This window comes from Streptomyces gobitricini (genome assembly GCF_039532985.1).
Classification (GTDB): domain Bacteria; phylum Actinomycetota; class Actinomycetes; order Streptomycetales; family Streptomycetaceae; genus Streptomyces; species Streptomyces gobitricini.
The window spans coordinates 50,239-107,390 of sequence record NZ_BAAASR010000052.1 but is presented as its reverse complement, the minus strand read 5'-3'; the positions used below and the strand labels follow the sequence as shown (position 1 = coordinate 107,390).

Genomic DNA, 57,152 nt, shown 5'->3' with positions numbered 1-57,152 from the left:
CCAGCGAACGCGCCATTTCGGGAAGCTTCTTGGCACCGAAGAGCAGCAGGATCACGACGATGATCAGAACGATCTCGAGGGGCTTCAGATTGCCGATCATGTGCGACTTCCTTCTCACCGAGGCGGCTGGGGCGTGGGATTTACCTGTGCGACCGGACGGTTGTCCAGTCCCGTGCTGCAAGGATCGTAACTCGCACGGGTAAACGTCGGGCAATCCCTGTGCATACTCCGCGTTCCCGGCCGGAGCGCTGCGACTGCGCCGGGACCAGCAGCGTACCTCTCCCGCCCGGGCCCGAGGAGACCGCCGACGTCAGCGCAACCCGTCGCCGGTATGGGCGAGATCGGTGGCCGCCCGCTCCAGGTCCTCGGCGGCGCGGTTGATCCGCTGTGTGGTGTGCGTCACTTGACGGCCGAGCCGTTCGGCTTCGATGAACACCCGGATGCCGAGGACGCCGAGGACGGCGATACCGAGGAACCCCAGGGCGATGGCGAGCATGGGCCAGAACATGCAGAGAGCCTAGACGACACTCAGACGGTGGAGTGGAGGCGCAGCGTCCGCACGCCACCGCCGGTGAGGAGCTCCACGATGCGCTCCCCGGCCGGCTTGCGCACGGCGGAGCCGCATTCGGGGCAGGTGAAGGAGTAGAAGGTGGTCCGCCGACTGGCACCGATGGCCAGCCGCAGGGAACCGGCCGAGAGTTCGCAGCGGGCCTGGCACTCGGGGCAGGCCGCCTTGAAGAGGACCGGCACCGACGGCGGCGACATCATTCCCGGCATCACGGACAAACCTCTCAATTCCCTCTACGGCTGCCTCTACGAGCGCCTGTGCGGCTCAACTGGCTCGGTCCCGCCCTACGCCCGGTCGTCGTACGCGGCCAGCGCCTCGCACGCCGCGCGCCGGGCGCTAGCGGCCAGCTCCGGCGGGGAGACGATCCGGCCCTCCCCGCCCAGGCGCAGCGCGAGCCGCCGGAGCGATGCCGGGTCCGGCGTACGAAGAGTGATCCGCAGCCCGCCGTCGGGCAGCTCCTCCGCGCTGTCGTGCGGGTAGTACTCGGCCACCCACCGACCGCCGGGCCCGACCTCCACCACGACCTCCGGGTCGTCGGCGGACGGGTGGACCAGGCCCTCGGACAGGTCGCGCAGCTCGACCTCGGGCGGCGCGGAGGGGTCGTCCAGCAGACGGATCTCGGCCACCCGGTCGAGGCGGAAGGTGCGCCGCGCCTCGGACAGGCGGCACCAGGCCTCCATGTAGGTGTGGCCGACGGCGAAGAGCCGGATGGGGTCGACCTCCCGCTCGGTGAGCTCGTCCCGCGCGGGCGAGTAGTAGCGCAGCCACAGTCTGCGCCGCTCCGAGATGGCGCGGTCGACCTCGGCGAAGACCCCGCCCTCGGACTCGAACGTCACCGACAGCCGGGAGCTGGCTCCCGCCGCCTCGCCCGCCGCGGCCTCCAGCTTCGCGGTGGCGCGCAGCAGCGCCTCCCGGTCGCCCTCGCGCAGTCCGGGCAGAGTGGCGACGGCCCGGGCCGCGACCAGCAGCGCGGTCGCCTCGTCGGCGGCGAGCCGCAGGGGCTCGGCGACGTCGTCGGGGTTGTGCCACCAGATCTGCTCGCCGTCCGTATCGATGTCGAGCAGATCACCACCGCGGAAACTGGTCCCGCACATGGGCAGCACGTCGAGGTCGGAGATCAGCTCGTCCTCGGTGATGCCGAACGCCCGGGCGACGTCGCCGACGTGCGCGCCGGGGCGCTCACGCAGGTAGGTCACCAGCGAGAGCATCCGCCTGGTCTGGTCGATCGCGTTCGCGGCCATCGTTCTGTCCGTCCCCCTCAGCCCTTGGCCACGGCACGCAGCCGGTCCACCACATCGGCCCGCAGATCGGCGGGCTCCCGTACGACGACGTCCGGGCCGAACTCCACGAGCCAGGCGTCCAGGCCGTGCCCGTACGGAATCTCCAGCTCGTCCCAGCCGTCCCCCAGTTCCCGCACCGACAGGGCGCGGGCGCGCAGCGGATAACCGCAGTCGGTGCGCAGCCGGATGAGCGCGGACCGGGTCGCCGTCTCTCCCGCCCAGCTCTCGACGGTCTCGCGCACGGTCGACACGTCCGGTACGGGCGCGGTGAACGCGCCCGCCCTGGAGCGGACCTTCCCGGTGATCCTGGAGAGCCGGAAGACACGCTCGGCGCCCCTGCCCCGGTCCCAGCCGGCCAGGTACCAGTGGCCGCGCCAGCACTCCAGGGTCCAGGGCTCGACCTGTCGGGTCTCCGGGCGCGCGGCGTTGGCCTTGCGGTACTCGAAGACGACGGGGCGCCGGTCGCGGCAGGCCAGCATCAGCGGCTCGAAGGCCGCCTCGTGGACGGGGATGCGCGGTTCGAGGGCGCTGTGCGGGGTGTCGTACGTGTCCTCCGCCTCCGGCATGCCGGCGGCGCGCAGCTTCTGCAGGGCTCCGCTGGCGGCGCCGGCGAGCCGGGCCTGCTGCCAGACCTTGGCGGCCAGGCCGAGTGCGGCGGCCTCTTCGGCGTCGAGCTGGATCGGGGGCAGCCGGTTGGAATCGCGGCGGGCGAGGTAGCCGGTCTCCCCGTCGAGGTTCTCCACGGTCTCGATGACCAGGCCGAGCTCACGCAGATCGTCCTTGTCGCGCTCGAACATGCGGTTGAAGGAGTCGTCGGAGCCGGCTTCCAGGTAGGCCTCGATCGAGCTGCGCAGTTCCCGCTTGCTCAGCGGGCGCCGGGTCCCCAGCAGGCACAGCGCCAGATTCATCAGCCGCTCGGCCTTGGCAATGGCCATCGACGCCCTGCACCTCTTCTTATGGAGTCACTTTTGCCGCTCAACGTACCGCCCCGGGGTGTCGCGGCAAAAGTCGCGGCAAGGCCGAGGGCCCGCGCCGGGAGGCACGGGCCCTCGGGGTGAGCGGGGCGGACGGTCAGACGCCGACCAGGTCGCAGACGAAGATCAGGGTCTCGCCCGGCGCGATGGCGCTGCCGGCGCCGCGGTCGCCGTACGCGAGGTGCGCGGGGATGATCAGCTGGCGGCGGCCACCGACCTTCATGCCCTGCACTCCACGGTCCCAGCCCGCGATGACCTGTCCGACACCGAGCTGGAACTGCAGCGGGGTGCCGCGGTTCCAGGACGAGTCGAACTCCTCACCGGTGGAGAAGGCCACGCCCACGTAGTGGACCTTGACCATGTCGCCGGCCTTGGCCTCGGGGCCGTCGCCCTCCCAGATGTCCTTGATCTCCAGGTCCTTCGGCGGCTCGCCACCCGGGAAGTCGACCTCGGGCTTCTCGATGCTCACGTAAAACAGTGCTCCTCAGACGATGTACTGATCAACCGGGACAGTCTTACATCACGGCGAGGATGTCGAGCGAGAAGACCAGCGTCGAGTTGGCGGGGATGTCCTCGGACGCCTGGGCGCCGTAGCCCAGCTCCGGCGGGACGACGAGCATCACCCGGCTGCCGACCTTCTTGCCCGCGAGCCCCTGCTGCCAGCCCTTGATCAGGTTCTGCAGCGGGAACTCGGCGAGCTGGCCCCTCTTGTAGGTGGAGTCGAACTCCTTGCCGCCCTCCCACAGGACGCCCTTGTACTGCAGCAGCAGCTTGTCGGTGGGCTTGACCACCTGACCGTCGCCCTCGAGCACGTACCTCGCGACGAGCTCCTTCGGCGCGGGCTTCTTCGGTACGTCGATGGACGGCGCCGCACCGTCGGTGTTGGTGCCGACCTTGGGCAGGTCGATGTTGTCCTGCGCCACCTCGCGACCCTTCGAGGAGCTCTTGCCGTTGAAGGTGCCGCGGATGTCGACCACGAACACCAGGGTGTCGGTGCCCTTGATTCCGCCCTGCGGGTTGCCCTGCGTCCCGTAACCGAGGGCCGGCGGGATCGCCAGCTCGACGCGGCTGCCGACCTTCTTGCCGGGCAGCGCGCGGTCCCAGCCGGGGATGAGCTGGCCGACGCCGATGGCGCTGGTCAGTGGCGCCTTCCGGTCGTAGGAGTTGTCGAAGACCTTGGCGGTGTCCCAGATCTGCCCGAGGTAGTCGAACTGGAGGTAGTCGCCCTTGGCCACCGTCTGGCCGTCGCCGGGGATGAGCGTCTTCACCGCGAGGTCGGACGACGGCTTGCCCGAACCCTTGGCGACGGTCGGCTTCTGGCCGAACTTCGTGCCCGCGGTGACAGCGGGCAGCGGGCCGTCCACGATCTTCACGGAGGGCTCCCCGGACGCGGACGGGCTCTCGTCGGTCTTGGCCTTGTCGGACTTGTCGTCGCCGCACCCCGCGAGGGTGAGCAGGCCGGCGGGGACGGCGAGAAGGAGGGAGCGACGGCGCACGGAATGCCTCGTATCTTGGTCGGGATCTCGGGGATCTGCAGGTCTTCGCTGTCGAGTTCGCGAGGGTGTCGCGTCACTCTACGGCGTGACTCTACGGCGTGCGTGAGGCGCCGCACGAGCAACGCACGACGCCTCACAGCGCCGATCCCCGGCCCGTACGGCCCCGCCGCGCCCACCCTCCGCGCGGTGACCGCGCGGTGCCCCGGCCCGGTCTCCGGGCTCTCGCGGCCCGTACCGCCGGGCGCACCGGCCGGGCACGGCCCGGTACCGGCGCGCGGCCCCGGGAACGACGGACCCGGGAACGACGGACCCGCCCCGGGCCGCAGGGCCACGGGGCGGGTGACCGCACCGGCTCCCGGCCGGCCGGACCCCGGCCGCTACATGCCGGCGATGAGCTTCTCCACCCGGTCGTCGACCGACCGGAAGGGGTCCTTGCACAGCACGGTGCGCTGCGCCTGGTCATTGAGCTTGAGGTGCACCCAGTCGACGGTGAAGTCCCGCCGCTGCTCCTGCGCCCGGCGGATGAAGTCGCCGCGAAGCCGCGCCCTGGTGGTCTGCGGGGGCACCGACTTGCCCTCGAAGATCTTCAGGTCGTTGCAGATCCGGGCGGCCTGGCCCTTCTTCTCCAGCAGGTAGTAGAGCCCACGCCGGCGGTGGATGTCGTGGTACGCGAGGTCTATCTGGGCGACCCGCGGGTGCGACATGGTCATGTTGTGCTTCGCCCGGTACCGCTCCAGCAGCTTGTACTTCATGACCCAGTCGATCTCGGTGCCGATCCGGTCGAGGTCCTCCTCCTCGATCGCGTCCAGCGTGCGGCCCCACAGCTCCAGGACCTGCGCGACGGTGCCCGTGCGGATGCCGCGCCGGTCGACGAAGTCGGCGGCCTTCTCGTAGTACTCGCGCTGGACCTCCAGGGCGGAGGCCTCGCGCCCGCTGGCGAGCCGTACCTTGCGCTGGCCCGTGATGTCGTGGCTGACCTCGCGGATCGCCCGGATCGGGTTCTCCAGGGTGAGGTCGCGCATCACCGTGCCGGCCTCGATCATGCGCAGGACGAGGTCGGTGGCACCGACCTTCAGCAGCATGGTCGTCTCGGACATGTTCGAGTCGCCGACGATGACGTGGAGGCGGCGGTACCGCTCGGCGTCCGCGTGCGGCTCGTCGCGGGTGTTGATGATCGGCCGGGAGCGGGTCGTCGCGGAGCTGACGCCCTCCCAGATGTGCTCGGCGCGCTGGCTGACGCAGTAGACGGCGCCGCGCGGGGTCTGCAGCACCTTCCCGGCGCCGCACAGCAGCTGCCGAGTGACGAGAAACGGGATGAGGATGTCCGCGAGCCGCGAGAACTCCCCGTGGCGGGCGACGAGGTAGTTCTCGTGGCAGCCGTAGGAGTTTCCCGCCGAGTCGGTGTTGTTCTTGAAGAGATAGACGTCGCCCGCGATTCCCTCCTCGTGCAGGCGGCGTTCGGCGTCGACGAGCAGACCCTCGAGAATGCGCTCGCCCGCCTTGTCGTGGGTGACCAGCTCGGTCACGTTGTCGCATTCTGGAGTTGCGTATTCCGGATGCGAACCCACGTCGAGGTAGAGGCGGGCGCCGTTCCGCAGGAAGACGTTGCTGCTGCGGCCCCATGACACGACACGGCGGAAGAGGTAGCGCGCCACTTCGTCAGGAGACAGTCGGCGCTGTCCCCTGAACGTGCACGTGACGCCGTACTCGTTCTCCAGCCCGAAAATGCGGCGGTCCATGACTGAACATTACGCCTGACGGCCTGTGCTGAAACCGGGTTCGACGGCACCGTTTCGATCATTTTCCGATGCCGCCACGACATCTTCCCCGTGTTGGGCCACGTGAAGGGGAACTGCCAGTACCTTCTGGGTGGCCAGAAGGACGAGCAGGGCGACGAAACCGCCGACGCCCGCCACGGCGAAACTCGCGGTGGTGCCGGAGAGCTGGACCACCGGTCCCGCCACGGCCGTTCCGGCGGCGGCCCCCACGCCGAAGGTGGTGACCAGCCAGGAGAACGCCTCGGTGACCGTGCCGCGCGGGGCGTGGCGGTCGACGACGATGAACGCGCACGCGATGGCGGGCGCCAGGAACACGCCCGCCAGAGCCGCCAGGGCGGTCATCGCCACCACGCCCGGGGTGAGCGTCAGCGGCAGGTAGCCCAGCGCCAGCAGTCCGACCAGGACCCGCAGCCGGCGCTCGGGGGCGCCCGCCCAGTGCCGCGCCCCGTACACCACGCCGCCGATCAGCGCGCCGAGTCCGAGGGCGGCCATCAGCCACCCGTACACGGACGGGTCGCCGTGCTCCTCGGCGTAGGCGATCCCGGCGACGGTGATGGAGCCCATGGCGAGGCCGACGAAGAAGAAGGAGCCGAGCAGGGCGAGCAGCCCGGGCGAGCGCAGCGCGCCGAGCCAGTGGGCCTCGCGGGGCGCGGAGCGCCAGGCCCTGGAGGGTTCCGACACGACGACGGAGAGGGCGCCGAGCACACCGATCGCGTTGATGACGAGCAGGGCGGCGGCGGGTGACCAGAGCGCCACGAGCAGCGTGACCAGCAGGGGGCCGACGGTGAACATGATCTCCTGGGCGACCGCGTCCATGGCGTAAGCCCGGTGGACCCGGTCCTCGCGGCCCAGGACGTCCGGCCACAGGGCGCGCAGCCCGCCCTCCAGCGGCGGGGTGAACAGCCCGGCGACGGCGACGGCCGCGTAGGCGAGCAGCAGCGGCTCGGTGCCGGTCAGCACCAGCATGGCCATGCCCAGGGCCGACACCAGGGCCGCGGGAAGCTGGACGCGGGGCTGGCCGTACAGGTCGACGGCACGGCCGAGGAGGGGTTGCCCGATGGCGTTGCCGATGCCGTACACGGCGGCGAGTCCGCCGGCGAGGCTGTAGCTGCCGCCCTCGGCGCGGGTGAACACCATGATCGCGATGGGTCCCGTGCCGTTGGGGAGGCGGCCCGTCAGGGTGCCTATGAGGAGCCTGGCGGCATGGGGAGCCTTCAGGAGGTCGGCGTATCCGCCCGGTGCGGCGGCCATGTGCTGCCCCTCTCCCCCGGCGCCGGGGCCGGGGTTTTACGTATAACGTCGTTCGTCATACGTACCATGTCGGCATCCCGCGGGTCCACCCCGCGGATCGTGATCGTCGAAAGCGGAGGCGCGCGTGCACCATCCGGACCCAGCGGTCCCCGACCCGGCGTCCCGGCAGGCGGCCGAGCCCGCCCCCCGGCGGACCGCCGGCCCCGACGGGCGGGGCACCGGCGCCTCCGGGGCCGGGGGCCCCGGCGCGCCCGGCCCTGCGGCCGGGCGTCCCACCAGCCGCGACGTGGCACGGGCCGCGGGCGTCTCGCAGGCCACCGTGTCGCTCGTGCTGGGCGACAAGTGGCGCGGGCGGGTGTCCGAGCGCACCGCCCGGCTGGTGCGGGAGACCGCCGACGAGGTCGACTACCGGCCCAACCTCGCGGCGCGCAACCTCCGGCTGGGCCGTACCCGCACCGCGCTGCTGGTGGTGCCCGCCCTGACGAACGAGTTCTTCGCCCGCGTGTACACGGGCGCCGCCGCCGTGGCCGCCCGGCACGGGTTCGGTGTGGTCCTGTACCCCTCCCCCGAGGGCGTCGGCCCGGCGAGGGACCCGTTCGCCTCCGCACGCGCGGCACTGGACGGGGTGATCGCCTCCTCGATGGCCGCCGACGCGCTGCGGGCGATCCGCGGCACGGACCTGCCGCTGGTGATGCTCGACAGTGACCCGGCCGACACGGACGCCGCCGCCCATGTGAACCTCGACATCGCCGACGGCATGCGGCAGGTGACGGACCATCTGCTGGGGCTGGGTCACCGCCGTTTCGTCCACCTGTCGTCCGCCGTGCCGTCCTGGACCTTCGACGTACGCGGCCGGGCCCTGGCGGCGTGCCTGGGCGGCGTCCCGGACGTCTCCGTACGGACCGTTCCGGCGCCCCTGGAGGTGAACGGCGCCAGGGAGGCCGCCGAGCGCGCGCTGACCGCGCCGGGGCCCCGTCCGACGGCCTTGGTCTGCGACGACGACATCGTGGCGGCGGGCGCCTGCAAGGCGGTACGGCGGCTGGGGCTGCGGGTCCCGGAGGACGTCTCGGTCACCGGGTTCGACGACCTGGCGCTGGCCACGGCAGTGGAACCGGAGCTGACCACGGTCCGGCTGCCCGCCGAGCGGATCGGCGAGCGCGGGATGGCCGCCCTCCTGGACGTCCTGGCGGGCCGTCCGCCGGAGCGCGGCGACCTCCCGGTCACCCTGATGCCCCGCGGCTCCTCCGGCCCGCCGGGGCCCTGACACGCCGGTGCCCCGGACCGCTCGCGCACGGGTCCGGGGCACCGCCGGCCCGGGTCAGTCCTCCGGCGTCTCCGGCTCCTCGTCGGACGGAGCGTCCGTCGGGGTGGAGGCGGAGGCGTCGGCCTCCAGGAGGCGGGACAGCTGGCGCCCGACGATCCGCTTGAACTTGCGCTGCTGCGGACGCGTGCGGTCCAGGATCGCCACCTCCAGCCGCTCGGCGGGGATCTCCCGCTCGCTGCCGTTGGTGTCCCGGGACAGCGCCTGCACGGCGAGCTTCAGCGCCTCGGCGAGCGACATCCCGTCACGGTGGCGCTGGTCGAGGAAGCTGCTGATCTGCTCGGCGTTGCCACCGACCGCCACCGAGCCGTGCTCGTCCACGATCGATCCGTCGTGCGGCAGCCGGTAGATCTGGTCGCCGTCCGGGGAGGTGCCCACCTCGGCGACGACCAGCTCCACCTCGTAGGGCTTCTCACCGGCGCTGGAGAAGATGGTGCCCAGCGTCTGGGCGTAGACGTTGGCGAGTCCACGCGCCGTCACGTCGTCGCGGTCGTAGGTGTAGCCGCGCAGGTCCGCGTAGCGCACGCCGCCGATCCGCAGGTTCTCGTACTCGTTGTACTTACCGGCCGCGGCGAAACCGATCCGGTCGTAGATCTCGCTGAACTTGTGCAGCGCACGGGACGGGTTCTCGCCGACGAAGACGATGCCGTCGGCGTACTGCATCACAACCAGGCTGCGTCCACGGGCGATGCCCTTGCGGGCGTACTCCGCCCGGTCCTGCATGGCCTGTGCGGGCGAGACATAGAACGGCGTCGTCACCGGCTATCCGTCCCTTTCTTCAGATGGGCAAACATCAGAGCAGCGCGGCGCGCGGGCCGTCGGGCTGTTCGAGGCGGCGGTCCAGGATCGCGCGGGCGGTCTCGGAGGACTCGGCCTCGGTGAGCCGCCGGAAGCCCTCGTCGGTGATGACGGTCACGATCGGGTAGATCCGCCGGGCCACGTCCGGGCCGCCGGTCGCCGAGTCGTCGTCCGCCGCGTCGTAGAGCGCCTGCACGACCAGGGTGATGGCCTGCTGCTCCGTCAGGTCGTCGCGGTAGAGCTTCTTCATGGCGCCCCGGGCGAAGATCGAACCGGAGCCGGTGGCCGCGAAGCCGTGCTCCTCGGAACGGCCGCCCGTCACGTCGTAGCTGAAGATCCGGCCCTTCTCGCGCTCGACGTCCCAGCCGGCGAAGAGCGGCACCACGGCCAGTCCCTGCATCGCCATGCCCAGGTTGCTGCGGATCATGGTGGAGAGGCGGTTCGCCTTGCCCTCCAGGGAGAGCTGCGTGCCCTCGACCTTCTCGAAGTGCTCCAGCTCCAGCTGGAAGAGCTTGACCATCTCCACGGCGAGACCGGCGGTGCCGGCGATGCCCACGGCCGAGTACTCGTCGGCCGGGAACACCTTCTCGATGTCCCGCTGGGCGATCATGTTGCCCATCGTGGCGCGCCGGTCACCGGCGAGCACCACGCCGCCGGGGAAGCTGGTGGCGACGATGGTGGTGCCGTGCGGTGCTTCGATGGCGCCCTGCAGGGGCGGCAGGGCCCGCTTGCCGGGCAGCAGATCGGGCGAGTGGTCGGCCAGGAAGTCCATGAACGAGGAGGAGCCGGGCGTCAGGAAGGCTGCCGGCAGACGCCCGATGCTACGAGGGTTGGCTTCCACGCGTTTCCTTCCGAAATGAGGCGGCGGCCCGCCGCTGCGACGGTCGGGCCGATCATGCGTGCTGTGCACGGACCTTACCCGTGCCGTCGCCGGTCATCCGTCCCGGTGCCATCGGCTTTCACCGACGGCACCGGGAGGGACAACGAGCTCTACTGTCCGCCCTTTTGCACGAAGGACCGTACGAAGTCCTCGGCGTTCTCCTCGAGGACGTCGTCGATCTCGTCGAGCACGGAGTCGACGTCGTCGGACAGCTTCTCCTGGCGCTCCTTGAGGTCCTCGGACGCCTGCGCGTCCTGCGCCTGCTCCTCGACCTCCTCGGTGGAACGTGTGGCCTTCTGCTGCCCGCCGCCGGTGTCCTTGGTCGCCATATGCCTCACCCCGCTCGGTTTGCCCGCTTGGTTCGGTCTCTCAAGATCAGACCCTACAAGGACGGTCTGACATCGGCCCTGTACTTGCTCCAACGTCCAGGGAGTAGTCCCATGATTCCCGTGGATCCCCGGGCCAAGCGCTTTTTCGTACGCGTACTCGCCCGCCGTCAGCGGCCGGACAGCACGCGGACCAGCTCTTCCGCCGTGCGGCAGCGGTCCAGGAGCTCCTTCACGTGGTTACGTGTACCACGCAACGGTTCCAGGGTGGGCACCCGTTGCAGAGAGTCACGGCCCGGCAGGTCGAAGATCACCGAGTCCCATGAGGCCGCGGCCACGTCATCGGCGTACTGCTCCAGACAGCGACCGCGGAAATAGGCCCTGGTGTCCTCTGGAGGCTTCGCCTGCGCCCGTGTGACGGCGTCCTCGTCCAGCAGCCGCTGCATCCTCCCTCGGGCCGCCAGACGGTTGTACAGGCCCTTCTCGGGGCGCACGTCGGCGTACTGCAGGTCGACCAGGTGGAGCCGCGCGGCGTCCCAGTCCAGGCCGTCACGGCGGCGGTAGCCCTCCATCAGCTCCCGCTTGGCCACCCAGTCCAGCTCGCCCGCCAGGCTCATGGGGTCGTTCTCGAGCCGGTTGAGCGTGTCCTCCCACCTGGCCAGCACGTCCTTGGTCTGCTCGTCCGCGTCGGCGCCGAACCGCTCCTCGACGTACTTGCGGGCCAGCTCGAAGTACTCCATCTGCAGTTGTACGGCGGTGAGTGTCCGGCCGCTGCGCAGAGTGATGAGGTACTGGAGCGAAGGGTCGTGGGACACCTGGTGCAGGGTCCGCACGGGCTGGTCGACGGCGAGGTCGACCGTGATGAAGCCGTCCTCGATCATCGACAGGACGAGCGCCGTGGTGCCGAGCTTGAGGTAGGTCGAGATCTCGGAGAGGTTGGCGTCGCCGATGATCACATGGAGCCGGCGGTACTTCTCCGCGTCGGCGTGCGGCTCGTCGCGGGTGTTGATGATGGGGCGCTTGAGGGTGGTCTCCAGGCCCACCTCGACCTCGAAATAATCGGCGCGCTGACTGAGCTGGAAGCCGTGCTCGTGGCCGTCCTGGCCGATGCCGACCCGGCCCGCGCCCGTGACGACCTGCCGGGAGACGAAGAAGGGTGTCAGGTGGCGCACGATGTCCGAGAAGGGAGTCTCCCGCTTCATCAGGTAGTTCTCGTGCGTGCCGTAGGAGGCGCCCTTGTTGTCGGTGTTGTTCTTGTAGAGGTGGATCGGCTGGGCGCCCGGCAGCTGGGCCGCCCGCTCGGCGGCCTCCGCCATGATCCGCTCGCCGGCCTTGTCCCACAGCACGGCGTCCCGCGGGTTGGTCACCTCCGGCGCGCTGTACTCGGGGTGCGCGTGGTCCACGTAGAGTCGCGCGCCGTTGGTGAGGATCACATTGGCCAGGCCGATGTCCTCGTCCGTCAGCTGGCTGGAGTCGGCGGCCTCGCGGGCGAGGTCGAAGCCGCGGGCGTCCCGCAGCGGGTTCTCCTCCTCGAAATCCCAGCGGGCGCGCCGCGCCCGGTGCATCGCCGCCGCGTAGGCGTTGACGATCTGGGACGAGGTGAGCATGGCATTGGCGTTCGGGTGGCCGGGGACGGAGATCCCGTACTCCGTCTCGATGCCCATTACTCGCCGTACAGTCATGCGGCCCTCCTTGCCCGGCGGCGTCCCCGTCCGGGAACGGCGCTCAAGTACCGCTGCTTCTCCGATGCGTGTGCGGTGCCCGTCCCCGCACTGCGCGACTGGGCGGTACGGAAGAGCCTAGAACGCCTCTGCGCTGGTGGGGAGATCAATTGCGTCATTGCTGCGGTGTCGTCGGAATGATGGCCAGGGACCGGTGAAAGCAACCGGCCGCGGATGCCCTCCCCCGCCGTGGGCGGGGGACTCCGGGGCACCCGCAGCCGGAATGCGATCTACAGGTACTGACCGGTATTCGCCACCGTGTCGATGGACCGACCGGTGTCGGCACCCTGCTTTCCGGTGACGAGCGTGCGGATGAAGACGATCCGCTCGCCCTTCTTTCCGGAGATCCGGGCCCAGTCGTCCGGGTTGGTGGTGTTCGGCAGGTCCTCGTTCTCCTTGAACTCGTCCACGCATGCCTGGAGGAGGTGGGAGACCCTGAGACCTTTCTGGTTGTGGTCGAGGAAGGCCTTGATGGCCATCTTCTTCGCCCGGTCGACAATGTTCTGGATCATCGCGCCGGAGTTGAAGTCCTTGAAGTACAGGACTTCCTTGTCGCCATTGGCGTACGTGACCTCGAGGAACCGGTTCTCCTCGGATTCCGCGTACATCTGCTCCACGACCGACTGGATCATCGCCTGGGCCGCGGCTTCCTTGGACCCATTGTGCTCGGCCAGGTCGTCCGCGTGCAGCGGCAGCGAAGGTGTCAGGTACTTGGCGAAGATGTCCTTCGCGGCCTCCGCGTCCGGACGCTCGATCTTGATCTTCACATCGAGTCGGCCCGGCCTGAGGATGGCGGGGTCGATCATGTCCTCGCGGTTGGAGGCGCCGATGACGATGACGTTCTCCAGGCCCTCCACACCGTCGATCTCGGCGAGCAGCTGCGGGACGATGGTGTTCTCCACGTCCGAGCTGACACCGGAGCCACGGGTGCGGAAGAGGGACTCCATCTCGTCGAAGAAGACGATCACCGGAGTGCCCTCGCTCGCCTTCTCACGAGCGCGCTGGAAGACCAGGCGGATGTGCCGCTCGGTCTCGCCGACGTACTTGTTGAGGAGCTCGGGGCCCTTGATGTTGAGGAAGTAGCTCTTCCCCGCGGGCTGGCCGGTCACCTCGGCGACCTTCTTGGCAAGCGAGTTGGCGACGGCTTTCGCGATCAGTGTCTTGCCGCAGCCGGGCGGGCCGTAGAGAAGGATGCCCTTCGGCGGCCGCAGTTCGTGCTCCTGGAAGAGGTCGGGGTAGAGGTACGGGAGCTCGACCGCGTCCCGGATCAGCTCGATCTGGTTCCCCAGACCACCGATCTTGGTGTAGTCGACGTCCGGGACCTCCTCGAGGACGAGTTCCTCGACCTCGCTCTTCGGGATCACCTCGTAGACGTAGCCGGACCTGGGCTCCAGCAGCAGGGCGTCGCCGGGCCGGATGGTGATGTCCAGCAGCGGCTCGGCGAGCCTCACCACCCGTTCCTCGTCGGTGTGCCCGATCACCAGGGCGCGCTCGCCGTCCTCGAGGATCTCCTTGAGGGTGACGATGTCCCCGGCGCGCTCGAACTCCATGGCCTCGACCACGTTGAGCGCTTCGTTGAGCATCACTTCCTGGCCGCGCCGGAGCTCCTCGAGCTCGACGCTGGGGCTGACGTTCACCCGGAGCTTGCGGCCCCCGGTGAAGATGTCGCAGGTGTCGTCCTCGTTCGCACGCAGGAAGACACCGAAGCCGGCCGGCGGCTGCGCGAGCCGGTCGACCTCCTCCTTGAGGGCCACGATCTGGTCGCGGGCCTCACGGAGCGTGTTGGCGAGTCGCTCGTTCTGCGCGGACACGCCGGCCAGGTTGGTCTGCAGCTCGACGATCCGCTCTTCGAGAATCCTCGTATGACGCGGAGAGTCGGCGAGCTTACGTCGCAGGACGGCGATTTCCTGCTCGAGATAGGCAACCTGGCCGGCAGGGTCTTCAGACCCCCGCCCCGGCCGGATGCCGCGGTTGATGTCGTCGTCGTGGGCTGCCACGGTCCTCACCTCCTCCAAGGGGAGCTGGACGCTTTCTGACCCTACCTGGGTGGGTGAGGATTGAAACCCCTAGATCACAAAGACTCTCGGGGTGTGTCCGATCTTCACCCTTGCGCTCTCCCTCGCACCAGGGGGATACCCACCCATCAACATCTGAAAGCGGGCGGTTGTATCGTCGGTGTGGTCAACACCCGTCAGGGTTGGCCCGACTTACCACACCAGAGGCAGGAACATGACCGTGCAGCACGAGGCTCCGACCACGGGCGCCGGCGAGGCCCTGGAGGTCTGGATCGACCAGGACCTCTGCACCGGCGACGGGATCTGCGCGCAGTACGCTCCCGAGGTCTTCGAGCTGGACATCGACGGCCTCGCGTACGTGAAGAGCGCCGACGACGAACTGCTGCAGGCCCCGGGCGCCACCGCGCCCGTCCCGCTGCCGCTGCTCCAGGACGTCGCCGACTCCGCCAAGGAGTGCCCCGGCGACTGCATCCACGTACGGCGCGTTTCGGACAGGGTCGAGGTCTACGGCCCTGACGCCGAGTGACCGTTCAGGCACCCATGGATCCGGCCGCGGCGGTACGGACGAACTTGTCGCCCTCCCACCGCCACTTGACCGTCTCCCGCTGATCGGGACAGCAGCTCGGTACGTCCGGTGAGGAGTACCCGAACAGGGCCGCCGTGACCACTCCGTCACGTACGGCGAGCCCCCCGACGCTGCGCCGCTCGGCCGGCTCCACCAGCGTGGCGACCACGCGGGCGGCACCCGCGGCTCCGCCGCCGGTGCCGCGGGCCAGGACGTACAGGCCGCTCGGCGGCGTACCGGAACCCGCTCGGCAGTGCGCCGCCACGACCGTCTCCGGGCGGCCGTCCCCGTCGATGTCGCCCGTCGCCCGCTTCGCCACCACGCTGGACGCGCCGCCGCATTCGAGGGGGTACGTGACCGTGGCCGAGTCGGGAGCGGGAGCCGGGGCGGGCGCCGCCGCCGGCCGGATCCCGCCCGCCTGGGAGGCGGTCGCGGAGCCGGGCTGGAGCATTCCGGCACCGGCGACGACCGCGGCCATCGCCACGGCGGTGGCGAGCCAGTGCACCGGGCGGGCGTGGGTGTGCGCGAGGTCCCGGACGGCGGAGGTCTGCACGCGGGGTGTCTCCTGTGAGCTGTGCGGTGGCGGTGGCCTGCATCGTGCCATACGTCACACCGAGGGGGAACCGGGGGGTGGTACGGCGAACGTGAAGGCGCCGCCGTCGAGTTCCCCGCCGGTGGCGGGAACTCGACGGCGGCGCCGCGGCGTTGCCGGAGCGTCAGCCCCTGTCTCTGCCCCGTGTCAGCCCTTGTTGGGGCCTTCGTAGTCCTCGCCGTACGCACCCTTGGCGGGGCGGCGGCGGCGCATCGGGGGCTCCACGCCGTCCGCGAGGCGGCGGGCGGTGACCAGGAAGCCGGTGTGGCCGATCATCCGGTGATCGGGGCGGACCGCCAGGCCCTCCACGTGCCAGTTGCGGATCATCGACTCCCACGGCTGCGGCTCGGCGTAGCAGCCGATCTCGCGGATCGACTCCACGGTGCGGGCGAGCTGGGTGGTGGTCGCGACGTAGCAGCAGAGGATGCCGCCCGGGACGAGGGCCTTGGAGACGGCCTCCAGGCACTCCCACGGGGCGAGCATGTCCAGGATGACCCGGTCGACGTCGCTGTCGGAGAGGTTGTCCTGGAGGTCGCCGACGGTGAGCTGCCAGGCGGGGTGCGGACCACCGAAGTAGCGCTCGACGTTGCCCTTGGCGATCTCGGCGAAGTCCTCGCGGCGCTCGTAGGAGTGCAGCATGCCGCTGTCACCGATGGCTCGGAGCAGGAAGCTGCTGAGCGACCCGGAACCCACCCCGGCCTCGACGACGCGCGCGCCGGGGAAGATGTCGGCGAAGGCCAGGATCTGCCCCGCGTCCTTGGGGTAGACCACGGCGGCGCCGCGGGGCATGGACAGGACATAGTCGGGGAGCAGGGGGCGCAGCGCGAGGTAGGCGACGTTTCCCGTGGTACGGACAACACTGCCCTCGGGAGCACCGATCAGCTCGTCGTGCGGGAAGGAACCCTTGTGGGTGTGGAAATTCTTCCCGGCCTCGAGCGTGAACGTGTAGTGGCGTCCCTTGGGGTCGGTGAGCTGGACCTGGTCCCCGACCTCGAAGGGCCCGCGACGGCGGGCGGCACCGGTCGGTTCGGACATGTGACCAGTGTATGGGGTTCAGGAACCCGGCCGTGCCATGGCCTGGACGAAGGCCCGCTCGACGTCCGCGGTGGACAGCACGCCGTAGATCTCGCCGGACTCCTCGACCACCAGGTACTCGGTGGCCGGCGTCGCGCGCAGCTTGTCCAGGAGCGCCTCGCCGGCGAGGTCGGCGGGGACCCTCATGCCCTCGGTGAGTTCCTGGGCGAGGCCGCTGACCGCGACCCAGGGGCGGCGGTGCTGGGGGACGCCCACGATGGCCGTCTCCCGGACGAGGGCCGTGGGCTCGCCCTGTCCGTCGACGACGACGAGGGCACGGGCGCCGGCCTCGTTGGCGCGGCGGAGTGCCTCGGAGAGGGGGGTGCCGGGCTCGACGGGGACGGCGCGCCGGGTGAGGGTGCGGGCTCGCAGGTCGGGGAGGTGCTCGCGCAGCCGCGCCATGCGGAGGCTGTTGCCGGCGCCGGTCCAGATGATGGCGGCCAGGATGGCGGCGAGGAGCGCGTCGGTGACCGTCTCCAGGCCGCTGATGTCCCGGGTGTCGTTGCCGAGGGCGCCGGTGTGGGTGAGCAGTGGCAGGCCGATCAGGACGGTGACGGCGAGGGCACGGCCGACCCAGGCGGCGGCCACGGTGCCGCTCATGGGCCTGCCGGTGATCTTCCAGACGACCGCTCGGAGCATGCGGCCGCCGTCGAGCGGGAGGCCGGGCAGCAGGTTGAAGGCGGCGACGATGAGGTTGGAGATCATCAGGCCGGTGAGCAGGACGCCGGTGACGGTGCCGGGTTCGGCGGCGTACATCGCGCCGTAGAAGACACCGGCCAGGAGCAGCGAGAGCAGGGGGCCGACGAAGGCGAGGACGAACTCGCGGCCGGGGGTCTCGCACTCCTTCTCGATCTCGGAGACGCCACCGAAGAACTGGAGCTGGATGCGGCGCACCGGCAGTTTGAAGCGGAGCGCGGCGACGGTGTGGGCCAGTTCGTGCACGAGCACCGAGGCGTAGAAGGCGACCGCGAAGAACAGGGAGACCAGATAGCGCGCGTTGCCGAGTTCGGGCAGGACCCGCTCGATCTGGCCGCCGAAGACCCAGGTGATGAGGGCCGCGACCAGGAACCAGCTGGGGGCGACGTACACGGGCACTCCGAAGACACGGCCCATCAGGATGCCGCCGCCTCCCTGTGGCCGCTGCGGCTTTCCGCTGTCGGGAGCGGCGGCTCCGGCCGGGCCTGACCTGGGGCGGGAGCGCTCGCCGCTCTCGTCGTCCTTGTTCACAGGTTCCCTTCGGTGTGAAGCGTCACACGACGATCATGCAGTGTGGGAGGGTCTGCCGTCGATGGTATGCCGCTCGGTGTCAGTGGCGGGCCGTAGGGTTTGGAACCATGACCACGAGCCCGTCCAGCTCTCCGAGCCCGTCCGCCGCCCCGAGCCCGTCCACCGGTCCCGGTGCCGGGGAGGCCGGGGGGCCCCGGCCGCCCGCGTCGCTCTCGCCGTCGCGGGCGAGCGACTTCATGCAGTGTCCGCTGCTGTACCGGTTCCGGGTGATCGACAAACTGCCGGAGAAGCCGAGCGCGGCGGCGACCCGCGGCACGCTGGTGCACGCCGTGCTGGAGCGGCTCTTCGACGATCCGGCGGTGGAGCGGACGGTTCCGCGGGCCAGGGCGATGGTGCCGGGGCAGTGGACGCGGCTGCTGGAGTCGCGCCCGGAGCTCGGCCAGCTGTTCGAGGGGGACGCGGACGGCGAGCTGCTGGCGCGCTGGCTGGCCGAGGCGGAGCAGCTGGTCGAGCGGTGGTTCGCGCTGGAGGACCCCACCCGGCTGGAGCCGGCGGAGCGGGAGCTGTTCGTGGAGACCGAGCTGGAGTCGGGGCTGCGGCTGCGGGGGGTGATCGACCGGGTCGACGTGGCGCCCACGGGCGAGGTCCGGATCGTCGACTACAAGACGGGCAAGGCTCCGCGCCCGGAGTACAGCGAGGGCGCGCTGTTCCAGATGAAGTTCTACGCCCTGGTGGTCTGGCGGCTGAGGGGCGTGGTGCCGCGCCGGCTCCAGCTGGTGTACCTCGGCAGCGGTGACGTGCTGACGTACGACCCGGTGGAGGCGGATCTGCTGAGGGTGGAGCGCAAGCTCCAGGCGCTCTGGGACGCGATCGCGCATGCCACCGAGACGGGTGACTGGCGGCCGCGGCCGACGAAGCTGTGCGGGTGGTGCGACCACCAGTCGGTCTGCCCCGAGTTCGGCGGCACTCCTCCGGTCTACCCGCTGCCGGTCGTTCCGGCGCCGCGGGCGGACGAGAGCTAGCCGCCGTCCGGCCGGCGGCGGCGCGGACCGGCGGAGCGGGCGGTTCCGGGCCGGCACGGGAGCCGGCCTCGGGACCGGCGGAGCCGGGGTGGGCCGGCCAGGGCAGAATGGGCCCGGTCAGCTGAGCCTTGGAGGAGTACTTGTGGCTATCCGCGTCCTACTGGTCGACGACCAGCCGCTGCTGCGCACCGGCTTCCGGATGATTCTGGAGGCGGAGCAGGACATCGCGGTCGTCGGTGAGGCCGGGGACGGCCTCCAGGCTCTCGACCAGGTGCGGGCGCTCCAGCCCGATGTGGTGCTGATGGACATCCGGATGCCCCGCATGGACGGTGTGGAGGCGACCCGCCAGATCACCGGGCCGGGACGGGACGGGCCGGCGAAGGTGCTGGTGCTGACGACGTTCGACCTGGACGAGTACGTGGTGGAGGCGCTGCGCGCCGGGGCCAGTGGTTTCCTGCTGAAGGACGCGCCGGCCAATGAGCTGGTGCAGGCGATCCGCGTGGTGGCGGCGGGCGAGGCGATGCTCGCGCCGAGCATCACGCGCCGGCTGCTCGACAAGTACGCGGACCACCTCCCCTCCGGCGAGGAGCCGGTGCCGGACGCGCTGAACACGCTGACCGACCGTGAGGTCGAGGTGCTGAAGCTGGTGGCGCGCGGGCTGTCGAACGCCGAGATCGCCGCCGACCTGTTCGTCAGCGAGACGACGGTCAAGACGCATGTGGGGCACGTACTGACCAAGCTGGGCCTGCGCGACCGGGTGCAGGCCGCGGTGTACGCGTACGAGAGCGGTCTGGTGCGTCCCGGCGCCCAGTGAGCCGATACCCCCGCGCCGCGCGGAACGCACCACACGGAACGCGGAACACGCCGCGCGGAACGCGGAAGCGGGGTGCCCGACCGGTGTCGGGCACCCCGCTTCGCGTACCGGCTCGTATCAGCCCTTCTTGATCTCCCAGAAGCGGAAGACGGTGGAGGCGTCCAGCGTCCACTCCAGGCCGGTGATGCCGTCCCGGGCGACCGCGTACTGCTTGCCCTGCCACAGCGGCAGGATCGGCAGGTCCTTGGCGACCAGGTCCTGGAGCTTGCCGAAGTCCTCCTCGGCCGCGGCCCGGTCGGCGGTCGCGGCGGTGCGCGGGACCAGCGTGCCGGTGATCTTGCTGTTCTCGTAGTTGTTCTGGAGGACGTTGTCCTCACCGAAGAACGGCTGCGTGAAGTTGTCCGGGTCCGGGTAGTCGGGCACCCAGCCCTTCACGTACACGCCGTACTTGCCGGCCTTGATGTCCTTCTCGTACTGGTTGAACTCGACGGACTTGACGGTGGCGTCGAACAGGCCGCTGGCGTTGAGCTGCTTGGCGATCGCCTTGAGCGTGTCGTCGGTCGAGGGGCCGTAACGGCTGGGCGTCGACCAGAGGGTGAGCTTCACCTTGCCGTCGACGTCGGCGGAGCGCAGCGCCTGCTCGGCCTTCGCGCGCTGCGGCTGGTCGCCGTACTCGTTGACGAAGGCGGTGTTGTGGCCGATGATCCCCGCCGGGATGATCGAGTACAGCGGGGTGGCGGTCGACCGGTGGACGTCGTTGACCAGCGTGTCACGGTTGACGAGGTACGCGATGGCCTTGCGCACGCCGAGCTTGCCGACGACCGGGTCGTCGACGTTGAACACCAGGTGCTGCACCTCGGCGCTGGTGCCCTCGATGACCTCCACCTCGCGCTCCGACGTCGTGCCGGAGGCCTCGATCTCCGCGATGTCGGCCGCGCCGAGGCCACGGTAGGCGACGTCGATCTCGCCCTTCTTCAGGGCCGCGCCGAGCGCCTTGCGGTCGCCGTGGAAGAACTTCAGCGTGACGCCGGCGTTCTTCACCTTGACCGTGCCCCGGTAGTCGGGGTTGGGCGAGAAGACGGCCTCGCCCTCCTTGAACGAGTCGAGCCTGTACGGACCGGAGCCGACCGCCTTCTTGTCGGTGCGCAGCTCGCCGTCCTTGTACTCCCGGTGGTCGACGATGGACCCGGCACCCGAAGCGATCTTGCTCGGGAAGGTGGCGTCGGGGACCTTCAGGGTGAAGACGACGGTCTTCTCGTCCGGCGTGTCGATCTTGTCGATGGTCCCCAGCAGAGGCGCGGGGCCCGCCGGGTCGTTGATCTTCAGCGCCCGCTCGAAGGAGAACTTGACGTCCTCGGAGGTGAGGGGGTTGCCGTTGCTGAACTTCAGCCCGTCGCGCAGCGTGCAACGGTAGACCTTGCTGCCGCCCTGGTCGAAGCCGCACTTGTCGGCCGCCTCCGGCTGGGGCACCGAGGCGCCCTTGGGGAAGCTGAGCAGGGACTGGAAGACGTTGTTGAACAGCAGCCACGAGCCCGGGTCGTAACCGGCGGCGGGGTCCGTCGCCAGGACTTCGTCGGACATACCGACGATCACCGAGCCGCCGGAGCCACCGGCGCCGCCACCCTCGTCCTCACCGCAGCCGCTCAGCAGGGCGGCCGCGAGCCCCGCCGCCAGCGGGGCCGTCAGCCACTTGTTGTGTGCCTTCACAGGAACCTTGCCTCTGGATCTCATCGCCGGCCGAGCCCGTGTGCGCGGCCGGGTACAGCAGGGTCAGGCGATACCTCGGGCGAGCTCCCAGAGCTGCAGATCCGAGGAGGTGTTCAGCGACCACTCCACACCGGTCAGGTCGTCGCGCGCGGCGACGTACTGCTTGCCCTGCCAGAGCGGCAGCACAGGAACGTCGGTGGCGACGATGTCCTGGATCTGCGCGAAGGCGGACGAGGCGGCGTTGCGGTCGGCCGCGCGGCGCGACTCGGGGAGGAGCCGGGTGCGGGTGGCGCTGTTGACGTAGGGGGTGTTGAGGAAGTTGTCCGCGTCGAGGAACGGCGCGATGTAGTTGTCCGGGTCCGGGAAGTCGGGGAACCAGCCGAGGCCGTAGACGGCGTACTCGCCGCGCTTCTGGGCGGGGCGGAACTCGGACCACTTGGTCCCTTCGACGGTGACGTCGAAGAGCTTGGTGGCGTTGAGCTGGTCGCGCAGCGCCTTGAACTCCTGGGCGGTGCCCGCGCCGTAGTGGTCGCTGGTGTAGTGCAGCGTCAGCTTCACCGGGGTGGTGATGCCGGCGTCGCGGAGGATGCCGGCGGCCTTCTTGCCGCTCGGCTCGCCGTACTTGTTGAAGAAGGAGTTGGTGTGCGCGGTGATGCTGGAGGGGATCAGCGAGTACAGCGGGGTCGCGGTCGACCCGTACACCTTGCCGGCGAGCTGGTTGCGGTCGACGACCGCGGCCATGGCCTGGCGTACCGCCTTGTCGCTGACGGACGGGGCGTCGGTGTTGAAGCCGAGATAGCGGATCTCCAGGCCGGGCACTTCGGTGATCTCGATGCCGGGCTTGGGGTTCTCGTTGAGCTCCCGGACCTGATCGGGCGACATGGTCCTGGTCATCATGGATATGTCGCCGGATTCGAGGGCCTTGCCCATCGCGTCCGCGTCACCGAAGGAGCGCAGCTCGACCCGGTCGTTGCGGAGCTTGATGTCGCCCTTGTAGCGGGTGTTCCTGGAGAAGACGACCTTGGTGACCCGGTCGCCGCTGACCTCGGCCTTCATCGTGTACGGGCCGGAGCCGTCGACCTGGAAGCCGTCGCGGAGCTTCCCGGCCTCGTACTTCTCGCTGCTCAGGATGCCGGCGACGGGTGTGGAGAGCTTGTACGGGAAGGTGGCGTCGGGGCTCTTCAGATGGAAGACGACCTGGCCGTCGCCCTTGGTCTCGATCGTGTCGATGTTCGACAGCAGGCCGGCCGCGCCGTTGTCCGAGTTGATGGCGAGCGCCCGCTCGATGGAGAACTTCACGTCCTTGGAGGTGATGGGCGTGCCGTCGGCGAAGGTCAGGCCGTCGCGGAGGGTGCAGCGGTAGCGCTCGCTGGACCGGTCGGTGAAGCCGCACTGGGAGGCCGCCTCCGGCACCGGGGCGCCGCCGCCGCGCGGAACGTGCATCAGGGTCTGCACGGTCTGCCGCAGTACGTTCCAGACGCCGGTGTCGTACGCGAAGGCCGGGTCGAAGGGGGCGGAGGCGTCCTGGGTGGCGGCGAACTGGTCCGTGGTACCGACGACGATGGCATCGCCGCCGGAGCCGCCGTCCGACCCGCCACAGGCGACGAGCACGGGGGCGAGCAGGCCGAGTACGGCCGGCAGCACCAAGGTCTTGCGGTTCATTCTGGACGTTCTCCTCATCCGGCACTGGGTACAGCGGCGTAGGGACACTCCGCCGCGTCCACCCGGTCGGGGCGGAGCGATCGGGCCGGGATACAGAGCGATCGATCCTGTGTTCCCGGAGGCTCGGTGGGCCGGGCGGGACACGCGGAAACTGCGGCGAAGTTCTCGGCAAGAGATTAGTGGGCGCCGCCAGGCGCGCGGGAACGGGACCGAGTTGAGGCCGCGCCGGACAGTGATCAGTAATGCGCGCGGGTCGATCTCTATGCGCTGGAAGGATTCGTGCACCTCTCCATGAATCAGGACACATGGACGGGCCCGAAGCGTCGCCTTCCGGGCATGCGGGTTTTTCCGGCCATGCGCCGCACGCCACGCTGGGTGACCAAGGTCACTCCTCCACCCTCTGGCGGTGGTGACGGAGAACGCATGGTCCGGCGCCCCGGGGTCACGCGCCGTCCCACGGCGCATCCCGGGCACCCGTTCAGTTCATTCGCGCGATCAGCGTCCGCAGGAAGCGCAGGTCCACTTCTTCCAGTGATCCCACGACCACCCGGCCGGCGGCGGGCGCGATGGGCGCGACGGACGGCACGGCGACCACGCGGCAGCCCGCCGCCTCGGCGGCCGCGACACCGGTCGCGGTGTCCTCGATGACGGCGCATCTGCCCGGCTCGGCGCCCACGCCTCGGGCGGCCAGGAGGTACGGATCGGGGTGCGGCTTCGTGCGGGTCACCTCGTCGCCCGCCACGGTGAGGGTGAAACGGTCCCGGCCGAGCGCGTGCAGGACCCGGTCGATGATCCGCCGGTGCGAGGCGGAGACCAGTGCGGTGGGCACGTTGTGCGCGGCGAGCTCGCCGAGGAGCCGCTCGGCACCCGGCATCAGCGGGACACCGCGCCCGATGCGCTGCTCGAACCGCTCGTTGAGCAGCACGGTGAGCTCGGCGAGGGTGATGTCGGCGCCGGTGGCCTCGATCAGGTAACCCGCGCTGCGGGTCATCGGCCCGCCGACGACCACGTCCCGCCACGAGTCGTCGAGGGTGTGGCCCAGCTCACCGAAGACCTCGACCTCCGCGTCCCACCAGAACCCCTCGGTGTCGACGAGCGTTCCGTCCATGTCGAGGAAGACGGCCTGCAGGGCGGAACCCTCGGCCATGCGGGTCAAGGACGCGGGGACCGTACTGGTCATCGGCACACCTCCATGGAGGGACGAGAAGGCCGACCGCTCTCCCCGGTGGGAAGTCCCGGTGGGAACCTTCGGCGGGGACCCCGCCGGGGCGCCACCGGACCCGCTGGGAGAGCGACCGGCCTGCACTGGACCGACCAGTGTACGTCGCGTCGCCCGTCAGCGCGCGTTGAAGTACTTGGCCTCCGGGTGGTGGATGACGATGGCGTCGGTGGACTGCTCCGGGTGGAGCTGGAACTCCTCCGAGAGGCGGACGCCGATCCGCTCCGGCCGGAGCAGCTCCGCGATCTTCGCTCGGTCCTCCAGGTCGGGGCAGGCGCCGTAGCCGAGCGAGAACCGCGCGCCGCGGTACTTCAGAGCGAACATGTCCTCCACGTCGGCCGGGTCCTCCCCCGCGAAGCCGAGTTCCGCGCGCACGCGCGCGTGCCAGTACTCGGCGAGCGCTTCCGCCAACTGGACCGACAGGCCGTGCAGTTCCAGGTAGTCGCGGTAGGAGTCGGCGGCGAACAGCTCGGCGGTGGCCTCGCCGATGCGCGATCCGACGGTGACGACCTGGAGGCCGACGACATCGATCTCGCCCGATTCCTCCGGGCGGAAGAAGTCGGCCAGGCACAGGCGGCGGCCGCGGCGCTGGCGCGGGAAGGTGAAGCGGGTGCGTTCGTTGCCGCTCTCGTCGAGGAGGATCAGGTCGTCGCCCTTGGACACGCACGGGAAGTAGCCGTGGACGACCGCCGCCTCCAGCATGTTCTTCGTGTGCAGCTGGTCCAGCCAGCCGCGCAGCCGGGGCCGGCCCTCGGTCTCGACGAGCTCCTCGTACGTGGGCCCCTCTCCGGTCCGGGCCTGCTTCAGGCCCCACTGGCCCTTGAAGAGGGCGCCCTCGTCCAGCCAGGACGCGTACTCCTTGAGCTGGATGCCCTTGACGACCCGGGTGCCCCAGAACGGCGGCTCGGGTACGGGGTTGTCGGTGGCCACGTCGGAGCGGACGCCGCTCTCGGGCGCCGGCTCGTCGACCACGGCGCCGGCGGCCGGGCGCACGCGCCGCTGCTTGAGCTCGGGCAGGGCCGCGCCGGGGACACCGCGCTTGACGGCGATCAGGGCGTCCATGAGGCGCAGGCCCTCGAAGGCGTCGCGGGCGTAGCGGACTTCGCCCTGGTAGATCTCGTGGAGGTCCTGCTCGACGTAGGCGCGGGTGAGGGCGGCGCCGCCGAGGATGACGGGGTACTTCGCCGCCAGGCCCCGCTGGTTGAGCTCCTCCAGGTTCTCCTTCATGATCACGGTCGACTTGACCAGGAGACCCGACATGCCGATGACGTCGGCCCGGTGCTCGTCCGCGGCTTCGAGGATGGCCGAGACAGGCTGCTTGATGCCGAGGTTGACGACGTTGTAACCGTTGTTGGAGAGGATGATGTCGACGAGGTTCTTGCCGATGTCGTGGACGTCGCCGCGCACGGTGGCCAGGACGATGGTGCCCTTGCCGTCGTCGTCCGTCTTCTCCATGTGCGGCTCCAGGTAGGCCACCGCGGTCTTCATCACCTCGGCGGACTGGAGCACGAACGGCAGCTGCATCTGGCCGGAGCCGAACAGCTCGCCGACGACCTTCATCCCCTCCAGCAGGGTGTCGTTGACGATGTCCAGGGCCGGGCGAGCGGTCAGCGCCTCGTCCAGGTCGGCCTCCAGGCCGTTCTTCTCGCCGTCGATGATGCGCCGCTTGAGACGCTCCTCCAGCGGCAGCGCGGCCAGTTCCTCGGCCCGGCCCGCCTTCAGCGACGTGGTGTTGACGCCCTCGAACAGCTCCATCAGCTTCTGCAGCGGGTCGTAGCCCTCGGCGCGCCGGTCGTAGATGAGGTCGAGGGCGGTGGCGACCTGCTCCTCGTCGAAGCGGGCGATCGGCAGGATCTTGCTCGCGTGCACGATCGCCGAATCCAGGCCCGCCTTCACGCACTCGTCGAGGAAGACGGAGTTCAGCAGGATCCGGGCAGCGGGGTTCAGGCCGAAGGAGATGTTGGACAGACCCAGCGTCGTCTGCACGTCCGGGTGTCGCCGCTTCAGCTCGCGGATCGCCTCGATGGTGGCGATCCCGTCCTTGCGGGACTCCTCCTGGCCGGTGCAGATGGTGAAGGTCAGGGTGTCGATGAGGATGTCCTCCTCACGGATGCCCCAGTTGCCGGTCAGGTCGGCGATCAACCGCTCGGCGATCGCGACCTTGGCCTCCGGCGTGCGGGCCTGGCCCTCCTCGTCGATGGTCAGCGCGATCAGCGCCGCACCGTGCTCCTTGGCCAGCGTCGTGACCTTGGCGAACCGGGACTCGGGTCCGTCGCCGTCCTCGTAGTTGACCGAGTTGATCACCGCACGGCCGCCGAGCTTCTCCAGTCCCGCCCGGATGACCTCCACCTCGGTGGAGTCCAGCACGATGGGCAGGGTGGAGGCGGTGGCGAACCGGCCGGCCAGCTCCTCCATGTCGGCCACACCGTCCCGGCCGACGTAGTCCACGCACAGGTCCAGCATGTGGGCGCCCTCGCGGATCTGGTCCCGCGCCATCTCCACGCAGTCGTCCCAGCGCCCCTCCAGCATCGCCTCACGGAACTTCTTCGAACCGTTGGCGTTGGTCCGCTCACCGATCGCCATGTAGGCGGTGTCCTGACGGAACGGCACGGTCTGGTACAGCGAGGCGGCGCCCGGCTCCGGACGCGGCTCCCGCTCCGCGGGGACCAGGCCCCGGACGCGCTCGACGACCTGGCGCAGGTGTTCCGGCGTCGTACCACAGCAGCCACCGACCAGTGACAGCCCGTAGTCGCGGACGAACGCCTCCTGCGCGTCCGCCAGCTCGGGCGCCGTCAGCGGGTAGTGCGCCCCGTCCTTGCCCAGGACCGGCAGGCCGGCGTTGGGCATGCAGGAGAGCGGGACGCGGGAGTGGCGGGACAGGTAGCGCAGGTGCTCGCTCATCTCGGCGGGGCCGGTGGCGCAGTTCAGGCCGATCATGTCGATGCCCAGCGGCTCCAGCGCGGTGAGCGCGGCGCCGATCTCGGAGCCGAGGAGCATGGTGCCGGTGGTCTCGACGGTGACGGAGCAGACCAGGGGCAGGTCGAGGCCGGCGATCTCCATGGCCCGCCGGGCGCCGAGGATCGCGGCCTTGGTCTGGAGGAGGTCCTGGGTGGTCTCGACGAGGAGGGCGTCGGCGCCGCCGGCGATCAGTCCCTCGGCGTTCTGCTGGTACGCGGCGCGGATGGTCGCGTACGAGACGTGGCCGAGGGTGGGCAGCTTGGTGCCGGGGCCCATGGAGCCGAGCACCCAGCGCTGCCGGCCGTCGCCGGCGGTGAACCGGTCGGCGGCCTCGCGGGCGATGCGGGCGCCCGCTTCGGACAGCTCCAGGATGCGGTCGGAGATGTCGTACTCGCCGAGGGCGGAGAAGTTCGCGTTGAACGTGTTGGTGCCGACGCAGTCGACACCGGCGGAGAAGTACTCCTCGTGGACCGTACGGACGATGTCGGGCCGGGAGATGTTGAGGATCTCGTTGCAGCCCTCGAGGCCCTCGAAGTCCTCGAGGGTGGGGTCCTGCGCCTGGAGCATCGTGCCCATGGCTCCGTCGGACACGACCACGCGGGTGGCGAGCGCCTCGCGCAGGGCGGCGGCTCGGGTCCTGCTGTCAGCGGAAGGGGTCGGCGACGAGGCCATGGATGAGCTCCCAGGGATGCGACGGCTGTCGGCTTTGCGCCTTCGGGGGAAGGCGCACCGGGCCAGAGTAACCGCGTACCCGCCGGGGTGGACATCTTGTTCCAGGTGGTGGGACGGCATGCTGAGGCGGCGTCGTCCGTCCGGGTGGGTCCCCCGGGGTTCGCCTCGATGTGGCTGAAGGTCGACAACGACCGATAGTGTTCAGCATTGTCGAACCGCGGGAGAAAGGCCGGGCGATGCCGAAGAACATCCAGTCGCTGGAACGAGCGGCAGCGATGCTGCGACTGCTCGCCGGCGGCGAGCGCCGACTCGGGCTGTCGGACATCGCGTCGTCGCTGGACCTGGCCAAGGGTACGGCGCACGGCATTCTGCGCACCCTCCAGGCGGAGGGCTTCGTCGAGCAGGACCCCGCCTCCGGCCGCTACCAGCTCGGCGCGGAGCTGCTGCGCCTCGGCAACAGCTACCTCGACGTCCACGAGCTGCGCGCCCGCGCCCTGGTGTGGACGGACGACCTGGCCCGCTCCAGCGGCGAGAGCGTCCACCTGGGGGTGCTGCACCAGCACGGCGTACTCGTCGTCCACCACGTCTTCCGGCCCGACGACAGCCGTCAGGTCCTGGAGGTCGGGGCCATGCAGCCGCTGCACTCCACGGCGCTGGGCAAAGTGCTGTCCGCCTATGACCCGGTGGCGCACACCGAGGCCCTGGAGGTCGGGCGCAAGGCGTTCACGCCGCGCACCGTCACGGACCTGGAGGACTTCGAGGCCGTGCTCGACATGACCCGCGCCCGCGGCTGGGCGGCGGACGTGGAGGAGACCTGGGAGGGCGTCGCCTCGGTGGCCGCGCCCATCCACGACCGGCGCCGGATGCCCGTGGGTGCGGTCGCCATCACGGGCGCCGTGGAGCGGGTCTGCGACGGCGGCGAGCTGCGCCAGGAGCTGGTCGCGGCGGTGCGGGACTGCGCCCGCGCGGTCTCCCGCGATCTGGGCGCCAGTCGCTTCTGAACCTCGGGCGCACCGGTCCATAACGAACGAGTTTCGGCCAACAGAACTCTTGACGCCACGTTTACCAGGGGGCAAAACTGCCGTTCATCGGTCGGCATTGTCGAACACCTACCGGCAATACGCGTTAGAGTGTGACAACGCCAGGAGGCCGGTTAACGCCCCCACCTGAGGGCGCGGACCACCGGAGGGACCCGGGGTTCGCCTTCCCCTGGACGAAGGACAAAGGAGTCGCGGGTGTCCAGCTCCGACATCTTCATCGGCGAGATCATTGGTACCGCCGTACTCATCCTGCTCGGCGGTGGCGTGGTCGCCGCCGTCGTACTCAAGCGCTCCAAGGCGCAGAACGCCGGCTGGCTGGCCATCACCTTCGGGTGGGGTTTCGCTGTCCTGACCGCCGTCTACATGGCGGGCTCGCTGTCCGGCGCCCACCTCAACCCCGCCGTCACGGTCGGCATCGCGATCAAGGACGGGGACTGGAAGAACGTCCCGGTCTACTTCGCGGGCCAGCTCCTCGGCGCCATGATCGGCGCGGCGCTGGTGTGGATCGCCTACTACGGGCAGTTCCACGCGCACCTCACCGACCGGGAGATCGTGGGCGAGCCGGTCGACAAGGCCATCGAGGGCCCGCACCACGAGTCGGCGGGCAAGGCCGGCCCCGTGCTCGGTGTCTTCTCCACCGGCCCCGAGATCCGCAACGTCTGGCAGAACCTGGCCACCGAGATCCTCGGCACCCTGGTGCTCGTCCTCGCGGTCCTCACCCAGGGTCTCAACGACTCCGGCAAGGGTCTGGGCGTGGTCGGCGGCCTGATGGTCGCGCTCGTCGTGGTCTCCGTCGGCCTCTCGCTCGGCGGTCCGACCGGCTACGCCATCAACCCGGCCCGTGACCTCGGCCCGCGCATCGTGCACGCCCTGCTCCCGCTGCCGAACAAGGGCGGCTCCGACTGGGGCTACGCCTGGATCCCCGTCGCCGGCCCGCTGATGGGCGGAGCCCTCGCCGCGGGTATCTACAACATCGCGTTCGCCTGAGCCGTCCTTCTCACTCACCTACGGGAGCAACCGTGACCGACGCACACACCGCCGGCCCGTTCATCGCGGCCATCGACCAGGGCACCACCTCCAGCCGCTGCATCGTCTTCGACCGCGACGGGCGCATCGTCTCCGTCGACCAGAAGGAGCACGAGCAGATCTTCCCCAAGCCGGGCTGGGTGGAGCACGACGCCGCCGAGATCTGGGCCAATGTCCGGGAAGTCGTCGCCGGCGCCATCGAGAAGGCCGGTATCACCTCCGCCGACGTCAAGGCGATCGGCATCACCAACCAGCGCGAGACCACGCTGCTGTGGGACAAGAACACCGGTGAGCCCGTCCACAACGCCATCGTCTGGCAGGACACCCGCACCGACTCCCTGTGCCGGGAGCTCGGCCGCAACGTCGGCCAGGACCGCTTCCGCCGCGAGACCGGCCTGCCGCTCGCGTCGTACTTCGCCGGCCCGAAGATCCGCTGGATGCTCGACAACGTCGAGGGCCTGCGCGAGCGCGCCGAACGCGGCGACATCCTCTTCGGCACCATGGACTCCTGGGTCATCTGGAACCTCACCGGCGGTGTGGACGGCGGTCGCCACGTCACCGACGTCACCAACGCCTCCCGGACCATGCTGATGAACCTCCACACCATGGAGTGGGACGACAAGATCGCCCACTCCATGGAGGTCCCGACGACGGTCCTGCCGGAGATCCGCTCCTCCGCCGAGGTCTACGGCCACGTCAAGGGCGGCGTCCTCGACGGCGTCCCGGTCGCCTCCGCGCTCGGCGACCAGCAGGCGGCCCTGTTCGGCCAGACCTGCTTCTCCGAGGGTGAGGCGAAGTCGACGTACGGCACGGGCACCTTCCTGCTGCTGAACACCGGCGAGAAGATCATCAACTCCTACTCGGGCCTGATCACCACCGTCGGTTACAAGATCGGCGACCAGGCGCCGGTGTACGCCCTGGAAGGCTCCATCGCCGTCACCGGCTCGCTGGTGCAGTGGATGCGCGACCAGATGGGCCTGATCAACTCCGCCGCCGAGATCGAGACGCTCGCGTCCTCGGTCGACGACAACGGCGGCGCGTACTTCGTACCGGCCTTCTCCGGCCTCTTCGCCCCGTACTGGCGCTCCGACGCCCGCGGTGTGATCGCCGGCCTCACCCGGTACGTCACCAAGGCGCACATCGCGCGCGCCGTGCTCGAGGCCACCGCCTGGCAGACCCGCGAGATCACCGACGCCATGACGAAGGACTCCGGCGTCGAGCTGGCCGCGCTCAAGGTCGACGGCGGCATGACCTCCAACAACCTGCTGATGCAGACCCTCTCGGACTTCGTGGACGCCCCCGTGGTGCGCCCCATGGTCGCCGAGACGACCTGCCTCGGCGCCGCCTACGCCGCCGGCCTGGCCGTCGGCTTCTGGCCCGACACCGACGCGCTGCGCGCCAACTGGCGCAGGGCCGCCGAGTGGACCCCCCGCATGGACGCTGACAAGCGTGACAGCGAGTACAAGAACTGGCTCAAGGCCGTCGAGCGGACCATGGGCTGGATCGAGGACGAGGAGTAAATCGACATGACCACCCTGCAGAGCGTCCCCACCCTCGGGACGCACCCGGCTGCCGGTCGCCTGCCGAGCCGTGCCGAGACGCGGGAGCAGCTCTCCAAGGCCACCTACGACCTCCTGGTGATCGGCGGCGGCATCCTGGGCATCTCCACGGCCTGGCACGCCGCGCAGTCCGGGCTGCGGGTGGCCCTGGTGGACGCCGGCGACTTCGCCGGCGCCACCTCCTCCGCCTCCTCCAAACTGCTCCACGGCGGTCTGCGCTACCTGCAGACCGGCGCGGTGAAGCTGGTCGCGGAGAACCACTTCGAGCGCCGTGCGGTCTCCCGCCAGGTCGCCCCGCACCTGGCGAACCCGCTCACCTTCTACCTGCCGGTCTACAAGGGCGGACCGCACGGCGCCGCCAAGCTCGGCGCGGGCGTCTTCGCGTACTCGGCGCTCTCCGCCTTCGGCGACGGGGTCGGCCACCTCCTGAGCCCCGCCAAGGCCGCCCAGGACGTCCCGGAGCTGCGCACCGACAACCTCAAGGCCGTGGCCGTGTACGGCGACGACCAGATGAACGACGCGCGCATGGCCCTGATGACGGTCCGCGCGGCCGTCGACGCGGGCGCCACCGTCCTCAACCACGCCGAGGTCACCGGACTGCGGTTCACCAGGGGCCGGGTCACCGGTGCCGACCTCCGCGACCGCACCAGCGGCGACGAGTTCGGCGTCGACGCCCGCCTGGTCCTCAACGCCACCGGCCCCTGGGTCGACCACCTGCGCCGGATGGAGGACCCGAACGCGGCCCCCTCCATCCGCCTGTCCAAGGGCGCGCACCTCGTCCTGAAGCGCACCTCCCCCTGGAAGGCCGCGCTCGCCACGCCGATCGACAAGTACCGCATCACCTTCGCCCTCCCCTGGGAGGACATGCTGCTGCTCGGCACGACCGACGAGGAGTACGAGGGCGATCCCGGCGAGGTCGCGGTCAACGAGAAGGACATCGCCCAGATCCTGGACGAGGCCGCGTTCTCCATCCGCGACCAGCAGCTCTCCCGCGACCTGATCACCTACTCGTTCGCCGGTCTGCGGGTGCTGCCGGGCGGGCCCGGCGACACCTCCAAGGCCAAGCGCGAGACGGTGGTGACCGAGGGCCGCGGCGGCATGCTGTCGGTGGCCGGCGGCAAGTGGACGACGTTCCGCCACATCGGCCGTACGGTGATGAACAAGCTGGCGTCCCTGCCCGGCCACCCGCTGGGCGAGGACATGGAGCCGGTCTCCCGGCTCCCCAGGAAGCTGCCGCTGCCCGGCATAGCCAACCCCAACGCGGTGGCCCACCGGCTGCTCGTCGACGGCGGTACGCCCGGCCCGCGCATGGCCGCCGACACCGCCCGCCACCTGGCCACGCACTACGGCTCGCTCTCCTTCGACATCGCGCGCCTGGCCAACGACGACCCGGAGCTCGCCGAGCGCATCCACCCGGACGCCCCGGAGATCTGGGCCCAGGTGGCCTACGCCCGTGACCACGAGTGGGCCGAGACCGCGGACGACGTGCTGCGCCGCCGCACGACCCTGACGATCCGGGGTCTGGCGACGGACGGGATCCGCACCAAGGTCGAGGACATGCTCGGCAAGAAGGCCTGATCGTACGCATCGGGCCAGGACCGTACGGGTCACGAGGGCGGCTCCCGAGGGAGCCGCCCTCGCTGTACGCTCAGACATCGGATGTCTGGAGGGGGAGCCCGGCATGGCCGTGACCGACGAGGCGATCGAGAGGATCAAGGGGATGATCGTCTCGGGCGCGCTGCGTCCGGGTGACCGGCTCCCCAAGGAGAGCGAACTCGCCGCGGAGCTGGGCCTGTCGCGCAGCTCCCTGCGGGAGGCGGTGCGCGCGCTGTCGCTGATCCGCGTCCTCGACGTGCGCCAGGGCGACGGCACCTATGTGACGAGTCTCGATCCCCAACTACTGCTGGAGGCGCTCGGTTTCGCCGTGGACTTCCACCGTGACGACACGGCACTGGAGTTCGTCGCCGTACGCCGGGTCCTGGAACCCGCCGCGACCGCCCTGGCCGCGAGCCGCATCACCGACGCCGGACTGGACGCCCTGACGGGCCGGCTGGAGGCGCTGGGCGAGCAGCCGTCGGTGGAGCAACTGGTCGCCGCCGACCTGGAGTTCCACCGGAGCGTCGCGGGCGCCGCCGGGAACGCGGTGCTGTGCTCGCTGCTGGAGGGTCTGTCGGGGCCGGCGACCCGGGCCCGGATCTGGCGCGGCCTGGTCCTGGAGGACGCGGTCGGCCGGACGCTCGACGAGCACCGGGCGATCCTCGCCGCGCTGCGCGCTCGCGACGCGGAGGCGGCGCGCTCCTGGGCGACGGTCCATGTGGCGGGCGTCGAGCAGTGGCTCCGATCGGCCGCCCGGCCCACCGGGCCGGAGGCGGCGCCCGGACGAATCGGCTGACTTCCCGCCGTGTTTCCCCCGGTCGTCGTGGGTAGTGGCTCCCGGTCGGAACAGCATCCGTCCCTGTACAGAGGCTGCGGGCGAGGCCTCGGAAAGCCGTAAGGTTGGTCCGTACGCACGGAACTTCGGAAGGAGGCCTGGGTGATCGAGCTCGAGGGGGTTCCCGAGCTGATCGACCCGGTCATGGTGGCCGCGTTCGAGGGCTGGAACGACGCCGGCGACGCCGCCTCCACCGCGGTCGCGCACCTGGAACGGGAGTGGAAGGGCGAGGTGTTCGCGGCGCTCGACGCCGAGGACTACTACGACTTCCAGGTCAACCGGCCCACGGTGTACCTGGACGGCGGGGTACGGAAGATCACCTGGCCGACCACCCGGCTCTCGGTGGTCCGGGTGGGCGGTGACAAACCGCGCGACCTGGTACTGGTCCGCGGCATCGAGCCGTCGATGCGCTGGCGCTCGTTCTGCAACGAACTGCTCGGCTTCGCCCATGAACTGGGTGTGGAGATGGTGGTGATCCTGGGCGCGCTGCTCGGCGACACCCCGCACACCCGGCCGGTACCGGTCAGCGGCGTCACGTCCGACCCGGACCTGGCGCGCACCATGGACCTGGAGGAGACCCGGTACGAAGGGCCGACGGGCATCGTCGGCATCCTTCAGGAGGCCTGCACCCACGCGGGCGTGCCGGCGGTGAGCCTGTGGGCGGCGGTGCCGCACTACGTGTCGCAGCCGCCGAACCCCAAGGCGACGCTGGCGCTGCTCAACAGGCTGGAGGACCTCATCGACCTGCGCATCCCGCTGGGTGAGCTGGCCGAGGACGCCCGGGCCTGGCAGGTCGGCGTGGACCAGCTGGCGTCGGAGGACAGCGAGGTGGCGGAGTACGTCCAGACGCTGGAGGAGGCGCGGGACACCGCGGAGCTCCCGGAGGCGTCGGGTGAGGCCATCGCACGCGAGTTCGAGCGGTACCTGCGGCGGCGGGACGGCGGGCCGAGCCACGCCACCGAGACCGGCGACAACCCGTACCTGCGCGACACGTCGAGCGGGCGGACCCGTCCGCCGAAACCGCCGAAGGCCGACGACGCGAGCGCCGGCGGGGACGGGGACGGCGGGGACGGGGACATGCCGAAGCCACCGGGCACCGGGGACACGCCCGACACCCGGAAGCCACCGGGCGCCGAGGGCGCGCCGGACGCCCCAGGAGCCCGGGACTCCGAGGATTCGCCGGGCGCACCGGACGTACCGGACGCCCCGGATTCGTCCGAGGACTGAGCGCGTACGACGGCGGGGCGGCACCTGACGATCAGGTACCGCCCCGCCGTCGTCGGCGGACGCCGCGGGGTTCGCCTACAGCGCCACGCCCAGCAGGGCGTCGGCGATCCGGGACACCAGCCCCGGTGCGGCCTCGTCCGTGCCGCCCTCGGCCCGCTGGCGGGCGGCCCAGCGGTCCACGGCCGCGAGGGCGGCCGGGGCGTCCAGGTCGTCGGCCAGCGCCTCGCGCACCTCGTCGACCAGCGCGTCGGCGGAGGGCCCGTCGGGCCGGGAGACCGCCGCACGCCAGCGGTCCAGCCGCTCCACGGCCTCCTGGAGGACCTCGTCGGTCCACTCCCAGTCGGCGCGGTAGTGGTGGGCCAGCAGCGCGAGCCGGATCGCGGCCGGGTCGACGCCCTGGCGGCGGAGCGCGGAGACGAAGACGAGGTTGCCCTTGGACTTGGACATCTTCTCGCCGTGCAGGGCGACCATCCCGGCGTGCACATAGGCCTTGGCGAACGGGTGCTCGCCGGTCAGCGCCTGGGCGTGGGAGGCGCCCATCTCGTGGTGCGGGAACACCAGGTCGGAGCCACCGCCCTGGATGTCGAAGCCCATGCCGAGGTGGTCCAGGGCGATGGCCACGCACTCGATGTGCCAGCCGGGGCGGCCACGCCCGAGGCTGCGGCCGTCCCAGCTCGGCTCGCCCTCACGGGCGGCCATCCACAGCATCGGGTCGAGCGGGTTCTTCTTACCGGGGCGGTCCGGGTCGCCGCCACGCTCGGCGGACAGGGCGCGCATGACTTCGGCGTCGTAGTGCGAGACCTCGCCGAAGTGCGGATCGGACTCCACGGAGAAGTAGACGTCGCCCTCGAGTTCGTACGCGGCGCCCACGTCCCGGAGCCGCTCCACGAGCGGCACGATGCCGGGTATGGCCTCGACTGCGCCGATGTAGTGCTGGGGCGGGAGCATCCGCAGGGCGGTCATGTCCTCGCGGAAGAGGGCCGTCTCCTTCTCGGCGAGGGCGACCCAGTCGATGTCGTCGCGGACGGCCCGTGCCAGGAGCGGATCGTCCACGTCGGTGACGTTCTGGACGTAGTGGACCTGCCGCTTGGTGTCGAGCCACACGCGCTGAACGAGGTCGAACGCGTTGTAGGTCGCCGCGTGACCGATGTGGGTCGCGTCGTACGGCGTGATGCCGCAGACGTAGATACGGGCGACGGGGCCGGGGTCGAGGGTCACTCGTCCACCGGTCGCGGTGTCGTGGATCCGGAGGTCGCGGCCCTTGCCGGGCAGGGCGGGGACCTCAGAAGCGGGCCAGGCATGCATGTCACGAGCGTAACCGGATGCCTGTTCCGGATACGAACCGGATGCGGAAGTCATGACCGAACACGCCCTCTTGCGGCTTCGGTCGGCGTGTGCTGCGCCCCGGTCGTCACACCGGGGGCCAGGGGATGGCGGGCCACTGCCCCGAGGGTTCCGGATGGCGGCCGGAGGAGCGCAGGGCCGCCACCCGGGACCGGACCGCCGCGGCCTCCGTCGGCGTGATCAGCTCGGCCAGGCGGCCGGCGAGGTCCCCGCCGGGCGCCAGCGAGGCGTCCAGCCGGGCCAGGACCTCCAGCGCCTCGTCCGGGAGCGCCTCGCCCGCCCAGCCCCACAGGAGGGTGCGCAGCTTGTCGTCCACGTGGAAGGTGACGCCGTGGTCGATCGCGTACAGCCGGCCGTCCGGCGCGGGCAGCAGGTGGCCGCCCTTGCGGTCGCCGTTGTTGATCACCGCGTCGAGCACGGCGAGCCGCCGCAGCCGTACGTCGTCGGCGTGCACCAGCAGGGCGGTGCGGTCCTCGTCCACCTGCGCGAGCCCGACCGCCTTCCAGCCCTCGCCCGGCTCCTCCTCGTCGACCAGGGCCAGCAGGGAGGCCGACGGGTCGCCCTCGATCCACAGCTGCACCATGCCCTGGCCGTACGGGCCGTCCCGCAGGACGGTCGGCGGCACCAGGCCCCAGCCGGTCGCCTCGGACACCTCGTAGGCCGCCACCTCTCGCTGCGCCAGCGTCCCGTCGGGGAAGTCCCACAGCGGGCGCTCCCCCGCGACGGGTTTGTAGACGCAGCCGGCTTCCCGGCCCTCGTACGCGACGGAACAGAACAGCACCGCGTTGGACGCCTCGCGGACCTGCCCGCGCACCGTCAGCTCACCCTTGGCGAGCAGGTCGAGCAGCTCCACCGCCGTCAGGCTCCCCGGCGGTATCCGTTCTGGCGCGGGCATACGTGTCCTTCCGGATCGAGCGGCAGGCTGCACAGCGGGCACGGCGGCCGGCCCGCGTTGACCACGTCGAGCGCGCGCTTGGCGAACGCCCTCGCCTGTGCCCCGGTGAGCCGGACGCGCAGCATCGGCGGGCCGTTCTCCTCGTCCTGGAGCAGCCGCTCCTCGGCCTCCGCGAGGTCCTCCTCGGACTCCACGTCCAGCTCGACCAGCGCCTGCGCCTCCACGATCATGCGCTGTTCGTCGCCGTCCCAGGCCAGCGCCATCGTGCCGACCCGGAACTCCTCCTCGACCGGGGAGTCCAGCGGCGCGGTGTCCGTGACGTCGGACGGCGCGACGGCCGGTACCGGGGCGTTGCCCCCCGTCCGTCGCACCACCTCGTCGAGCAGCTCGTCGATCCGCTCGGCGAGCGCGGCCACCTGCGTCTTCTCCAGGGCGACACTGGTGACCCGGCCCCCGGCGGAGGCCTGGAGGAAGAACGTACGGCGGCCAGGCAGCCCGACCGTGCCGGCCACGAAACGCTCCGGTGGGTCATAGAGGAACACCTGACGGGACACGTTCCCTCTCCCTTGCTTCGGTTCGGACGGCGCTGCGGCCCGTCCACCCTACTGTGCGATTCGATCACGGTGCTCCCGCGCCGCCGCCCACCTCCGCGGCCTCGCCGCCGGGTTCCTCCCGCGGGATCAGCCCGGCGAAGTCGCCGGTGTCGCCGAGCCTCAGAAGAGATGGCCTCAGCCGGGTGTAACGGATCGCCGTCACGGAACAAGGATCCACATGGATCCGCTGGAACAGATCGAGATGCATCCCGAGTGCGTCCGCCACGAGCGACTTGATGATGTCGCCGTGGGAGCACATCAGGTAGACCGCGTCCTCCCCGTTCTCCGCCTCCACGCGCGCGTTCCACTCGCGTACGGCCTCCACGGCGCGGGCCTGCATGGCGCGGAGCGACTCGCCGCCGGGGAACGCCGCGTTGGACGGATGCCGCTGGACGGTCTCCATCAGCGGTTCGTCGGCGAGTTCGGCGAGTTTGCGCCCGGACCAGTCGCCGTAGTGACACTCGCCGATCCGTTCCTCGGCGTGCAGGTGCAGGCCGGGCCGGGAGTCGAGGAGCGGCTGGAGCGTCTCCCGGCACCGCTGGAGCGGACTGGTGACGGCGGCCGCGAGCGGCACCCCTGCCAGCCTGCCGGGCAGGGCCGCGGCCTGCGCGGTGCCGCGCTCGTCGAGGGTGACCCCGGGCGTCCAGCCGGCGAGTACGCCTGCGGTGTTGGCGGTCGAGCGTCCGTGCCGTACGAGGATCAACGTGGCCATGCCTGCCAGCCTAGGGCCTGTTCTCCTGATCGGGCCGTACGAGGCGGAGGAGGGCGCCGCGGTGGGAGCGGCCCCCGGCCTGTGGGGGCGCGGGGCGCATCGGTGACCGACGGCAGGCCCTGGTGGCCGGGCTTCGGCGACCAGCGGGGGCCGGGCGGGCGCGGGGAACGCGGGGCCGGCGGGTGTCCCCCCTCCTCCGGGGCAGCGCGTGCCGGGGCAGCGCGTGCCGGGGCACGGGAGCGCGGCGGGCTCCGGAGGACGGGCCCGGCGCGGTTCGACAGGTGCGCGGGGCCCGCGGCCGGGGGAGAATACGCGCCGTGATCGTGGACTGTGCCATCTACCGGGACGGGCACCGAAGTGAGGGCCCGTCCGACTTCTCCCATGCGCTCGAGGCGGCCCGCGCCGCGAACTCCGGCGACTCGTTCCTGTGGATCGGGCTGCACGAGCCCACGGAGCAGGAGTTCGATCACGTCTCGGAGGAGTTCGGCCTGCATCCGCTGGCCGTGGAGGACGCCCTCAAGGCGCACCAGCGGCCGAAGCTGGAGGTGTACGACGACTCCTTGTTCATGGTCCTCAAGCCCGTGGTCTACGAGCCGGAGAGCGACACCGTCAGCACGGGGGAACTGATGGTCTTCGTGGGCGACTCGTTCGTGGTGACGGTCCGGCACGGCGAGGGCGCGCCCCTGACGGCCGTGCGCAAGCGGCTGGAGGCGGAGCCGGAGGTGCTCAAGCAGGGGCCGACGTCCGTGCTGTACGCGATCAGCGACGCCGTGGTCGACCACTACATCGAGGTGGCCGGCGAGCTTCAGGTCGACCTCGAGGAGATGGAGACGGAGGTCTTCCAGCCGGCGGGCGGTGACGCCAAGAACACGGCGGCACGGATCTACACGTTCAAGCGCCAGGTGCTGGAGTTCCGCCGGGCCGCCGGCCCGCTGGCCGCGCCGATGGCCCGGCTCTCGGGCGCGGGGGTGCCCTTCGTCAGTGAGGAGGCCCAGCCGTTCTTCCGGGACGTCAGCGACCATCTGACGCGTGCCACCGAGCAGGTGGAGGGGCTCGACCGGCTGCTGTCGGACATCCTGTCCGCCCATCTCGCGCAGATGGGGGTGCGGCAGAACGACGACATGCGGAAGATCTCGGCGTGGGCGGCGATGGCCGCGGTGCCCACGATGGTCGCGGGCGTCTACGGCATGAACTTCGACCACATGTGGGAGCTCCACCAGGTGTGGGGCTACCCGGCCGTGATCGCGCTGATGGCGGTGGCGGTCGTGGGCCTGTACCGGCTGTTCAAGCGCCGTGGCTGGTTGTAGGCCGCGCGGCGCGCGTCTCAGTACGCCGGGGCGGGCTCGGCCGGCCCGCCGAGCGCGTCGCGCCGCTCCGGCATCCTGAGAGCGACCATGCGCCGCCAGCCGCCCGCCCTCTCGTAGGCGTACATGCCGCGGATGCCCAGGGCGAGGGCCGTCCGCTTGGCACCGGGCCACTTGAGGATGCGGCCCATGTGGTCCATGACGGCGAGGCTGACATCGCGGTAGACGGCGATCTCGGCGAGCGCGCACTCGCGCAGGGTGCGCTGGATGGCGCGGCCGTGTCCGGAGTACGCGAGGCCCAGCAGCTCCTCGTGGCAGTACGCCAGGTGGTTGTCCTCGTCGTGGGAGATCTGCCGGATGGCCTTGCCGACCTCGGGGTGGTCGCCGAAGTACTTGACCAGCATCTCCATCTGGTCGGCGGCGCGCTGTTCGGTGACCCGGCTGTGCGAGAGGTAGACGAGGATGTCCTGCTCCGTCAGCGGCTGGTCCCGGCGCAGCTTCTCGTGGGCCAGGCCGATACCGCGCTGCTCCAGCAGCATCGTGTAGTCGGCCTCCGGCGGGACCGGGACCGGCTCCAGGCCACGCTTCTTCAGCAGGGCGTTGAAGATCCGGCCGTGCTTGTCCTCGTCGGCCCCGTGCCGGGTGACCTTGGGCGCGAGCTCGCGCATGCTCTCCGGGAGGAGGGCGGCGATACGCGCGTTCTCCCAGCCGCCCTGGGCCTCCCCGCTGGCCGCGATGGAACAGAACAGCCGGTAGGAGTCGTCGTTGTGGACGATCTCCTGGAACAGGCTTCGGGCCGACAGCATCAATGCCACCTCCATGCGCTCGTCTGTGGGCGCTTCCGCGAAGTCGCGGGAAGTTCCGCAAAGGACGAGTCAAATGCGGCGGGACGGACGTGGCAACGACATGGGTGCTGAAGTCCGCCGGATGGCCGAGCACAGGGGGGCGCGGGAGGGGAACATCGGTCCTCGCGCGCGCCGGGTGCGCTCGGGGAGTAACCCCTCGGGGGTGTGGAGCGTTGTGCAGCGTGACGGCCGTGGCGGGGATGACCCCGAGCCCCCACCACGGCCGCAGGCTTGTCCGGTCGTCAGTCGACCAGGCCCGCGCGGTCCAGGGCCTCGGTACCCGCCCGCAGCGCCGCGATCCGCTCGTCGAGCGTGAAGCCGGCCGGGGCGAGGGTGAGGGTGGTGACCCCGGCCGCCGCGTACGCCTGCATCCGGTCGGCGATCCGCTCCACCGGGCCGAGCAGCGTCGTCTGGTCGATCAGCCGGTGCGGAACGGCGGCCGCGGCGCCGGCCTTGTCCCCGGAGAGGTACTTCTCCTGGATCTCGGCGGCCTCCTTCTCGTACCCCATGCGCTGGGCGAGCTGGTTGTAGAAGTTCTGCTTGCGGCTGCCCATGCCGCCCACGTACAGCGCGGTGTACGGCCGGAACATGTCGGCGAGCCCGTTGACGTCGTCACCGATGGCCAGCGGCAGGGTCGGGCAGACGTCGAAGCCGTCCATGGTCAGGCCCGCCTTCTCGCGGCCCGCGCGGAGGTGCCGGAGCGCGGTGTCCTCCAGGTGTTCGGCGGACGGGAAGATCAGCAGGGCGCCGTCGGCGATCTCGCCGGTCTGCTCCAGGTTCTTGGGGCCGATGGCGGCGATGTAGAGCGGGATGTGCTCGCGCTGCGGGTGGACGGTCAGCTTGATCGGTTTGCCGGGGCCACCGGGGAGCGGCAGCGTCCAGTGCGTGCCCTCGTGGGTCAGCCGCTCGCGGGCCATCGCCTTGCGCACGATCTCCACGTACTCGCGGGTGCGGGAGAGCGGCTTGTCGAACTTGACGCCGTACCAGCCCTCGGAGACCTGCGGTCCCGAGACGCCGAGGCCCAGGCGGAACCGGCCGCCGGAGAGCGAGTCGAGAGTGGCCGCCGTCATGGCGGTCATGGTGGGCTGGCGGGCCGGGATCTGCATGATCGCGGAGCCGATGTCGATGTTCTCGGTCTGGGCGCCGACCCAGGCCAGCACGGTCGGGGCGTCCGAGCCGTACGCCTCGGCGGCCCAGCAGACGTCGTAGCCGAGGCGGTCCGCCTCCTGGGCGACGGCGAGGTTGTCGCCGTCCATGCCCGCGCCCCAGTAGCCGAGGTTGATGCCGAGCCGCATAGCCGGTCCCCTTACTCGTCGACTCATTTACTGATCAGTAACGATCTGCGTCCGGACTCTAGCGCGCGGGCCCTCGTCCCGTCAGGAGGGCGGCGGCCGCGCAGCGCACGGGGTTGTCCACAGGCTCTCTCCGCGTGCGCCTCTGGCCAGTAATCTCGCGGCCATGGAGCAGAGGCATCTCGGCCGTACCGGCCTGCGTGTGTCCCGGATCGGCCTCGGCACCCTCACCTGGGGGCGGGACACCGACGAGCACGACGCGGCGGACCAGTTGAAGGCGTTCTGGGAGGCCGGCGGGACGCTGATCGACACGGCGGACGTGTACGGCGGCGGTGAGGCCGAGTACCTGCTCGGCCGGCTGGTGGAACGGCTGGTCCCCCGGCGCGACCTGGTCATCGCGACCAAGGCCGGAAGCGTTCCGGACCCGGACCGGCGGGTCGACGGTTCGCGCGGGCACCTGCTGGCGGCGCTGGACGCGTCGCTGGCCCGGCTCGGCACGGACTACGTGGACCTGTGGCAGGTCCACGCCTTCGACCCGGAGACCCCGCTGGAGGAGACGCTCCAGGCCCTGGACATCGCCGTCGGCAGCGGACGGGCGCGGTACGTGGGCGTGTCCAACTTCTGCGGCTGGCAACTGGCGAAGGCCGCGACATGGCAGCTTGCCCCGGGCGGGGCACGGGCCCGGCTGGCCAGCACGCAGATGGAGTACTCGCTGCTCCAGCGGGGCGTGGAGCGGGAGGTGCTGCCCGCCGCGCTGGACCTGGGCATGGGGCTGCTGCCGTCGTCGCCGCTGGGGCGAGGGGTGCTGACGGGCAAGTACCGGCACGCCACGCCGTCCGACTCACGTGGTGCGTCGGACCGGATGGCGCTGTTCGTCGAGCCCTACCTGGACGACTCCGCGACCCGCGTCGTGGATGCCGTGATCACCGCCGCCGACGGGCTGGCGGCCACCCCGCTCCAGGTGGCGCTGGCGTGGGTGCGGGACCGGCCCGGGGTGGTGGCGCCGGTCGTGGGCGCGCGCAACGCGCGGCAGCTGGAGGCCGCGTTGTCAGTGGAGACCCTTAGTCTTCCTGACGAGATCCGCCGGGCGCTCGACGATGTGTCGGCGCCCGTGCACCGCTATCCCGATCAGGACTGGAGCACGCTGTGACCGCGCTTCCCCGGGGGGCAACCCCCGGCCCCTCGGCCGACGACGACCAGAACGCCGCCGCGTCCGCCGCCGCGGAGGACCTGGAGCCCGGCGGCCCGGCCGACGCCGCCGCCCCGCCCGGAGAAGCCGAAGTCCCGGCCGCGGGCGGTGACGGCGCGGGAGGTGAGGACGCGGGCGGGACGCCGGTGGGCGGGGGCCCGGAGGGGGCGGACGCTGGGGATGAGCCGGTGGGCGGGGGCCCGGAGGGGGCGGACGCTGGGGATGAGCCGGTGGACGGGAGCCCGGAGGGCGCGGACGCCGGGGATGACGGCGCGGGCGGGACGCCGGAGGGCGGGAGCCCGGAGGGCGCGGACGCTGGTGGTCGAGACGCCGGTGGGACGCCGGTGGGCGCCGACGCGGGCGCGGTGTCCGAGGTGGAGGCGGAGCTGGCCGCGCAGCGGGAGCTGCGCGCGCGTATCGAGCAGCGCAAGGCCGAGAAGGGCGGCACCATCGCGGCGGGCGGCAAGCTGAGCGGCACGGCCGCCGACCTGCTGGCGGCGGTACGGGCGGTGGAGAGCGGCACGTCGTCCGGCACGACGTTCTTGGACTCCCCCGCGCCCGCGCCGCGGCGACCCACCCCGGAGCCCGCCCCACCGGTGCGGCCGGCGGTGCCCGCCGGACCCGCCCGTCCCGCGGCGCGGGTGCCGGCGCCGGAGACGGTCGCGTCGGTACGGGCCGTCCTGGCCGAGGGCGGCGCGCCCGAGTCGCTCGCCGCGCGGGTGGCCGGCCTGCTCGGGGAGACGGCGGCGGACGTGCTGCGCGAGGACCCCTGGCAGTTGCTGTCGGTGCCGGGCGTCCGCCCCGAGCAGCCCGACGGTTTCGCCCGGGCGCTGCTCGGGGCGGAGTGCGGCCCCGGGGACGAGCGGCGGACGGTCGCGCTCGTCGGGTGGCTGCTCCAGCGGGCGGCCCTCCAGGGGCACACCGCGCTGGACGCGGCGGACGTGCGGGCGGCCTTGACGGAGCACGCGGTGCCCGCACCGGAGGAAGCGGTGCGGCACGCGATCGCCGAGGGCGCGGTGCTGGTCTTCCACGACGGTCCGGACGAGGACACGGCCGGTGACGAGGACGGGGAGCAGACGGCGGAGGGCACGGTGCCGGTGCCGGTGCCGGTGCTGCTGGGGCTCGACCGGTACGCGCTGGCGGAGGAGAGCCTCGCCGACGGGCTGGCCCGGATCGCCAGGAGCGGCCCGGACGCCCGCTGGCGGGACGTCCCGCCGACGGACCTGAGCCGGGCGGTCGCCGAGCACGGGCTCGTGGCGCACACGGGCGGGGAGGCGGCGCGGGCCGAGGCGGTCGCCCTGGCCGGGGCAGCGCGCGGCATCGGGCTCCGGGCGGCCGTGGCCGCGTACACGGAGAACGGCCGCCGTCGGCTGGGCACGGACCTGGACGCGGTCACCGTCGCCGGGCTGCTGACCGGTGGCGGTGGACCGGACCGGGACGAGGACGGGGCGCTCGCGCTGGATCTGCTGGTCGTGCTGGACGCCCCGCAGCTGGACGTCGAGACGGCCGCGATGCTGGTGGAGTCCCTGCCGGACGGGTGCCGTCTGGTGCTGAGCGGTGACCCCGCCGTGCTGTGGTCGGCGGGCGCGGGGCGGGTCTTCGCGGACGTCCTGGCGGCGCGGGCGTGTCCGCGGATCGCGTCGCGCACACCGGACCCGGGGCCGATCGGGGAGCTGGTCTCCGGCATCGGGATCGGTGAGCTGAACCAGGTGGGGGCACCGGGCAAGGAGGTCGTGATCGTTCCGGTGCGGGACGCCGGCGAGGCGGTGCACCGTACGGTCCAGCTGGTCGCGGACTCCGTACCGCGCGCGATCGGCGTGCCGGCCGAGCAGACCCAGGTGATCACCGTCGGCCATGGCGGTTCGGCGGGTACTCGGGCGCTCAACGCGGCGCTGAAGCAGCGGCTGAACCCGGGGCCGGGCCGCTTCGGCGGTTTCGACCCGGGCGACCGGATCGCCTACGCCCCGACGCCGGGCCGGACGGTGCCGGGAACCGTGCTCTCGGCGGACGCGGACGGGCTGCACCTGGACTGCGAGGGCGGGCGGGTCCTCGTACCGAAGGACCGGGTCGACACGGCGCTCCGCCACGGCTGGGCGCTGACCGCCCACCAGGCGGTGGGCATGCGCTGGCCGGCGGCGGTCGTCGTGCTGCCCGGCGACGCGGCCGGGGCACTGGACCGGGCGTGGGTCTACACCGCGTTCAGCCGCGGTGAGCGGCACCTTTCCGTGGTTCACGGCGTGGACCAGGCACTGCCCCGCGCGGTCTCCGAGGCGCTCCCCCGGCCCCGCACCACCCGCCTCGGCACGCTTCTGGAGTCGCTCCTCGCCACGGAGGAGTGACTCCAGGCTCCGTCCTCGCCCCCGGGGCGGTCCTCGCCCCCCGGGGCGCGGCAGGAGACCCCGTGCGGGCCGCTGTGCGGCCGTCGCGGGGCCTGGAGGCCGGGCCCAGCCCCGGGTGCCCAGAGCGGGGCGACGGGCCCGGGGTGGTGGGCCCCGGCCCGGGGTGGTGCTCCCCGCGTCGGGGGGCGTCCTGGCAGGCAGGCCTCAGGGGATGTCGGGGCGCTCCGGATCGCCGTGGAGTTCGTCCTCGTCGAACACCGCGCTCACGTCGAAGCGGCAGATCACCCGGCCCGGGTCCGTCTGGTCGAACGGGGTGCTCAGCCACTCGCCCGGTTCCGGCAGCTCGTCCGCGGCGGCCACCCAGAGGGTGGAGTCGCCTTCCTCCAGGCCGAACTCCTTGTGCCGCGAGGCGATCTCGTCCGGTTCGAACTCGCCGAACAGCACGCCCAGCGCCGCGTGGATGCTCGCTCCCACCACCGCGGCGGCCTCCGCGCCGTCGTCCTCACGGTCCAGGTCCGCGATGCGCTGCGACTGGGCCAGCAGGCGCTGTGGCTCGACCACCGCGTAGTCGCGGCGGATCAGCACGGTCAGCGCGTTCGGTTCCTCGGGGCCCTCGTAGGGCGGGAGGGAGTCCTCCACGCCGGGGATCTCGAACGGCGTGACCTCGTCGTAGCGGTCGTAGAGCCGCTCGTCGTATGCCTCGGCCGCGGTGGCGAGGGCGTTGAAGGCGGCATAGACGGCCGGGTCGTCATCACCCGTGCGGTTCTCGACCGCCTCCAGGTGACGGTCCAGTGCGGCTTTGACCGCCTCGGCGGCGGCACGTACCTCGGCAGCGGTGGGCTGCGCAGCATCAGACATAGTGCAGACGCTATCCGTACCGGGCCCATGCCCGCACAATAGATGCGATGCCGGAATACGAATTTGTCGACGTGTACGTACCTCGCGGGGTGTCCCGCAAGGAGGCGACCCGTCTGCTGACCGACCAAGCCGAGTACGGACACTGGGAGTTGGACCGATTGAGTCTGCACCGGGACGGCAGCCGCCGTGTGCGGCTGCGCCGGCGCATCATCCGTCAGGCGCGCGCCACCTGGTAAGGGTGACGAGCAGAACGGAGCGAGCCCCGCGACCGCGAGGCCCGCTCCGTCGTATCCGCGAGGACGGGGACTACGAGGCCTGCCGGGTACGACGGTAGAGAACCGCGCCCCCGAGCAGCAGGCCCGCGCCCGCCGGGATCAGCATGCCGAGCGGAGCGGCACCGGTGAGCGCCAGCTCGTCCTCCGCCTGCGGCGGGGTGACGGTCTGCGCGCCGGGCTCGTTCGGCTCGATCGGCGAACCGGGCAGGTCCGGGCTGCCCGGCTTGGCCGGCGTCCCCGGCTTGCCGGGCTCGTCCGGCTGGTCCGGGGTACCGGGCTGGTCCGGGGTGCCGGGCTCATCGGGCTCGTCCGGGGTGCCGGGGTTACCGGGCTCGTCCGGGTTCCCCGGGTTGCCCGGCTCGTCCGGGTTCCCGGGCTTGCCGGGCTCCCCCGGCTTGTCGGGCTTGTGCGGGTGACCGTTGGCGCATTCGTTCCCGAACGACGGGTTGAGCGCCCCGACCACGTCGACGCTGTTGCCGCACGCGTTCACCGGCACGTTCACCGGCGCCTGGACGTTGTTCCCGGACGCGACGCCCGGAGAGTTCGCCGCCACCCCGTCCGCCTTGGCACCGCTGGACTTGTTGACGCACTTGTTCCCGAATGACGGGTTGAGTGCCCCGACCACGTTCACGGTGTTGCCGCACGCGTTCACCGGTACGCTCACCGGCGCCTGGACGTTGTTCCCGGACGCGACGCCCGGGGAATTCGTCGCCGCCCCGTGGGCGTCGGCGCCGGTGTGCGCCTGGGCGAATCCGCCGCCGAGGGCGAGTACGCCACCCGCGGCCGCCACGATGGTCAGGCCCTTTCGCGTGACCTGTCGCATAGCTGGTTTCCTGCCTTCTAGGCTTCCCGAATACCTCCGGCACAGCGCCGGGAGGTACGAATGTCCAGCGGCCCCGGAGCGCATGGCGCGCGCTCCGGGGCCGGCCGGGCTCAAACCACTAGGGGTCGAGGCTCAACGTCAGTCGTTGATGCAGACGTTCCCGAAGGCCGGGTTCAGCAGGCCGATGACGTTCACCGTGTTGCCACAGGCGTTGATCGGGATGTGAATGGGAACCTGGATCACGTTGCCCGAAATGACACCGGGGGAGCCCACGGCGGCACCGTTCGCGTTCGCGTCCGCGACGGCCATGCCCGCGCCGGCCAGGACCAGCCCGCCGGTGGCGACCGCGACTGCGGCGACCTTCTTGATCATTATTCCTCCTCGTTGGCAATGCGGTCCCAACCGCGGACCGCATCACCTGTAACGACAGGGAGGTAATCGGGCTACGACCGGATGACGCCGTTCACCCTTTTCGGTCAGATGTGCACACGCGGGCGATTATTGGAGTTTCGTTTCACCTGACTATCCGAGGTCGGGCGGGCCCGGCCGTCAGCTCGCGTCGATGAAACGGTCCAGCACCCGGACGCCGAACTTCAGGCCCTCCACCGGCACCCGCTCGTCGACCCCGTGGAACATCCCGGCGAAGTCCAGCTCCGGGGGCAGCCGCAGCGGCGCGAAGCCGAAGCAGCGGATGCCCAGGTCGTCGAAGGACTTGGCGTCCGTGCCGCCGGACAGCATGTACGGCACCGCACGGGCGATCGGGTCCTCCGCCCTGAGCGCCGACTGCATGGCGTCCACCAGGTCCCCGTCGAAGCTGGTCTCCAGCGCCTTGTCGGCGTGCACGTCCTCGCGCCGGACACGGGGACCGAGCAGCCGGTCGAGGTCGGCCAGGAACTCCTCCTCGTACCCCGGCAGGAAGCGCCCGTCCACGTGCGCGGTCGCCTGCCCGGGGATCACGTTGACCTTGTACCCGGCGCCGAGCATGGTCGGGGCGGCCGAGTTGCGGAGCGTGGCGCCGATCATCTTGGCGATGCCGCCGAGCTTGGCGAGCGTGGCGTCCATGTCCTCCGGGTCCAGCGGGGTGCCGAGCGCGTCGGACAGCTCGTCGAGGAAGGACCGTACGGTCTTGGTGACCCTGACCGGCCAGGTGTGCCGGCCGAGCCTCCCCACCGCCTCGCACAGCTCGGTGATGGCGTTGTCGGTGTTGGTCATCGAGCCGTGTCCCGCGGTGCCGTCGACGGTGAGCCGCATCCAGTGCATGCCCTTCTGGGCCGTCTCGACCAGGTAGAGGCGCAGGTTCTCGTTGACGGTGAAGGAGAAGCCGCCGACCTCGCCGATCGCCTCCGTGACGCCCTCGAAGAGGTCGGGGTGCTTGTCCACGAGGTGGCGGGCGCCGTACGTGCCACCCGCCTCCTCGTCCGCGAGGAAGGCCAGCACGATGTCGCGCGGGGGCTTGCGGCCGCTGCGCAGCCGGTCCCGTACGACCGCGAGGGTCATCGCGTCCATGTCCTTCATGTCGACCGCGCCCCGGCCCCAGACGCAGCCGTCCGCGATCTCACCGGAGAACGGGTGGTGCGTCCAGTCGTCGGCGTTGGCGGGGACGACGTCGGTGTGGCCGTGGATCAGGAGCGCCGGCCGGGACGGGTCCTCGCCCGCGATCCGCGCCACCGTGGAGGCGCGGCCCTTGTGGGACTCGATGATCTTCGGTTCGAGGCCCACTTCGGCGAGTTTCCCGGCGATGTACTCGGCCGCCGCCCGCTCCCCCGGACCCGAATGGTCGCCGTAGTTGCTGGTGTCGATCCGGATGAGGTCACGGCAGAGGTCGGTGACCTCGTTCTCGGCGGACTCGCCGTTGCCGGTGGCGGTTCGCGCCGTGCTCGACTCGCTCACGCTGGTTCCTCCCGCGTCGGGGCTGCTGGGTCCTCTCATCCTGCCCCCTCCCCCGCCGGACGCGGGGGCGTGATCGAGCGCTCCCAATGTTTGCTATGGTTTTCCACGTCGGAACGGCCACGGGCCGCGAGACAGACACCTTGTCCGGGTGGCGGAATGGCAGACGCGCTAGCTTGAGGTGCTAGTGCCCTTTATCGGGCGTGGGGGTTCAAGTCCCCCCTCGGACACAGCGACAGCGAGAAGCGCGGGTACGGTCGGCAGACCGGGCCCGCGCTTCTGCGTGTACGGCTTCGCATAGGCTCGGCCGCACGATGAAGAACACTCTCGATCCGCTGGAGCCCAAGGCCGACAAGGACACCGTGCGACGGCACAACCTGAGCCTCGTGCTGCGGGCCGTGCACGACGAGGGCGAGGCGACCCGGGCGGCGGTCGCGGCGCGGGTGGGGCTGACGCGGGCGGCGGTGTCGTCGCTGGTCGAGCAGTTGCTGGCCGGGGGGTTCCTCACCGAGCGGGGCAAGACGTTCAGCGGGCAGGCCGGGCGGCCGGGTACCGCGCTGCGAGTGGCGCGCACGGGGCCCGCCGGACTCGGCGTCGAGATCAACATCGATTACGTGTCCGTGTGCGTGGTCGACCTGGCCGGCACCGACCGGGTGCGGCTCACCGAGCACGTGGACAACCGTGGTGTGGCGCCCGGCGAGGTCCTGGAGCGGGCCGCGCGGATCGCGGCGCGGACGCTCCGGTCGGCGGCCGAGCAGGAGCTGCGCCCGGCCGGGGCGCGGCTCGCGCTGCCCGGGCTGGTGTCCGGCGGCACGGTGCGCCAGGCCCCGAACCTCGGCTGGAACCAGGTCGCGGCGGAGACGCTGTTCGCGCGGGCGCTGGATGCCCTGGTCCCCGGCCGGCCGGCACTGCCGGTGGCGTCGGACAACGAGGCGAACGCGGCGGCGCTGGCGGAGCTCTGGTTCGGTGTGGGCGCCGGTCCGGAACGGGTACGCGGCTTCCTGTACCTGACGGGCGAGATCGGGGTGGGCGGCGCCGTCGTCGTGGACGGTGAGCTGATGCGCGGGGCGCACGGGTTCGCCGGGGAGATCGGGCACGCCGTGGCGGACCCCGAAGGCCCTCGGTGCCGGTGCGGTTCGCGCGGGTGCCTGGAGCAGTACGCCGGCCAGGCGGCGCTCCTGCGGGGCGCGGGGCTCGACGAGACGGCGGGGATGCCGGGGGTGGCGGAGCTGGAACGGCGCGCCCTCGCCGGTGACGCCCGGGCGGTGGCGGCGCTGGAGCGGGCCGGGCGGATGCTGGGGCTGGTGGTCTCCGGGGCGGTGAATCTGCTGGACCCGGAGGCGGTGGTGCTGGGCGGCGTCTACCGGCCGCTGATGCCGTGGCTGGGCCCGGCGGCGGACCGGGAGCTGACCCTTCGGGTCGTGTCGGGGCTGTGGCCGGCGGGCAGCGGGCGGCTGCGGGCGTCGTCGTCCGCGGGTGACGCGGCGCGGGGCGCCGCGGCGGTGGTGGTGCGGGACGTGGTCGCCGACCCGGCGGGGTACGCGGAGCGCGCGGCCCGGTAACGCGCGGGCCGGTACGCCCGGGCGGGGGTGGGGTGGGTTGCGGCCGGGTGGGTTCCGGGCGGGATGTGGTCGCCGACCCGGCGGGGTACGCGGATACGCGGGCGGATGCGCGGCGAGGAGGGGCCGTGCAGGTCACCCCCGCAGCGGATCAGCGGCGAGCAGCGGTCACCGGACCGGCCCGGTGCCCCGCCGACCGCGAGGAGGCGGGCCCGGAGGGGCCCCGACCCTGCCCACCGGCCGCACCCCATCCGGCTCCAGCGGCCCGCAACCCGCCGGCACCACGCCCCCCGGCCGCCGGCTCCGGGGAGGCGGAGGGCGACGGCCGGGCGGGCGCCCGCCGGAGACAGGTCCCGGAGGGAGGTCCCGGAGGGAGGTCAGCGGGTGGCCAGGAGGTGCTCCAGGGCCAGTTGGTCGAGGCGTTCGAACGACATGGAGCGGGCGGCCGCGGCCGCGGGGTCGAAGCCGTCGTACGCCGTGGGGTCGGCGAGGAGGGAGGCGAGGCCGTCCTCGGCGGTGGGGCGGGCCAGGTCGGGGAGGCGGGAGGCCGCGAGGGCCTCCCGCACCTCGGGGTCGGCGCGGAAGGCGGCGGCGCGCTCCTTGAGGATCAGGTAGTTGCGCATGCAGTTCTTCGCGGACTCCCAGACGCCGTCGAAGCCGTCGGTGCGCACGGGCTTGAAGTCGAAGTGGCGGGGGCCGTCGTAGCCGGCGCTCTCCAACAGGTCGACCAGCCAGAACGCCTGGCGCAGGTCGCCCGCGCCGAAGCGGAAGTCCTGGTCGTACTTGATGCCGGACTGGCCGTTGAGGTCGATGTGGAAGAGCTTGCCCGCCCACAGGGCCTGGGCGATGCCGTGCGGGAAGTTGAGGCCCGCCATCTGCTCGTGGCCCACCTCCGGGTTGACGCCCACCAGCTCGGGGCGTTCCAGGCGGTCGATGAAGGCGAGGGCGTGGCCGATGGTGGGCAGCAGGATGTCGCCGCGCGGCTCGTTGGGCTTGGGCTCGATGGCGAAGCGGAGGTCGTAGTCCTGGCTCGTGACGTACTCGCCCAGGAGGTCGAAGGCTTCCTTCATGCGGTCCAGGGCCGCCCGGACGTCCTTCGCCGCGCCCGACTCGGCGCCCTCGCGGCCGCCCCAGGCCACGTACACCTTCGCGCCCAGCTCGACCGCCAGGTCGATGTTGCGGATCGTCTTGCGCAGCGCGTAGCGGCGGACGTCGCGGTCGTTGGCGGTGAAGGCCCCGTCCTTGAAGACCGGGTGGGTGAAGAGGTTGGTGGTCGCCATCGGCACCTTCATGCCGGTGCGGTCCAGCGCGTCGCGGAACCGCTTGACCACCGCCTCCCGCTCGGCGTCGGACGAGCCGAAGGGGATGAGGTCGTCGTCGTGGAAGGACACGCCGTACGCGCCGAGCGCGGCCAGGCGCTCCACCGATTCGACGGGGTCCAGGGCGGGGCGCGTCGCGGTGCCGAAGGGGTCGGTGCCCTGCCAGCCCACGGTCCACAGCCCGAACGTGAACCTGTCCTCGGGAGTGGGGATGAAGCGATCCGACATGTTCGGCCTCCAGGTCTATTTGTTTTCTCACATTACTAATACGCTACGGATGGCCCTTAGCCAAGAGAGAGGCAACGAGATGCCGTCGTCCCCGGCCGTGATCGGCGTGGACAGCTCCACCCAGTCCACCAAGGCGGTCCTCGTCGACGCCGCGTCCGGACAGGTCCTGGCCACCGGCCGGGCCGCCCATACGGTCAGCGGTGAGGCGGGAGCGCGCGAGAGTGACCCCGAGCAGTGGTGGCGGGCGCTCGCCGGGGCCGTCACCGAGGCCCTGGAGGGCTTCGACTCCCGCGCGGTCACCGGCATCGCCGTCGCCGGCCAGCAGCACGGCCTGGTCGTCCTGGACCCGGCCGGCCGGCCGCTGCGTCCGGCCCTGCTGTGGAACGACACCCGCTCCGCACCCCAGGCCGCCGCCCTCACCGACGGTCTCGGCGCCGACGGCTGGCTCGCCCGCACCGGCTCCGTACCGGTGGCGTCCATGACGGCCGCCAAGTGGCAGTGGCTGCGGGAGCACGAGCCGCGTACGGCCGAGGCGGCCGCCGCCGTACGCCTCCCCCACGACTTCCTCACCGAGCGGCTCGGCGGGACGGCCGCGACCGACCCCGGCGACGCGTCCGGCACCTGCTGGTACAGCACCGCGACCGGGGCCTACGACCCCGAGCTGCTCGACCTGCTCGGGCTGGACCCCGCCCGCCTGTCGGCCGTGGCCCCGACCGGAGCCACCCGCGTCGGCTCGCTGACCGCCCGTGCTGCCCGGGAACTGGGCCTCCCGGAAGGCATCGCCGTCGCCGCGGGCACCGGGGACAACATGGCCGCCGCCGTGGGGCTCGGGCTGGGCGGCCGGGGGCTGCTCGACCACCCGGTGGTCTCCCTGGGCACCTCCGGCACCGTCTTCGCGGCCACGCGCACCCGGCCCGCCACGGCCGCGCTCGCCGGCTTCGCCGCCACCGACGGCACGTACCTCCCCCTCGGCTGCACGCTCAACTGCACGCTGGCCGTCGACAAGGTCGCCGGCCTGCTGGGCCTCGACCGCGAGGACGCCGCCCCCGGCGGTGAGGCCGTCCTCCTGCCGTACCTCGACGGCGAACGCACCCCCGACCTCCCCGGCGCCTCCGGCCTGCTCACCGGACTGCGCCACGCCACCACCCGGCAGCAGCTCCTCGGGGCCGCCTACGAGGGTGCCGCGTTCACCCTCCTGAGGGCCCTCGACGAGCTGCCGCGCACGAACGGGGAGGCACCCCTGCGGCTGATCGGCGGCGGCGCCCGGGGGCGTACGTGGGTGGAGACCGTACGCCGTCTCTCCGGGCGGCCCGTGGTCCTGCCCCGTACCGCCGAGCTCGTCGCGCTGGGCGCCGCGGCCCTGGCGGCGGGCGCGGCGGGCGGCGAGGACGCGGTGGCCGTCGCGACCGCGTGGGGCGGCGGCCAGGGCGAGACGCTGCCTCCGGTGGAGCGCGACCGGGCCACCTGGGACCGGATCGGCGCCGTCCTGCCCCAGCTCGGCGCCCCGGGGCCCCGGTGAGGTCCGCCGGCGGCTTCCGGTGCGTGTCCGAGGGCGGCGGCCGGTGTGGCGCGTCGGGCCGCGTCTGATGCCGTACCGGTACGGAGCGGTGGCCGGGCGCGGTGGAGCGGTACGCCGCTGACGCGTCCCGGGGTGCCGGACCACGGCGGCGCCCCGGCCGCCTCCTGTGCGGTGGAGACCGAGGGCGGGTGGCGAGCGGGGCGGAGCGGGGCACGGGCGAGGTGCCGTACCGCTTACGGTGGGTGCGTGAGACGCAGGACCAAGGCCCCGGCCGCCCCCCTTCCGCAGCGCGCCGGCATCGACCCCGTGCGGCTGCGGCTGCCCGCCGACCCCGCCGGGGCGTGGCCCACCGTCCGGGACCATCTGCTCACGCGGTACGCGGGCGCGATCGGGGCCGAGCGGGTGGACGCGATGGTGGCGGCGGGCCGGTTCGTCGGGGCGGACGGGGCGCCGGTCGGAGCGGAGGAGGCGTACGCGCCGGGGCGGTACGTCTGGTTCCACCGGGACTTCCCGCCGGAGGAGCGGGTGCCGTTCGAGGTGGGGATCGTCCACCGCGACGAGCGGATCGTGATCGCGGACAAGCCGCACTTCCTGGCGACGACGCCGCGCGGACGGCACGTCACGGAGACGGCGCTGGCGCGGTTGCGGCGGGACCTGGGGCTGCCGGAGTTGCAGCCGGCGCACCGGCTGGACCGGCTGACGGCGGGGCTCGCGCTGTTCGTGGTACGGCCGGAGGACCGGGGCGCGTACCAGACGCTGTTCCGGGACCGGCGGGTGCGCAAGGAGTACGAGGCGGTGGCCGCGTACGAGCCCTCGTTGCGGCTGCCCGTCACCGTCCGCAGCCGGATCGTGAAGGAGCGGGGCGTGCCGGCGGCGCGTGAGGAGGCGGGGGAGCCCAACAGCGAGAGCCTCGTCGAGCTGCTGGAGTGCCGGGGCGGGCTGGGCCGGTACCGGCTGGTGCCGGCGACCGGCCGGACCCATCAGCTGCGCGTCCACATGGCGCGCCTGGGGGTGCCGATCCTCCACGATCCGCTGTACCCGGTGGTGCGGGAGGACGGGCCGGAGGACTTCACGCGTCCGTTGCAACTGCTGGCGCGGACACTGGAGTTCACCGACCCCGTCACGGGCGTGCCGATGCGGTTCGTGAGCGGGCTGGCGCTCAGTGGCCTCGTTTGATCCAGTCCTCCAGATGCGGGGCCTCGGCGCCGATCGTGGTGGTGTCCCCGTGTCCGGTGCGGACGACGGTGTCCGGCGGCAGGGTGAGCAGCCGGTCGCGGATCGAGTCGATGATCGTCGGGAAGTGGGAGAAGGACCGGCCGGTGGCGCCCGGGCCACCCGCGAAGAGCGTGTCGCCGGTGAAGACGGTCCCGAGGTCGGGCGCGTGGAGGCAGACCGCGCCGGGCGCGTGGCCGGGGGTGTGGAGGACGGTGAGGTCCACGCCGGCGATGGTGAGGACCTGTCCGTCGGTGAGCTCGCCGTCGGGGTGGTGGTCCGGGTGGGTCCGCTGCCACAGCGGCAGGTCGTCGGGGTGCAGCAGGATGCGGGCGCCGGTGGCGGCTGCGAGCGCGGGTGCGGCGTCGATGTGGTCGTTGTGGGCGTGGGTGCAGACGATGGCCCGCAGCGTACGGCCGTCGAGGGCGGCCAGGATGGCGTCGGCGTCGTGCGCCGCGTCGATGACGATCGCCTCCGCCCCGTCCCCCACGAGGTACACGTTGTTGTCGACGTCCCAGGTGCCGCCGTCCAGCGAGAACGTGCCGGAGGTGACGAGGTGCCCGATGCGCGCGGTCATCAGAACACCACCACCGAGCGGAGGACGTCGCCCTCGTGCATCCGCGCGAACGCCTTCTCGACGTCGCCGGGGCCGACCGTCTCGGTGACGAACGCGCCCAGGTCGATGCGGCCCTGCTGGTGCAGGTCGATGAGCATCGGGAAGTCGCGGGAGGGCAGGCAGTCGCCGTACCAGGACGACTTGAGCGCGCCGCCGCGCCCGAAGACGTCGAGGAGCGGGAGCTCCAGTTTCATCTCGGGTGTCGGGACGCCGACGAGGACGACGGTGCCGGCGAGGTCGCGGGCGTAGAACGCCTGGTGGTAGGTCTCGGGCCGGCCGACCGCCTCGATGACGACGTCGGCGCCGAATCCGTCGGTCAGCTCGCGGATCGCCTCGACCGGGTCGGTGGTGCGGGAGTTGACGGTGTGGGTGGCGCCCATCGACCGGGCGGTCTCCAGCTTCCGGTCGTCGACGTCCACGGCGATGATCCGCGCGGCGCCCGCGAGGCGGGAGCCCACGATCGCCGCGTCGCCCACGCCGCCGCAGCCGATGACGGCGACCGAGTCGCCCCGCCCGACCTGGCCGGTATTGATCGCCGCGCCGATGCCGGCCATCACGCCGCAGCCCAGCAGCCCTGCGACGGACGCGGCCACGGACGGATCGACCTTGGTGCACTGCCCGGCGGCGACCAGCGTCTTCTCGGCGAAGGCTCCGATGCCGAGCGCGGGCGACAGTTCCGTGCCGTCCTCCAGCGTCATCTTCCGCGTGGCGTTGTGCGTGTCGAAGCAGTACCAGGGCCTGCCGCGCCGGCACGCCCGGCACTTCCCGCACACCGCTCGCCAGTTGAGGATCACGAAGTCGCCGGGTGCGACGTCGGTGACGCCCTCGCCCACCGACTCGACCACGCCCGCGGCCTCGTGGCCGAGGAGGAACGGGAAGTCGTCGTTGATGCCGCCCTGCTTGTAGTGAAGGTCGGTGTGGCACACGCCGCACGCCTGGATCTTCACGACGGCCTCACCGGGGCCGGGGTCCGGGACCAGGATGGTCTCCACGCGCACGGGCTCGTTCTTCCCCGGGGCGACGACGCCTGTGACCTGCTGTGCCATCGTGGCTCTTCCCTTCGTCGTGCGGATGTCCGGCACCACTATTCCGGTCACCGGTGCCCGGAGGGGTGGATATTCGGCCGCGTGCGCGAAGCCC

At 71.6% G+C, this 57,152-nt stretch carries 51 protein-coding genes and 1 tRNA gene (1 of these 52 running past the window's edge); 18 read left to right on the top strand and 34 right to left on the bottom strand.

The genetic code is table 11. The features are described from left to right. The 9 genes from tatA to ABD347_RS30260 form a co-directional block, all read right to left on the bottom strand. On the bottom strand, positions 1–100 hold the start of the coding sequence (gene tatA, locus ABD347_RS30300) for a Sec-independent protein translocase subunit TatA (protein WP_344367174.1). 182 nt of this gene lie to the left of the window's left edge; only the first 100 of its 282 coding nucleotides appear in the window; its start codon is at positions 98–100; the stop codon falls past the left edge of the window. Between the two features lie 210 nt (positions 101–310). Then, entirely contained in the window at positions 311–508 is a 198-nt protein-coding gene (locus ABD347_RS30295) for a hypothetical protein (RefSeq protein ID WP_344367173.1), read from the bottom strand. A gap of 20 nt (positions 509–528) precedes the next feature. After that, positions 529–777 (bottom strand): hypothetical protein, encoded by a 249-nt coding sequence (locus ABD347_RS30290; RefSeq protein WP_344367172.1) that lies wholly within the window; start codon positions 775–777, stop codon positions 529–531. Between the two features lie 75 nt (positions 778–852). Further along, positions 853–1,809, bottom strand: coding sequence for a helix-turn-helix transcriptional regulator (locus tag ABD347_RS30285; RefSeq protein ID WP_344367171.1), 957 nt, complete (start codon positions 1,807–1,809; stop codon positions 853–855). Between the two features lie 17 nt (positions 1,810–1,826). After that, positions 1,827–2,783, bottom strand: coding sequence for a helix-turn-helix transcriptional regulator (locus tag ABD347_RS30280; RefSeq protein ID WP_344367170.1), 957 nt, complete (start codon positions 2,781–2,783; stop codon positions 1,827–1,829). Between the two features lie 136 nt (positions 2,784–2,919). Next, on the bottom strand, positions 2,920–3,291 hold the full coding sequence (locus tag ABD347_RS30275; RefSeq protein WP_344367169.1) for an FKBP-type peptidyl-prolyl cis-trans isomerase: 372 nt from the start codon (positions 3,289–3,291) through the stop codon (positions 2,920–2,922). 46 nt (positions 3,292–3,337) lie between these two features. After that, positions 3,338–4,318, bottom strand: coding sequence for an FKBP-type peptidyl-prolyl cis-trans isomerase (locus ABD347_RS30270; RefSeq protein ID WP_344367168.1), 981 nt, complete (start codon positions 4,316–4,318; stop codon positions 3,338–3,340). Between the two features lie 377 nt (positions 4,319–4,695). Continuing rightward, positions 4,696–6,057 carry a Pup--protein ligase gene (gene pafA / locus ABD347_RS30265; protein ID WP_073758312.1) on the bottom strand — a complete coding sequence of 454 codons (1,362 nt, stop codon included), beginning with the start codon at positions 6,055–6,057 and terminating at the stop codon, positions 4,696–4,698. Between the two features lie 9 nt (positions 6,058–6,066). Further along, positions 6,067–7,347, bottom strand: coding sequence for an MFS transporter (locus ABD347_RS30260; RefSeq protein ID WP_344367167.1), 1,281 nt, complete (start codon positions 7,345–7,347; stop codon positions 6,067–6,069). A gap of 286 nt (positions 7,348–7,633) precedes the next feature. On the opposite strand from ABD347_RS30260, the gene ABD347_RS30255 reads away from it, so the two are divergent. Next, positions 7,634–8,611: a LacI family DNA-binding transcriptional regulator gene (locus ABD347_RS30255; RefSeq protein WP_344367166.1), complete on the top strand. Its 978-nt coding sequence runs from the start codon at positions 7,634–7,636 to the stop codon at positions 8,609–8,611. 54 nt (positions 8,612–8,665) lie between these two features. Here ABD347_RS30255 and prcA read toward each other — a convergent pair whose 3' ends face one another. The 5 genes from prcA to arc all read right to left on the bottom strand — a co-directional run bounded on the left by prcA (position 8,666) and on the right by arc (position 14,390). Further along, on the bottom strand, positions 8,666–9,427 hold the full coding sequence (gene prcA, locus ABD347_RS30250; RefSeq protein ID WP_344367165.1) for a proteasome subunit alpha: 762 nt from the start codon (positions 9,425–9,427) through the stop codon (positions 8,666–8,668). A gap of 34 nt (positions 9,428–9,461) precedes the next feature. Next, on the bottom strand, positions 9,462–10,307 hold the full coding sequence (gene prcB, locus ABD347_RS30245; RefSeq protein ID WP_344367164.1) for a proteasome subunit beta: 846 nt from the start codon (positions 10,305–10,307) through the stop codon (positions 9,462–9,464). A gap of 149 nt (positions 10,308–10,456) precedes the next feature. Then, positions 10,457–10,675, bottom strand: a complete 219-nt coding sequence (locus tag ABD347_RS30240) for a ubiquitin-like protein Pup (RefSeq protein WP_016325855.1) — start codon at positions 10,673–10,675, stop codon at positions 10,457–10,459. Positions 10,676–10,842: 167 nt separating this feature from the next. Continuing rightward, entirely contained in the window at positions 10,843–12,354 is a 1,512-nt protein-coding gene (gene dop / locus ABD347_RS30235) for a depupylase/deamidase Dop (protein WP_344367163.1), read from the bottom strand. A gap of 269 nt (positions 12,355–12,623) precedes the next feature. Further along, positions 12,624–14,390 (bottom strand): proteasome ATPase, encoded by a 1,767-nt coding sequence (gene arc, locus ABD347_RS30230; protein ID WP_344367162.1) that lies wholly within the window; start codon positions 14,388–14,390, stop codon positions 12,624–12,626. Positions 14,391–14,622: 232 nt separating this feature from the next. Here arc and ABD347_RS30225 point away from each other — a divergent pair, with 232 nt between their 5' ends. Next, entirely contained in the window at positions 14,623–14,934 is a 312-nt protein-coding gene (locus ABD347_RS30225) for a ferredoxin (RefSeq protein ID WP_344367161.1), read from the top strand. Between the two features lie 4 nt (positions 14,935–14,938). Here ABD347_RS30225 and ABD347_RS30220 read toward each other — a convergent pair whose 3' ends face one another. The 3 genes from ABD347_RS30220 to ABD347_RS30210 all read right to left on the bottom strand — a co-directional run bounded on the left by ABD347_RS30220 (position 14,939) and on the right by ABD347_RS30210 (position 17,866). Next, positions 14,939–15,526: a hypothetical protein gene (locus ABD347_RS30220; RefSeq protein WP_344367159.1), complete on the bottom strand. Its 588-nt coding sequence runs from the start codon at positions 15,524–15,526 to the stop codon at positions 14,939–14,941. A 186-nt stretch (positions 15,527–15,712) separates the two neighbouring features. Next, positions 15,713–16,600 carry a tRNA (adenine-N1)-methyltransferase gene (locus ABD347_RS30215; protein ID WP_344367157.1) on the bottom strand — a complete coding sequence of 296 codons (888 nt, stop codon included), beginning with the start codon at positions 16,598–16,600 and terminating at the stop codon, positions 15,713–15,715. A gap of 18 nt (positions 16,601–16,618) precedes the next feature. After that, the gene (locus tag ABD347_RS30210; RefSeq protein WP_344367156.1) at positions 16,619–17,866 is read right to left on the bottom strand and encodes a site-2 protease family protein; all 1,248 of its coding nucleotides are present in this window, start codon (positions 17,864–17,866) and stop codon (positions 16,619–16,621) included. A gap of 236 nt (positions 17,867–18,102) precedes the next feature. Between ABD347_RS30210 and ABD347_RS30205 the strand changes: the two genes are divergently transcribed. Together ABD347_RS30205 and ABD347_RS30200 are read left to right on the top strand one after the other, a co-directional pair. Next, positions 18,103–18,888 (top strand): RecB family exonuclease, encoded by a 786-nt coding sequence (locus ABD347_RS30205; RefSeq protein ID WP_344367198.1) that lies wholly within the window; start codon positions 18,103–18,105, stop codon positions 18,886–18,888. Positions 18,889–19,030: 142 nt separating this feature from the next. Further along, positions 19,031–19,702 carry a response regulator gene (locus ABD347_RS30200; protein ID WP_064069109.1) on the top strand — a complete coding sequence of 224 codons (672 nt, stop codon included), beginning with the start codon at positions 19,031–19,033 and terminating at the stop codon, positions 19,700–19,702. Between the two features lie 117 nt (positions 19,703–19,819). Here ABD347_RS30200 and ABD347_RS30195 read toward each other — a convergent pair whose 3' ends face one another. The 4 genes from ABD347_RS30195 to metH form a co-directional block, all read right to left on the bottom strand. Then, positions 19,820–21,409: an ABC transporter substrate-binding protein gene (locus tag ABD347_RS30195; RefSeq protein ID WP_344367154.1), complete on the bottom strand. Its 1,590-nt coding sequence runs from the start codon at positions 21,407–21,409 to the stop codon at positions 19,820–19,822. 63 nt (positions 21,410–21,472) lie between these two features. Continuing rightward, a complete protein-coding gene (locus ABD347_RS30190) occupies positions 21,473–23,071 on the bottom strand; it encodes an ABC transporter substrate-binding protein (RefSeq protein WP_344367152.1) in 1,599 nt (532 codons plus the stop codon). 478 nt (positions 23,072–23,549) lie between these two features. After that, a complete protein-coding gene (locus ABD347_RS30185) occupies positions 23,550–24,251 on the bottom strand; it encodes an HAD family hydrolase (protein ID WP_344367151.1) in 702 nt (233 codons plus the stop codon). A gap of 156 nt (positions 24,252–24,407) precedes the next feature. Further along, positions 24,408–27,920, bottom strand: a complete 3,513-nt coding sequence (gene metH, locus ABD347_RS30180; RefSeq protein ID WP_344367149.1) for a methionine synthase — start codon at positions 27,918–27,920, stop codon at positions 24,408–24,410. A 236-nt stretch (positions 27,921–28,156) separates the two neighbouring features. On the opposite strand from metH, the gene ABD347_RS30175 reads away from it, so the two are divergent. The 6 genes from ABD347_RS30175 (at position 28,157) to ABD347_RS30150 (ending at position 35,203) form a co-directional block, all read left to right on the top strand. Continuing rightward, positions 28,157–28,921: an IclR family transcriptional regulator gene (locus ABD347_RS30175; RefSeq protein WP_344367147.1), complete on the top strand. Its 765-nt coding sequence runs from the start codon at positions 28,157–28,159 to the stop codon at positions 28,919–28,921. A gap of 234 nt (positions 28,922–29,155) precedes the next feature. Then, entirely contained in the window at positions 29,156–29,947 is a 792-nt protein-coding gene (locus ABD347_RS30170) for an MIP/aquaporin family protein (protein WP_344367146.1), read from the top strand. A gap of 32 nt (positions 29,948–29,979) precedes the next feature. Next, positions 29,980–31,506: a glycerol kinase GlpK gene (gene glpK, locus ABD347_RS30165; RefSeq protein WP_344367144.1), complete on the top strand. Its 1,527-nt coding sequence runs from the start codon at positions 29,980–29,982 to the stop codon at positions 31,504–31,506. A gap of 6 nt (positions 31,507–31,512) precedes the next feature. Beyond that, positions 31,513–33,123, top strand: a complete 1,611-nt coding sequence (locus tag ABD347_RS30160) for a glycerol-3-phosphate dehydrogenase/oxidase (RefSeq protein ID WP_344367142.1) — start codon at positions 31,513–31,515, stop codon at positions 33,121–33,123. A 103-nt stretch (positions 33,124–33,226) separates the two neighbouring features. Further along, positions 33,227–33,937 carry a FadR/GntR family transcriptional regulator gene (locus ABD347_RS30155; protein ID WP_344367141.1) on the top strand — a complete coding sequence of 237 codons (711 nt, stop codon included), beginning with the start codon at positions 33,227–33,229 and terminating at the stop codon, positions 33,935–33,937. Positions 33,938–34,078: 141 nt separating this feature from the next. Further along, positions 34,079–35,203, top strand: a complete 1,125-nt coding sequence (locus ABD347_RS30150) for a PAC2 family protein (RefSeq protein ID WP_344367139.1) — start codon at positions 34,079–34,081, stop codon at positions 35,201–35,203. A gap of 75 nt (positions 35,204–35,278) precedes the next feature. On the opposite strand, the gene mshC is transcribed toward ABD347_RS30150, so the two are convergent. The 4 genes from mshC to ABD347_RS30130 all read right to left on the bottom strand — a co-directional run bounded on the left by mshC (position 35,279) and on the right by ABD347_RS30130 (position 38,747). After that, a complete protein-coding gene (gene mshC / locus ABD347_RS30145; RefSeq protein WP_344367138.1) occupies positions 35,279–36,508 on the bottom strand; it encodes a cysteine--1-D-myo-inosityl 2-amino-2-deoxy-alpha-D-glucopyranoside ligase in 1,230 nt (409 codons plus the stop codon). A gap of 106 nt (positions 36,509–36,614) precedes the next feature. Continuing rightward, positions 36,615–37,442, bottom strand: coding sequence for an SCO1664 family protein (locus tag ABD347_RS30140; RefSeq protein ID WP_344367136.1), 828 nt, complete (start codon positions 37,440–37,442; stop codon positions 36,615–36,617). After that, entirely contained in the window at positions 37,406–37,996 is a 591-nt protein-coding gene (locus ABD347_RS30135) for a DUF3090 domain-containing protein (RefSeq protein WP_064069097.1), read from the bottom strand. The genes ABD347_RS30140 and ABD347_RS30135 overlap by 37 nt, the downstream gene beginning before the upstream one ends. Positions 37,997–38,060: 64 nt before the next feature. Then, positions 38,061–38,747, bottom strand: a complete 687-nt coding sequence (locus tag ABD347_RS30130; protein WP_344367135.1) for a histidine phosphatase family protein — start codon at positions 38,745–38,747, stop codon at positions 38,061–38,063. A 308-nt stretch (positions 38,748–39,055) separates the two neighbouring features. Between ABD347_RS30130 and corA the strand changes: the two genes are divergently transcribed. Beyond that, positions 39,056–40,054, top strand: a complete 999-nt coding sequence (gene corA / locus ABD347_RS30125; RefSeq protein ID WP_344367197.1) for a magnesium/cobalt transporter CorA — start codon at positions 39,056–39,058, stop codon at positions 40,052–40,054. 17 nt (positions 40,055–40,071) lie between these two features. Here the strand turns inward: corA and ABD347_RS30120 are convergent, their stop codons facing one another. After that, on the bottom strand, positions 40,072–40,857 hold the full coding sequence (locus ABD347_RS30120) for a ferritin-like domain-containing protein (protein WP_344367133.1): 786 nt from the start codon (positions 40,855–40,857) through the stop codon (positions 40,072–40,074). 281 nt (positions 40,858–41,138) lie between these two features. Further along, the gene (locus ABD347_RS30115) at positions 41,139–42,191 is read right to left on the bottom strand and encodes an LLM class F420-dependent oxidoreductase (protein WP_344367132.1); all 1,053 of its coding nucleotides are present in this window, start codon (positions 42,189–42,191) and stop codon (positions 41,139–41,141) included. A gap of 163 nt (positions 42,192–42,354) precedes the next feature. Here ABD347_RS30115 and ABD347_RS30110 point away from each other — a divergent pair, with 163 nt between their 5' ends. Together ABD347_RS30110 and ABD347_RS30105 are read left to right on the top strand one after the other, a co-directional pair. Beyond that, entirely contained in the window at positions 42,355–43,338 is a 984-nt protein-coding gene (locus tag ABD347_RS30110; protein WP_344367131.1) for an aldo/keto reductase, read from the top strand. After that, on the top strand, positions 43,335–45,716 hold the full coding sequence (locus ABD347_RS30105) for a helix-hairpin-helix domain-containing protein (RefSeq protein ID WP_344367129.1): 2,382 nt from the start codon (positions 43,335–43,337) through the stop codon (positions 45,714–45,716). Before ABD347_RS30110 ends, ABD347_RS30105 begins: the two co-directional genes overlap by 4 nt. A 204-nt stretch (positions 45,717–45,920) precedes the next feature. On the opposite strand, the gene ABD347_RS30100 is transcribed toward ABD347_RS30105, so the two are convergent. Continuing rightward, the gene (locus ABD347_RS30100) at positions 45,921–46,574 is read right to left on the bottom strand and encodes a hypothetical protein (RefSeq protein WP_344367127.1); all 654 of its coding nucleotides are present in this window, start codon (positions 46,572–46,574) and stop codon (positions 45,921–45,923) included. Between the two features lie 47 nt (positions 46,575–46,621). Here ABD347_RS30100 and ABD347_RS30095 point away from each other — a divergent pair, with 47 nt between their 5' ends. Beyond that, positions 46,622–46,810 carry a DUF5703 family protein gene (locus tag ABD347_RS30095; RefSeq protein ID WP_344367126.1) on the top strand — a complete coding sequence of 63 codons (189 nt, stop codon included), beginning with the start codon at positions 46,622–46,624 and terminating at the stop codon, positions 46,808–46,810. Between the two features lie 70 nt (positions 46,811–46,880). Here the strand turns inward: ABD347_RS30095 and ABD347_RS30090 are convergent, their stop codons facing one another. The 3 genes from ABD347_RS30090 to ABD347_RS30080 form a co-directional block, all read right to left on the bottom strand. Then, positions 46,881–47,672 (bottom strand): chaplin, encoded by a 792-nt coding sequence (locus ABD347_RS30090; RefSeq protein ID WP_344367124.1) that lies wholly within the window; start codon positions 47,670–47,672, stop codon positions 46,881–46,883. Positions 47,673–47,810: 138 nt separating this feature from the next. After that, positions 47,811–48,044 carry a chaplin gene (locus tag ABD347_RS30085; protein ID WP_344367122.1) on the bottom strand — a complete coding sequence of 78 codons (234 nt, stop codon included), beginning with the start codon at positions 48,042–48,044 and terminating at the stop codon, positions 47,811–47,813. Positions 48,045–48,221: 177 nt separating this feature from the next. Continuing rightward, positions 48,222–49,562, bottom strand: coding sequence for a M20/M25/M40 family metallo-hydrolase (locus ABD347_RS30080; RefSeq protein ID WP_344367120.1), 1,341 nt, complete (start codon positions 49,560–49,562; stop codon positions 48,222–48,224). A 142-nt stretch (positions 49,563–49,704) separates the two neighbouring features. On the opposite strand from ABD347_RS30080, the gene ABD347_RS30075 reads away from it, so the two are divergent. Beyond that, a tRNA-Leu gene (locus ABD347_RS30075) sits at positions 49,705–49,789 on the top strand. 84 nt (positions 49,790–49,873) lie between these two features. Continuing rightward, positions 49,874–51,121: an ROK family protein gene (locus ABD347_RS30070; protein WP_344367118.1), complete on the top strand. Its 1,248-nt coding sequence runs from the start codon at positions 49,874–49,876 to the stop codon at positions 51,119–51,121. Between the two features lie 374 nt (positions 51,122–51,495). Here ABD347_RS30070 and xylA read toward each other — a convergent pair whose 3' ends face one another. Further along, complete coding sequence (gene xylA, locus ABD347_RS30065) at positions 51,496–52,665, bottom strand: xylose isomerase (protein ID WP_344367116.1); 1,170 nt, start codon at positions 52,663–52,665, stop codon at positions 51,496–51,498. A gap of 79 nt (positions 52,666–52,744) precedes the next feature. Here xylA and xylB point away from each other — a divergent pair, with 79 nt between their 5' ends. Next, a complete protein-coding gene (gene xylB / locus ABD347_RS30060; protein WP_344367114.1) occupies positions 52,745–54,184 on the top strand; it encodes a xylulokinase in 1,440 nt (479 codons plus the stop codon). A 246-nt stretch (positions 54,185–54,430) separates the two neighbouring features. After that, the gene (locus tag ABD347_RS30055; protein ID WP_344367112.1) at positions 54,431–55,360 is read left to right on the top strand and encodes an RluA family pseudouridine synthase; all 930 of its coding nucleotides are present in this window, start codon (positions 54,431–54,433) and stop codon (positions 55,358–55,360) included. Here the strand turns inward: ABD347_RS30055 and ABD347_RS30050 are convergent. Then, a complete protein-coding gene (locus ABD347_RS30050; protein ID WP_344367110.1) occupies positions 55,344–55,973 on the bottom strand; it encodes an MBL fold metallo-hydrolase in 630 nt (209 codons plus the stop codon). The two genes, ABD347_RS30055 and ABD347_RS30050, sit on opposite strands and share 17 nt — an antisense overlap. Next, the gene (locus ABD347_RS30045) at positions 55,973–57,058 is read right to left on the bottom strand and encodes an S-(hydroxymethyl)mycothiol dehydrogenase (protein WP_344367108.1); all 1,086 of its coding nucleotides are present in this window, start codon (positions 57,056–57,058) and stop codon (positions 55,973–55,975) included. Before ABD347_RS30045 ends, ABD347_RS30050 begins: the two co-directional genes overlap by 1 nt. Positions 57,059–57,152 lie beyond the last annotated feature (94 nt).

Coding starts and splice junctions, on each gene's coding strand:
- ABD347_RS30115 (WP_344367132.1), bottom strand. CDS start 42,191: ATGCGGCTCGGCATCAACCTCGGCTACTGGGGCGCGGGCATGGACGGC.
- ABD347_RS30085 (WP_344367122.1), bottom strand. CDS start 48,044: ATGATCAAGAAGGTCGCCGCAGTCGCGGTCGCCACCGGCGGGCTGGTC.
- pafA (WP_073758312.1), bottom strand. CDS start 6,057: ATGGACCGCCGCATTTTCGGGCTGGAGAACGAGTACGGCGTCACGTGC.
- ABD347_RS30160 (WP_344367142.1), top strand. CDS start 31,513: ATGACCACCCTGCAGAGCGTCCCCACCCTCGGGACGCACCCGGCTGCC.
- ABD347_RS30110 (WP_344367131.1), top strand. CDS start 42,355: ATGGAGCAGAGGCATCTCGGCCGTACCGGCCTGCGTGTGTCCCGGATC.
- ABD347_RS30140 (WP_344367136.1), bottom strand. CDS start 37,442: ATGCCCGCGCCAGAACGGATACCGCCGGGGAGCCTGACGGCGGTGGAG.
- xylB (WP_344367114.1), top strand. CDS start 52,745: ATGCCGTCGTCCCCGGCCGTGATCGGCGTGGACAGCTCCACCCAGTCC.
- dop (WP_344367163.1), bottom strand. CDS start 12,354: ATGACTGTACGGCGAGTAATGGGCATCGAGACGGAGTACGGGATCTCC.
- xylA (WP_344367116.1), bottom strand. CDS start 52,665: ATGTCGGATCGCTTCATCCCCACTCCCGAGGACAGGTTCACGTTCGGG.
- ABD347_RS30095 (WP_344367126.1), top strand. CDS start 46,622: ATGCCGGAATACGAATTTGTCGACGTGTACGTACCTCGCGGGGTGTCC.
- ABD347_RS30215 (WP_344367157.1), bottom strand. CDS start 16,600: ATGTCCGAACCGACCGGTGCCGCCCGCCGTCGCGGGCCCTTCGAGGTC.
- ABD347_RS30205 (WP_344367198.1), top strand. CDS start 18,103: ATGCAGTGTCCGCTGCTGTACCGGTTCCGGGTGATCGACAAACTGCCG.
- ABD347_RS30285 (WP_344367171.1), bottom strand. CDS start 1,809: ATGGCCGCGAACGCGATCGACCAGACCAGGCGGATGCTCTCGCTGGTG.
- ABD347_RS30155 (WP_344367141.1), top strand. CDS start 33,227: ATGGCCGTGACCGACGAGGCGATCGAGAGGATCAAGGGGATGATCGTC.
- ABD347_RS30130 (WP_344367135.1), bottom strand. CDS start 38,747: ATGGCCACGTTGATCCTCGTACGGCACGGACGCTCGACCGCCAACACC.
- mshC (WP_344367138.1), bottom strand. CDS start 36,508: ATGCATGCCTGGCCCGCTTCTGAGGTCCCCGCCCTGCCCGGCAAGGGC.
- ABD347_RS30045 (WP_344367108.1), bottom strand. CDS start 57,058: ATGGCACAGCAGGTCACAGGCGTCGTCGCCCCGGGGAAGAACGAGCCC.
- ABD347_RS30185 (WP_344367151.1), bottom strand. CDS start 24,251: ATGACCAGTACGGTCCCCGCGTCCTTGACCCGCATGGCCGAGGGTTCC.
- ABD347_RS30090 (WP_344367124.1), bottom strand. CDS start 47,672: ATGCGACAGGTCACGCGAAAGGGCCTGACCATCGTGGCGGCCGCGGGT.
- ABD347_RS30240 (WP_016325855.1), bottom strand. CDS start 10,675: ATGGCGACCAAGGACACCGGCGGCGGGCAGCAGAAGGCCACACGTTCC.
- ABD347_RS30280 (WP_344367170.1), bottom strand. CDS start 2,783: ATGGCCATTGCCAAGGCCGAGCGGCTGATGAATCTGGCGCTGTGCCTG.
- ABD347_RS30260 (WP_344367167.1), bottom strand. CDS start 7,347: ATGGCCGCCGCACCGGGCGGATACGCCGACCTCCTGAAGGCTCCCCAT.
- ABD347_RS30175 (WP_344367147.1), top strand. CDS start 28,157: ATGCCGAAGAACATCCAGTCGCTGGAACGAGCGGCAGCGATGCTGCGA.
- ABD347_RS30295 (WP_344367173.1), bottom strand. CDS start 508: ATGTTCTGGCCCATGCTCGCCATCGCCCTGGGGTTCCTCGGTATCGCC.
- ABD347_RS30225 (WP_344367161.1), top strand. CDS start 14,623: ATGACCGTGCAGCACGAGGCTCCGACCACGGGCGCCGGCGAGGCCCTG.
- metH (WP_344367149.1), bottom strand. CDS start 27,920: ATGGCCTCGTCGCCGACCCCTTCCGCTGACAGCAGGACCCGAGCCGCC.
- ABD347_RS30070 (WP_344367118.1), top strand. CDS start 49,874: ATGAAGAACACTCTCGATCCGCTGGAGCCCAAGGCCGACAAGGACACC.
- ABD347_RS30120 (WP_344367133.1), bottom strand. CDS start 40,857: ATGCTGTCGGCCCGAAGCCTGTTCCAGGAGATCGTCCACAACGACGAC.
- ABD347_RS30100 (WP_344367127.1), bottom strand. CDS start 46,574: ATGTCTGATGCTGCGCAGCCCACCGCTGCCGAGGTACGTGCCGCCGCC.
- ABD347_RS30290 (WP_344367172.1), bottom strand. CDS start 777: ATGCCGGGAATGATGTCGCCGCCGTCGGTGCCGGTCCTCTTCAAGGCG.
- ABD347_RS30050 (WP_344367110.1), bottom strand. CDS start 55,973: ATGACCGCGCGCATCGGGCACCTCGTCACCTCCGGCACGTTCTCGCTG.
- ABD347_RS30190 (WP_344367152.1), bottom strand. CDS start 23,071: ATGAACCGCAAGACCTTGGTGCTGCCGGCCGTACTCGGCCTGCTCGCC.